Annotated in this window: 51 protein-coding genes (2 of these 51 running past the window's edge); 27 read left to right on the plus strand and 24 right to left on the minus strand. The window is 71.9% G+C overall.

Going from position 1 to position 57285, the window contains the following annotated elements; translation table 11 throughout:
* Positions 1 to 2132 carry the 3' portion of an ABC transporter permease gene (locus O7611_RS07080; protein ID WP_269696429.1) on the plus strand. The gene continues 340 nt to the left of window position 1, outside the view, so 2132 of the gene's 2472 nt are visible here — the last part of the coding sequence; its start codon lies off the left edge, out of view; its stop codon occupies positions 2130 to 2132.
* Positions 2133 to 2140: 8 nt separating this feature from the next.
* On the opposite strand, the gene O7611_RS07085 is transcribed toward O7611_RS07080, so the two are convergent.
* A complete protein-coding gene (locus tag O7611_RS07085) occupies positions 2141 to 2905 on the minus strand; it encodes an aminoglycoside adenylyltransferase domain-containing protein (protein ID WP_269696430.1) in 765 nt (254 codons plus the stop codon).
* Between the two features lie 66 nt (positions 2906 to 2971).
* The gene (locus O7611_RS07090; protein WP_194800765.1) at positions 2972 to 3181 is read right to left on the minus strand and encodes a hypothetical protein; all 210 of its coding nucleotides are present in this window, start codon (positions 3179 to 3181) and stop codon (positions 2972 to 2974) included.
* Between the two features lie 128 nt (positions 3182 to 3309).
* Between O7611_RS07090 and mraY the strand changes: the two genes are divergently transcribed.
* The gene (gene mraY, locus O7611_RS07095) at positions 3310 to 4413 is read left to right on the plus strand and encodes a phospho-N-acetylmuramoyl-pentapeptide-transferase (RefSeq protein WP_269696431.1); all 1104 of its coding nucleotides are present in this window, start codon (positions 3310 to 3312) and stop codon (positions 4411 to 4413) included.
* Between the two features lie 17 nt (positions 4414 to 4430).
* On the opposite strand, the gene O7611_RS07100 is transcribed toward mraY, so the two are convergent.
* Together O7611_RS07100 and O7611_RS07105 are read right to left on the minus strand one after the other, a co-directional pair.
* Positions 4431 to 4919 (minus strand): MarR family transcriptional regulator, encoded by a 489-nt coding sequence (locus O7611_RS07100; protein ID WP_228532060.1) that lies wholly within the window; start codon positions 4917 to 4919, stop codon positions 4431 to 4433.
* Positions 4920 to 4927: 8 nt separating this feature from the next.
* Positions 4928 to 6175: an FAD-dependent oxidoreductase gene (locus O7611_RS07105; RefSeq protein ID WP_194800768.1), complete on the minus strand. Its 1248-nt coding sequence runs from the start codon at positions 6173 to 6175 to the stop codon at positions 4928 to 4930.
* A 91-nt stretch (positions 6176 to 6266) separates the two neighbouring features.
* On the opposite strand from O7611_RS07105, the gene O7611_RS07110 reads away from it, so the two are divergent.
* From O7611_RS07110 to O7611_RS07130, 5 genes are all read left to right on the plus strand, one after another.
* Entirely contained in the window at positions 6267 to 6650 is a 384-nt protein-coding gene (locus O7611_RS07110) for a PadR family transcriptional regulator (RefSeq protein WP_194800769.1), read from the plus strand.
* Complete coding sequence (locus O7611_RS07115; RefSeq protein ID WP_269696432.1) at positions 6647 to 7543, plus strand: hypothetical protein; 897 nt, start codon at positions 6647 to 6649, stop codon at positions 7541 to 7543. Before O7611_RS07110 ends, O7611_RS07115 begins: the two co-directional genes overlap by 4 nt.
* 937 nt (positions 7544 to 8480) lie before the next feature.
* Complete coding sequence (locus O7611_RS07120; RefSeq protein WP_269696433.1) at positions 8481 to 9083, plus strand: hypothetical protein; 603 nt, start codon at positions 8481 to 8483, stop codon at positions 9081 to 9083.
* A 41-nt stretch (positions 9084 to 9124) separates the two neighbouring features.
* Positions 9125 to 9628, plus strand: a complete 504-nt coding sequence (locus tag O7611_RS07125; protein ID WP_269696434.1) for a hypothetical protein — start codon at positions 9125 to 9127, stop codon at positions 9626 to 9628.
* 402 nt (positions 9629 to 10030) lie between these two features.
* Complete coding sequence (locus O7611_RS07130; RefSeq protein WP_269696435.1) at positions 10031 to 11008, plus strand: phosphotransferase family protein; 978 nt, start codon at positions 10031 to 10033, stop codon at positions 11006 to 11008.
* 8 nt (positions 11009 to 11016) lie between these two features.
* On the opposite strand, the gene O7611_RS07135 is transcribed toward O7611_RS07130, so the two are convergent.
* The 3 genes from O7611_RS07135 to O7611_RS07145 are packed head-to-tail and all read right to left on the minus strand — an operon-like array spanning position 11017 to position 13043.
* Positions 11017 to 11418, minus strand: a complete 402-nt coding sequence (locus tag O7611_RS07135; RefSeq protein WP_194800772.1) for a nuclear transport factor 2 family protein — start codon at positions 11416 to 11418, stop codon at positions 11017 to 11019.
* Positions 11419 to 11444: 26 nt separating this feature from the next.
* Positions 11445 to 12698, minus strand: a complete 1254-nt coding sequence (gene fmdA, locus O7611_RS07140) for a formamidase (protein ID WP_194800773.1) — start codon at positions 12696 to 12698, stop codon at positions 11445 to 11447.
* Positions 12699 to 12719: 21 nt separating this feature from the next.
* The gene (locus O7611_RS07145; protein ID WP_269696436.1) at positions 12720 to 13043 is read right to left on the minus strand and encodes a zinc ribbon domain-containing protein; all 324 of its coding nucleotides are present in this window, start codon (positions 13041 to 13043) and stop codon (positions 12720 to 12722) included.
* A 155-nt stretch (positions 13044 to 13198) separates the two neighbouring features.
* Between O7611_RS07145 and O7611_RS07150 the strand changes: the two genes are divergently transcribed.
* Positions 13199 to 14380, plus strand: coding sequence for a cellulose binding domain-containing protein (locus tag O7611_RS07150; protein WP_269696437.1), 1182 nt, complete (start codon positions 13199 to 13201; stop codon positions 14378 to 14380).
* Positions 14381 to 14391: 11 nt separating this feature from the next.
* Entirely contained in the window at positions 14392 to 15519 is a 1128-nt protein-coding gene (locus O7611_RS07155) for a glycoside hydrolase family 53 protein (protein ID WP_194800776.1), read from the plus strand.
* 23 nt (positions 15520 to 15542) lie between these two features.
* Here O7611_RS07155 and O7611_RS07160 read toward each other — a convergent pair whose 3' ends face one another.
* Together O7611_RS07160 and O7611_RS07165 are read right to left on the minus strand one after the other, a co-directional pair.
* On the minus strand, positions 15543 to 15947 hold the full coding sequence (locus tag O7611_RS07160) for a DoxX family protein (protein ID WP_194800777.1): 405 nt from the start codon (positions 15945 to 15947) through the stop codon (positions 15543 to 15545).
* Between the two features lie 112 nt (positions 15948 to 16059).
* A complete protein-coding gene (locus O7611_RS07165; RefSeq protein ID WP_194800778.1) occupies positions 16060 to 16632 on the minus strand; it encodes a hypothetical protein in 573 nt (190 codons plus the stop codon).
* A gap of 251 nt (positions 16633 to 16883) precedes the next feature.
* On the opposite strand from O7611_RS07165, the gene O7611_RS07170 reads away from it, so the two are divergent.
* Positions 16884 to 18107: a hypothetical protein gene (locus O7611_RS07170; RefSeq protein ID WP_269696438.1), complete on the plus strand. Its 1224-nt coding sequence runs from the start codon at positions 16884 to 16886 to the stop codon at positions 18105 to 18107.
* Here O7611_RS07170 and O7611_RS07175 read toward each other — a convergent pair.
* Positions 18016 to 18477, minus strand: coding sequence for an SRPBCC family protein (locus O7611_RS07175; RefSeq protein WP_228532061.1), 462 nt, complete (start codon positions 18475 to 18477; stop codon positions 18016 to 18018). The two genes, O7611_RS07170 and O7611_RS07175, sit on opposite strands and share 92 nt — an antisense overlap.
* A gap of 152 nt (positions 18478 to 18629) precedes the next feature.
* Between O7611_RS07175 and O7611_RS07180 the strand changes: the two genes are divergently transcribed.
* Both O7611_RS07180 and O7611_RS07185 read left to right on the plus strand, forming a co-directional pair.
* A complete protein-coding gene (locus tag O7611_RS07180) occupies positions 18630 to 19493 on the plus strand; it encodes a DUF6745 domain-containing protein (RefSeq protein ID WP_269696439.1) in 864 nt (287 codons plus the stop codon).
* A 239-nt stretch (positions 19494 to 19732) separates the two neighbouring features.
* Entirely contained in the window at positions 19733 to 20983 is a 1251-nt protein-coding gene (locus O7611_RS07185; protein WP_269696440.1) for a cellulose-binding domain-containing protein, read from the plus strand.
* A 74-nt stretch (positions 20984 to 21057) separates the two neighbouring features.
* Here the strand turns inward: O7611_RS07185 and O7611_RS07190 are convergent, their stop codons facing one another.
* Positions 21058 to 21897 carry a helix-turn-helix transcriptional regulator gene (locus O7611_RS07190; protein ID WP_194800781.1) on the minus strand — a complete coding sequence of 280 codons (840 nt, stop codon included), beginning with the start codon at positions 21895 to 21897 and terminating at the stop codon, positions 21058 to 21060.
* A gap of 87 nt (positions 21898 to 21984) precedes the next feature.
* Here O7611_RS07190 and O7611_RS07195 point away from each other — a divergent pair, with 87 nt between their 5' ends.
* Positions 21985 to 22782 carry an SDR family NAD(P)-dependent oxidoreductase gene (locus O7611_RS07195; protein ID WP_194800782.1) on the plus strand — a complete coding sequence of 266 codons (798 nt, stop codon included), beginning with the start codon at positions 21985 to 21987 and terminating at the stop codon, positions 22780 to 22782.
* 6 nt (positions 22783 to 22788) lie between these two features.
* On the opposite strand, the gene O7611_RS07200 is transcribed toward O7611_RS07195, so the two are convergent.
* The 11 genes from O7611_RS07200 to O7611_RS07250 all read right to left on the minus strand — a co-directional run bounded on the left by O7611_RS07200 (position 22789) and on the right by O7611_RS07250 (position 37077).
* The gene (locus tag O7611_RS07200; RefSeq protein WP_269696441.1) at positions 22789 to 23487 is read right to left on the minus strand and encodes a DUF4386 domain-containing protein; all 699 of its coding nucleotides are present in this window, start codon (positions 23485 to 23487) and stop codon (positions 22789 to 22791) included.
* A gap of 148 nt (positions 23488 to 23635) precedes the next feature.
* A complete protein-coding gene (locus tag O7611_RS07205; RefSeq protein ID WP_194800784.1) occupies positions 23636 to 24724 on the minus strand; it encodes a hypothetical protein in 1089 nt (362 codons plus the stop codon).
* Positions 24721 to 25827, minus strand: coding sequence for an SPFH domain-containing protein (locus tag O7611_RS07210; protein WP_269696442.1), 1107 nt, complete (start codon positions 25825 to 25827; stop codon positions 24721 to 24723). The genes O7611_RS07205 and O7611_RS07210 overlap by 4 nt, the downstream gene beginning before the upstream one ends.
* 123 nt (positions 25828 to 25950) lie before the next feature.
* Positions 25951 to 26979 carry a glycosyltransferase family 2 protein gene (locus O7611_RS07215; protein ID WP_442929330.1) on the minus strand — a complete coding sequence of 343 codons (1029 nt, stop codon included), beginning with the start codon at positions 26977 to 26979 and terminating at the stop codon, positions 25951 to 25953.
* A gap of 21 nt (positions 26980 to 27000) precedes the next feature.
* Positions 27001 to 28812 carry a hypothetical protein gene (locus tag O7611_RS07220; RefSeq protein ID WP_194800786.1) on the minus strand — a complete coding sequence of 604 codons (1812 nt, stop codon included), beginning with the start codon at positions 28810 to 28812 and terminating at the stop codon, positions 27001 to 27003.
* Between the two features lie 89 nt (positions 28813 to 28901).
* Positions 28902 to 29492 carry a DinB family protein gene (locus tag O7611_RS07225; protein ID WP_194800787.1) on the minus strand — a complete coding sequence of 197 codons (591 nt, stop codon included), beginning with the start codon at positions 29490 to 29492 and terminating at the stop codon, positions 28902 to 28904.
* Positions 29493 to 29535: 43 nt separating this feature from the next.
* Entirely contained in the window at positions 29536 to 29952 is a 417-nt protein-coding gene (locus tag O7611_RS07230) for a PPOX class F420-dependent oxidoreductase (protein ID WP_194800788.1), read from the minus strand.
* A gap of 107 nt (positions 29953 to 30059) precedes the next feature.
* Positions 30060 to 31184, minus strand: a complete 1125-nt coding sequence (locus tag O7611_RS07235; RefSeq protein WP_194800789.1) for a ricin-type beta-trefoil lectin domain protein — start codon at positions 31182 to 31184, stop codon at positions 30060 to 30062.
* A gap of 11 nt (positions 31185 to 31195) precedes the next feature.
* A complete protein-coding gene (locus O7611_RS07240) occupies positions 31196 to 32920 on the minus strand; it encodes a family 43 glycosylhydrolase (protein WP_194801036.1) in 1725 nt (574 codons plus the stop codon).
* Between the two features lie 124 nt (positions 32921 to 33044).
* Entirely contained in the window at positions 33045 to 35474 is a 2430-nt protein-coding gene (locus tag O7611_RS07245; RefSeq protein WP_269696443.1) for a ricin-type beta-trefoil lectin domain protein, read from the minus strand.
* Between the two features lie 286 nt (positions 35475 to 35760).
* Positions 35761 to 37077: a cellulose binding domain-containing protein gene (locus O7611_RS07250; RefSeq protein ID WP_194800791.1), complete on the minus strand. Its 1317-nt coding sequence runs from the start codon at positions 37075 to 37077 to the stop codon at positions 35761 to 35763.
* Positions 37078 to 37712: 635 nt separating this feature from the next.
* Between O7611_RS07250 and O7611_RS07255 the strand changes: the two genes are divergently transcribed.
* From O7611_RS07255 to O7611_RS07315, 13 genes are read left to right on the plus strand one after another with little or no spacing between them, the layout of a single operon-like run.
* Positions 37713 to 39368 carry an ABC transporter substrate-binding protein gene (locus O7611_RS07255; protein WP_194800792.1) on the plus strand — a complete coding sequence of 552 codons (1656 nt, stop codon included), beginning with the start codon at positions 37713 to 37715 and terminating at the stop codon, positions 39366 to 39368.
* Positions 39369 to 39383: 15 nt separating this feature from the next.
* The gene (locus O7611_RS07260) at positions 39384 to 40394 is read left to right on the plus strand and encodes an ABC transporter permease (RefSeq protein ID WP_013285149.1); all 1011 of its coding nucleotides are present in this window, start codon (positions 39384 to 39386) and stop codon (positions 40392 to 40394) included.
* Positions 40394 to 41278 carry an ABC transporter permease gene (locus O7611_RS07265; protein WP_194800793.1) on the plus strand — a complete coding sequence of 295 codons (885 nt, stop codon included), beginning with the start codon at positions 40394 to 40396 and terminating at the stop codon, positions 41276 to 41278. The genes O7611_RS07260 and O7611_RS07265 overlap by 1 nt, the downstream gene beginning before the upstream one ends.
* A 2-nt stretch (positions 41279 to 41280) precedes the next feature.
* The gene (locus O7611_RS07270) at positions 41281 to 43314 is read left to right on the plus strand and encodes an ABC transporter ATP-binding protein (protein WP_194801037.1); all 2034 of its coding nucleotides are present in this window, start codon (positions 41281 to 41283) and stop codon (positions 43312 to 43314) included.
* The gene (locus O7611_RS07275) at positions 43311 to 45362 is read left to right on the plus strand and encodes a hydantoinase/oxoprolinase family protein (RefSeq protein WP_194800794.1); all 2052 of its coding nucleotides are present in this window, start codon (positions 43311 to 43313) and stop codon (positions 45360 to 45362) included. Before O7611_RS07270 ends, O7611_RS07275 begins: the two co-directional genes overlap by 4 nt.
* Complete coding sequence (locus O7611_RS07280) at positions 45359 to 47047, plus strand: hydantoinase B/oxoprolinase family protein (RefSeq protein WP_194800795.1); 1689 nt, start codon at positions 45359 to 45361, stop codon at positions 47045 to 47047. The genes O7611_RS07275 and O7611_RS07280 overlap by 4 nt, the downstream gene beginning before the upstream one ends.
* Positions 47040 to 48710 (plus strand): hydantoinase B/oxoprolinase family protein, encoded by a 1671-nt coding sequence (locus O7611_RS07285; RefSeq protein ID WP_194800796.1) that lies wholly within the window; start codon positions 47040 to 47042, stop codon positions 48708 to 48710. The genes O7611_RS07280 and O7611_RS07285 overlap by 8 nt, the downstream gene beginning before the upstream one ends.
* Positions 48707 to 49972 carry an amidohydrolase family protein gene (locus O7611_RS07290; RefSeq protein WP_194800797.1) on the plus strand — a complete coding sequence of 422 codons (1266 nt, stop codon included), beginning with the start codon at positions 48707 to 48709 and terminating at the stop codon, positions 49970 to 49972. Before O7611_RS07285 ends, O7611_RS07290 begins: the two co-directional genes overlap by 4 nt.
* Entirely contained in the window at positions 49969 to 50382 is a 414-nt protein-coding gene (locus O7611_RS07295; protein WP_269696444.1) for a nuclear transport factor 2 family protein, read from the plus strand. The genes O7611_RS07290 and O7611_RS07295 overlap by 4 nt, the downstream gene beginning before the upstream one ends.
* Positions 50379 to 51383, plus strand: coding sequence for a zinc-binding dehydrogenase (locus tag O7611_RS07300; RefSeq protein ID WP_269696445.1), 1005 nt, complete (start codon positions 50379 to 50381; stop codon positions 51381 to 51383). The genes O7611_RS07295 and O7611_RS07300 overlap by 4 nt, the downstream gene beginning before the upstream one ends.
* A complete protein-coding gene (locus O7611_RS07305) occupies positions 51380 to 51706 on the plus strand; it encodes a TIGR04076 family protein (protein WP_151500654.1) in 327 nt (108 codons plus the stop codon). The genes O7611_RS07300 and O7611_RS07305 overlap by 4 nt, the downstream gene beginning before the upstream one ends.
* Positions 51703 to 52701, plus strand: coding sequence for an LLM class flavin-dependent oxidoreductase (locus tag O7611_RS07310; RefSeq protein ID WP_269696446.1), 999 nt, complete (start codon positions 51703 to 51705; stop codon positions 52699 to 52701). Before O7611_RS07305 ends, O7611_RS07310 begins: the two co-directional genes overlap by 4 nt.
* Positions 52702 to 52706: 5 nt before the next feature.
* Positions 52707 to 53798 carry an alpha/beta hydrolase gene (locus O7611_RS07315; RefSeq protein WP_269696447.1) on the plus strand — a complete coding sequence of 364 codons (1092 nt, stop codon included), beginning with the start codon at positions 52707 to 52709 and terminating at the stop codon, positions 53796 to 53798.
* Positions 53799 to 53872: 74 nt separating this feature from the next.
* Here the strand turns inward: O7611_RS07315 and O7611_RS07320 are convergent, their stop codons facing one another.
* Together O7611_RS07320 and O7611_RS07325 are read right to left on the minus strand one after the other, a co-directional pair.
* Positions 53873 to 54508: a helix-turn-helix domain-containing protein gene (locus tag O7611_RS07320; protein ID WP_228532064.1), complete on the minus strand. Its 636-nt coding sequence runs from the start codon at positions 54506 to 54508 to the stop codon at positions 53873 to 53875.
* Between the two features lie 143 nt (positions 54509 to 54651).
* Positions 54652 to 55629: a hypothetical protein gene (locus O7611_RS07325; protein ID WP_194800803.1), complete on the minus strand. Its 978-nt coding sequence runs from the start codon at positions 55627 to 55629 to the stop codon at positions 54652 to 54654.
* 161 nt (positions 55630 to 55790) lie between these two features.
* On the opposite strand from O7611_RS07325, the gene O7611_RS07330 reads away from it, so the two are divergent.
* Positions 55791 to 57285: the 5' portion of a BTAD domain-containing putative transcriptional regulator gene (locus tag O7611_RS07330; protein ID WP_194800804.1), read on the plus strand. It continues 1643 nt past the right edge of the window; only the first 1495 of its 3138 coding nucleotides appear in the window; the start codon lies at positions 55791 to 55793; its stop codon lies beyond the right edge, outside the window.

Genomic DNA, 57285 nt, shown 5'->3' on the forward strand with positions numbered 1-57285 from the left:
CCGCCGCGGTGGGACACGGCTGGGACACGTACGTCTTCACCGGTCGCCCCCTCGCCGCGGGCGCCGCGCCGCGGGCCGACGACGAGGTGGTGGCCGACACCCGGCTCGGCGTGGTGCCCGGCGACCGCATCGACCTTGTCGTCGGCGGGTTCGGCCGGTCGTACCGGGTGAGCGGGACCGCCGAGACCGGTTCGGCCGAGGTGTTCTTCACCGACGCGCAGGCCGCGCGCCTGTCCGCCCACCCGGGCCGGGTGGACGCGATCGGCGTACGGATGGCACCCGGCGCCGACCTCGGTGCGGTGCGCGAGATCGCGACGGCGGCCGGCGCCACGACGTACGCCGGGAAGGACCGCGGAAACGCCGAGCAGTCGGCGAACCTGGCCGCCCGGAGCCTGCTGGTCAGTGCCGGGTCGGCCTTCGGCGGGTACGTCGTCCTGCTGATCGTGTTCGTGGTGGCCGGCACCATCGGGCTGTCCGTCCGGCACCGCCGACGTGACCTGGCGTTGCTGCGCGCGGTCGCCGCCACACCGGGGCAGGTACGCCGCATGCTGGTCGCCGAGGCCGCGCTGCTCGCCCTGGCCGGCTCCGCGATCGGCGGCCCGGCCGGCCTGCTGGCGGCCCGCTGGGTGCACGGCGAACTGGTCGGGCGGGGGTTCGTGCCGGCCGGCTTCCCGATGGCGGGCGGTCTGTTCGCGGTGCCGGCCGCCATCGGTACGGCCGTCCTGGTGGCGGTGGTCGCCGCGCTGATCGCCGCACGCCGGGTCACCGCCATCAAGCCGATCGAGGCGCTCGGCGAGATCGCCGTCGAACCCCGGCGCAGCGGCCCGGTACGGCTGATCGCCGGTGTGCTGACGCTGATGGCGGCCGGCAGCTCCGGGGCGTTCACACTCGGCGCCGCCGGGTCGGCCGGGGCGCTGGCCGGCGCGGTCGGCATGCTCTACCTGTTCGTCATCGCGGTGGCGCTGCTCGCACCGCACATCAACGCGTACGCGGCACGCCTGCTCACCCCGGTGCTGCCGCGCATCTGGCGGGCCGGCGGCTACCTGGCCGCGGCCAACCTGCGGGCGAACGCGCAGGGCATGGCGACCGTCCTGACCGCCCTCGTGCTGTCCGTCGGGTTCGGCGGTTCGGTCTGGTTCCTGCAGGACAACCTGGAACGGCAGACCGCCACGCAGAGCAGCGCCGGAACCCTCGCCGAGCGGGTGCTCGTCGCTCCGGGCGGACTTCCCGGGGACGCGGCGCGGGAGATCCGCGAGCTGGACGGTGTGCAGGCGGCCACCGGGGTACGCCGTACCCAGGTCGTGGTGCGGGCGCTCGGCGGCATCGAGCCGGTCGGCGCGCAATCAGTCGACCCGGCGGGCGTCACCTCGACGATGGACCTCGCCGTGCGCAAGGGCACCCTGGCCGACCTGCGCGCCGGCACCGTCGCCCTGTCCACCATGCAGGCGTCCTCGTCCGGCTGGGACGTCGGCGACAAGGCGGACCTCTGGCTGGGCGACGGCACCCCGGTCACGTTGGACGTCATCGCGGTCTACGACCGTGGCCTCGGCTTCGGCGACGTCACACTGGCCGCCGGGACGGTCGCCGGGCACACGGCGGGGAACACCGTCGACGAGGTGCTGGTCCGCGGCGGCCCGGACGTCGGCACCGCGTTGGCCACGTGGGCGGCGGCGCGGCCCGGCACCGAGATCCTCGACGCCGCGACCCGTACGCGCCTGCTCGGCACCGATCTGGCGCTCGGCGCCTGGCTGAACCGGCTGCTGATCGGCGTGATGGTCGGGTACGCGGCGCTGGCGGCGGCCACCACGATGGTGATGGCGGCACTGGCCCGCCGCCGCGAGCTGGCGTTGCTGCAACTGGTCGGGGTCACCCGGCGTCAGATTCGCGGGATGGTCCGGGCCGAACAGGCCGGGCTGCTCGGCACCGCGGTGCTGATCGGCGCGACGATCGCGGTGCTGACGCTGAGCGCGATCGTCAACGGACTGACCGGCAGTCCGATCCCGTACGTGCCGCCGCTCGGGTGGGCGGCGGTGCTCGGCGGTACGGCGCTGCTGGCGCTGGTGAGCACGGTGTGGCCGGTCCGGCGGCTGCTCAGCGCTCCGCCGATCGACAACATCGGCCTGAAGGAGTAGGAGCGGTGTCACCGCCTGTCGGGTTCCTCGGCCAGGATGGCGGCGCTGACCTCGTGCACGAACGCCCGGACCTCGTCGAACCGGCCGGGATCGCTGTCCTGGCCGGAGTCGTACCACCAGTCGCGTGCCCAGAAGATCAGGTCCGCCCATCGCGGGAGGGCGGCGGCGGTCCGCTCGGCGGCCTGCCGCTTGGACAGTTGCCGCCCGTCGCACATGCGCTGGTAGGCCCGGCAGAGCGTGAGCACCGCGTACGACTGGGCTCCGGGTGGGGTCATCTCGAGTACCCAGGCCGGCCAGTCGCGGACGTGGTCCCGCAGGGCGGCGCGGACGAGGCCGGGGTCGGCGGCGGGCAGCAGCTCGCCGGCCGGCGGCCCCAGCAGCGTACGGCCGTAGTCGTGCACGGCGGCCCAGGTCACGACGCGGTGGGTGGTGGCGGGCAGCAGGTGCAACGACTCCCCGGGACTGATCCGGGCGATCAGGTGGTCCCGGCCGGGAACGGCGCGCACCGCGGCCAGTGACACGTACTCCACCTCGATCCGGCCCGCCCACAGCGGGTGCCGCCGGTCGAGGTCCGCGTGCAGGTCGGCGAGTACGTCGAGGAGCTTCTCGTCCGGGTCGTCGGCGAGGACCGCGAGCAGGTCGAGGTCGCTGCGGTTCACGTCGAAGTCGCCTGTCACGAGCGACCCGTGCAGGTACAGGCCCAGCAGCCTGCCCGCCAGCGTGCGGCGCCACGCCTCGCGGAGGTCGGAGAGAACGGTGTCGGGTGGGACCACCAGGTGATCGTGCGCGACGGGTCGCCGCGGGGCCACCGACAAACCGGCCCGCACCGCCGGTCGTGCCTACGTGCTCGGCGGGTTGCGGTGCCGCTCGGCGAGGCCCGACGCGACCTGCCGCTGCGCGTCGTGCCGGTGCCGGTCGGCGCCGGCCTGGCGAACCGCAGCCGAATCCTCGTCCGACGGGCGCCTCGTCCGGTCGCGCCGGGCGACGAAGACGACGAGCGCGAGCACCACCACCACGATCACCGCGATCGACACCAGCATCGTTCTCATGCCGTCGACGCTACGGCCTACGCGCCAGCCTCGGCGTGGTGACGGTCAGGGGGCTGCTCCGTCCGCCGCCGGATGGCAAGCTCACGTCTCGTGACCGATGAGAATCCGGAGCTCGTGGAGGTACGCCGGTGAGGGCTGTCATCGTCGCGGCCGCTGTCGCGTTCGTCATCTCCCTGTTCGGCACGCCGGTGGCGGTTCGCGTCTTCACCGCGCTGAAGGCCGGTCAGCCGATCCGGTCGATCGGGCTCGCCAGCAACGAGCACAAGGTGGGTACGCCCACGATGGGCGGCGTCGTCTTCATCGTGGCGACGGTCCTCGCGTACGTCGCCGGGCACCTCGCCCTGACCACGCTGCCCGAACGGCAGATCGCGCAGGAGGGGCCGACCATGACGGCCCTGGTGCTGCTCGGGTTGTTCGTCTTCTGCGGCGCGGTCGGCTTCTTCGACGACTTCCTCAAGGTGCGCCGGCGCAACTCCGACGGACTGTCCGCCAAGGGCAAGCTGCTCGGCCAGGCGCTCGTCGGCGGCGGGTTCGGCGTGGCCGCGCTCTACGTGCCCAGCACCAACGGCCAGACCGTGGCCAGCGAGCACATCTCGCTCATCCGCGACATCAGCTGGCTGGACGTCGGCAAGGTCGGCGCGGTCATGGTCTTCATCTTCGTGATCACGGCGATGTCCAACGGCGTGAACCTCACCGACGGCCTCGACGGCCTCGCCACCGGCGCGTCGATCCTGGTGCTCGGCGCATACTCGCTGATCGGCTTCTGGCAGTACCGGCACTGGTGCGCCGACGACGGGTACGCCCGCGTCAACGAGTACTGCTACCAGGTCCGCGATCCGCTGGAGATCGCCATGATCGCGGCCGCCGCAGCCGGCGCCTGCGTGGGCTTCCTGTGGTGGAACACCTCCCCGGCGCGGATCTTCATGGGTGACGTGGGCGCGCTCGGGCTGGGCGGCCTGATCGGCGGGCTCGCGGTGGTGACCCGTACGACGCTGCTCTCGATCCTGATCGGCGGGCTGTTCGTCATCATCACCACGACCTGGGTGATCCAGATCGTCTCGTACCGCACCACCGGCAGGCGCGTCTTCCGGATGGTGCCGCTGCACCACCACTTCGAGCTGGCGGGCTGGAGCGAGTCCACCATCGTGGTCCGGTTCTGGATCGTGGCCGGTGTCTGCGTCGCCGCCGGCCTGGGCCTGTTCTACTCGGACTTCCTGGCGACCGTGGGATAGCGGCGCGAGACGCCGGCTCAGACGGGCCGTTGCGCGGTGTCGCCGTCGCGGAGGTGATCCAACTCGGCGAGGTACATCGCCTGCAGGCGGTCGTGGTGCCGGACCAGCAGCCGGACCTCCTCGGCGCTGTAGCCCTCGACGAGCCGTCCCGCCCGCTCGGCGAAACGCTCGTACGGCCGCTCCAGGTCGGCGATCCGCTCCGGCCGGATGGTGACGACGACCCGCCGCCGGTCTGCCGGGTCGCGTTCGGTCGTCACGTAGCCGGCCTGCTGGAGCCGGCGGAGCATGCTGGTGACCGCACCGGTGGTGAGGTTGGTCCGCTCGGCGATCTGCCCCGCGGTAGCGGAGCCGATGTCCGCCAGGTAGTCGAGGCACTCCAGGTCGCTCACCGCGAGGCCCAGCCGCTCCGCGATGGCGTACCGGAACACCATGGACAGCCGCGACGTCTCCCGCCCGGCGCGCATGAGGTCGGCGATCGCGGATGCGCGGGCCGAATCGTGGGACATGCGGGCAATCATGCCTCCGGCACGGTGACCCGGTGCAGCCGAGGTAGCACGCGGGTCAGCACCCAGTGCGGTGCGGCGGCGCCGCCGGTGAGGCGGTGCATCAGCTTGGCGGCACTGTCGACGGCGTGGAAGGCGTACGGCACCATCTCGTCCTGGTATCCGCCGATCGCTTCCTCCACCGGCGTGCCCTTCGTTCGGGCCTCGACCAGCTTGTGGCCGAGCAGGGCGGCGTCGCGCAGCGCCGTGTTGCCGCCGTGCGCGCCGAACGGCGGCATGACGTGCACGGCGTCGCCCATCATCGTCGCCCGGGGCACCGTCCACCGGTGCGGGCGCCGGCCGGTGGCGAACAGGTTGAGCACCGTGGCGTCCAGTTCGGCCGTGTCGACCAGCCGCCGGACGAGCGGGTGGAAGTCGATGCTCTTCCGGGCGGCCACGTGCCACAGCGCCCGCAGGTCCCCGCGGACGCCGGTGGGCAACTCGTCCCGCCGGAGCAGCAGTGCCCACATGACGTAGTCGTCGCCGGTGGGGGCGTAGCTGCCCGGAGCCAGGCGCGTGAACGCCTCCCGCGGGCTCTCGCCGAACCGCATCGAGGTGAAGAAGAAGGCGCTGCCCGGCCGGTCGGCGATGGCGAGGACCCCGCTGGTCCGCAACGCGTCCGGGATGACGCTGGCGCCGTCGCGCCGCAGCGGCGACCGGCCGTAGATGCCTGCCATCGGGGTGTCCGCCGGGTCGGCGTCCGGCGTGAGCTGCGCGCGCAGCGCCGAACCGACGCCGTCCGCGCCCACCACGACTGTGGCCGCGGCGGCCCCGCCGTCGGAGAACCGCAGCCGCAGCCCGGCCGGGCCGCCGCTGTCCACCGCGACGCCGTCCTTGCCGTAGTGGATGCGCCCGTCCAGCCCGGACTGCAGGATCGACCGCAGTGTCAGCCGGTCCACCTGACGGGTCTCGTGCGGGTCGTGCTTGAAGGTGATCGTGAAGGCGTCCCGCAGCCGCCTGTCGGTGAAGCGCAGGTGCCCGCCGGGCTCGTCGCCGGTGGCCAGCGCCAGCCGGTACAGCGGCCGGGGCAGGCTCTCACGCAGCGCCGCCAGCCCGTACCGGTCGAGGATGATCCGGTATCCCTGCCGCCGGACGAAGGGGCCCGGGTCCCGCTCGTAGACGTGTACGTCGATGCCGGCGCGCGTCAGGTACTGGGCGAGACAGAGGCCGGAGAGGCCGGCGCCGGAGATCGCCACCGAGAAGTCCGTCGATGTGCTCATCCAATTACCTTAATCATTAAGATGATTCGGGCAAGGGTCACTGTGAACAGTCACCTTGGACGAATACTCAAGTTGGTTGTATATTCGGCTCATGGGATCGGCATCGCGTCCCGCGCTACGGGAACCGTCGTACTTCGTCCTCGCCGCCCTGCTCGGCGGGCCGCTCCACGGTTACGCCGTGATCAAGCGGGTGACCGAGCTGTCCGGCGGGCGGGTGACCCTCGCCGCCGGATCGCTGTACTCGGTGATCGACCGGCTGCTCGGCGAGGGTCTCGTCATCGCCGACGGCGAGGAGATCGTCAACGGGCGTGCCCGCCGCTACTACCGGCTCACCGACGAGGGCTGTCGCGTACTCACCGACGAGGCCGACCGGCTCGCCCAGGCCGCCCGGGTGGTCATGGACCGCCTGCCAGGCCGGGTCGCATCGCAGGCAGGTGCCCGTCAACCTTCCACCGTGAGGATCAGACCCGCATGACTTCCGATGTCCTGGAGAAGCGTTACCGCATGCTGCTGCGGGCCTACCCGGCCGGCTACCGGCGCGAACGCGCCGACGAACTGATCGACACGTTGATCGGCGACGAACCCACCACCCGTCGCTGGCCCAGCGCCCGGGAGGCGGCCTCGCTCGTCCGCGGCGGCCTGCGGGTGTACGGCGGCAGCACCGCCGTCCGGTCCGCCGCCGTGCTGTTCTGGCAGGGCCTCCACCTCGGCGCCCTGGCGGTGCTGGCGCTGGGAGTCCTCATCGGGCTGGACGACATCGTCGAGGCGTTGCAGTACGGCGGGCTCACGGACCCCCTGACCGTCCTGCGCAACCAGGGCGTCCACGAGCTCGTGCTGACCGCCGCGCTGGTGGCGCTCGTCGCGGGTCGCGCCCGTACCGCCGCCGTCCTGGCGGTGACCGCGGCGGTGGTGCCGAGCCTGATCTCGCCGTACCTGTTCCTCAACGGCCTGCCGCAGTGGTGGGCGCCGGTCGTCGCCGCGCCGCTGATCGTGCTGGGCCTGCGGCGCCCGGCGGACGTGCCGCCGGCGCCCCGGGCCAACGCCGTCCTGGTCACCGCCGGCATTCTCGCCCTGCATCTCATCCCCGCGGGTGGCCTCCGCATGGTCGACGCGGGTCCACGGATCGCCGCCGCCGCCCTGGTGATCGCCGGGGTGGCCGCCTTCCTGTGGGTGGCGACGGCCGACCAGCGGCTGCTGATCGCCGTCGTCCCCACCCTGCTGCTGGGCACGCTGCACCAGCTCGACAACGCCGGGTTGACGGGGGAGCTGCTGCGCCGGCCGGACGCCCTGCCGTCCCTGGTCGTCGCGGTCCTGATGGCTGTCGTCGCGGTCGTGTCGACCCGGCAGCGGCGGCGCACCCGCGCCTGATCGGCAGGCCACCAATCCGGCTACGGTCCGGACCGTTGGGCAAGAATCGATGGGACGACTGTTGTCCTACGAGCCGTACATTCCGGAAGCGCGACGGGTCTGTGTCCTGGTGGGAGCATTACGTCAACCGGCACCCGCCAAGATCGGCGCCCGCAGAATGCGCCGTGCCTATCTCAAGAGCTGGAAAGGTCCTGGCGGAGCTGCGCTGCTGTCCCGCCGCGCCACCCCGTTCGTGCAGGCCATCCTCGTCCTCCAAGCCCCCTGGAAATGCCCGCCAAACGCGATGAAAATGGCTCATTATTGCCATTCGCAAGTAGGGATCCGGCCGGCGAGGTCGTCGACGAGGATTAGGGTGTGGCCTAGGGTGACTGCGTCCGTAGCCACCTGATGACTGCTCGACGGCGAGGACCGCCTGAGCGTCGGCCTAATTGGCGCAAGCTTCGCCCCATGCTTATCGTCCAAGATCCGACAGCAGGATCGGACCCGTTCGGCTGAGCTTCGACTTCGCCTGCCGTCCGTAGTATGACCGCACGTCCTTGCGAACGCATTCTCTACGGTGGAGGAGAAGCGTGGAACTCTTACCTGCCGCCGTCCGGACTGACGGGCGCTTCCTGAGGGTCCTATCCACCCGGAATAGTCGCCCTGGTGCAGGTCGTCCGAATCGGAAAGTTCGGGCTCCGAAATGGAGAAGAGTGGCATACGTGACGTTCTACTAGGACACAACAAGGAGGCGACCGTGGGTTGTGCATGCGTCAAGGCAGGTAGGCCGAAGTGCAAGTGGTGCAAGGAGGCGGAGGGACTCCGGAGGCCACCGTCGGGTCATAACTGTCAATGGGGAAGTTGTTCCTAAGCTCCTATAGAAGTCGGAGCCTTGCGGACTGGGTGGCTGTGCTTTCGCACCCGTCCTGGCGAGGACGTTTCGTGGTTGGAGGTATCAGTGGGTCTCTTCAGCAGGAAACAGAAGGAGCGGCGGACGGTGCCACCCCCGCCGCCATCTACGGCGAGCAGGGATGATCTGGACCTCGCCCGGCGGGTCATCCAGGACTTTCTCGCGGTGGTCGGTAACGACGCGAGGATGCGGCAGACGGCATCGGCGTTCTCGCGTGCCGGCGGCGGCCCAGCGGATGTGGAAACAGCGCTAAGGAACACCATCGAGACGGGCCAGACGGGCATGGATCGCCCCTGGCACTGGCTCGCCGCTGTCTGTCGAGAAGCGCGATCGGCCGGGGACGTGCCTCTCATCGCTGCCATCGCCCTGTTCGTCAACATCTGGGATGCCCAGTTGAGAGACGTTGTGGAATTGGGCGACATCAACGACATGATGTTGGCGCCCCCGCCGGCCGAAGTCGTCACGGAGGTGTACGCCGTCGCTGTTTTGGCCCTGCCCGAGCATGCCGTCAACCAGCAGGTGGCAAGCAATGCCAGCGGCACCGTGCGGATGGGCGACGTACGTCTGAAATGCGCACTCGACCTACTGGGAGGCGACCACCATGTCTCTCCTGAGGCGAGGGCGGCGGCGCAACGAATCTTGGACCGCTGACGAGGCCGACGGATCCCTGCACATCTGGGAAGGGTTGCCGAATGGACCATCTACTCGATCTGGCACGACAACAACTCGAGCACGTTAAGAGCGCCCTCACCAAGATCGGCTTGCGGTACACCGAACTTGATCCGTTCGTCATGGGGGTCGGTGTCGGAGTTCCGTTCGGGCCGCAAGAATACGTTGTCATCTCGGTTTCCGGTGGCGGTAACGAATCAGTGGTCAACGTGACCTCCGGGGTCCTTGAGGACCTTCCACAAGGCCCTCTCAAGATCCTTACCGTTTGCAACAGCCTCACTCGCGACAACCCCATCTTCCCGCACTTCCTCCATGACGCACAGGCGGGCTGGGCCGTCTTGGTCCAACACCGGGCACCCGCCGTGGTCCTGTACGACGTGCCAGGAATGATGCAAGTGATCGTGGAGAACATGCCAGTCGTTGCACGAAAGAGCCGCGAGAAGCTGACCGAGGCCGGATTGACGGGCCGTGCGTTGGACTGGAACCAGGCCGACGCGTACCACCTCCTGATCCGCTCCCTTATTTAGGCGGAGTCAGGGAAGGGTCGGGCCTCCCGAGAGTCGTTCGTTCGTTGTCGGCTCGCTCGCCTCCTTCGGCGGAGGCTCGACCCGCGCTCGGCACCGGATACCGATCAATCGCAGCCACTGGCAGTGGAGGGTGAGGAGTGGCCGGCGGGCAGGAACAGGTGATACTCGCCGTGCCCATTCAAGGGCTCGTGCCTACTGCCGAGCGTGGTGGTCGCGTACCCCTGCTGGCACGTGGAACGAGCGAGCAGCCGGCAGCCGGGGGCACTCACCGCGCGGTTCCTGGAGTGCGCGGCGACCACCCACGGCCCGGTATGCCGGTACGGAGCCGCGGCGGCTGCAACTCGGTTGTGTGCCGCTGCCCGGTCTGGCAGCCTGGCTGCCTCGGTCTGACGAGAGGCGGCCATGACGCGGACCTTCCTGCAGCCGGACGACCTGCACGACCTCGTGTCGGACCAGTTCGGCTCCGACCGGCGCCTCGCCGCCCTGGACCGACTGACCGGCGGCACCAAGAAGGGCGTCTACCGGCTTCGGCTGGACGACCGGACGACCGTGATGCTGTACGTGTGGGCCGCGGCCGAGAACTACTGGCCACCGTCACCGGCAGTCCCGGACGACCCGTTCACGGATGCTTCGGGCGCCGATCTCTTCGCCGCCGGCCACGAGGCGCTCACGGCAGCGGGTGTGCGCGTACCGCGTCTGATGATGATCGACCGGGACGGCCGGCACCTCGACGCCGACATCGCGCTCGTCGAGGACGCCGGCTCGCTCCGGCTGGAGGCGTTGCTGGAACACGATCCGGCCACCGCCGCCGGGCCGCTGTCCGCGCTCGGTGACGCCCTGCGTCGCATGCACACCGCCTTCGGCCCGCACTACGGCAAGGTCGCAGCCGTCGCCCGAGGTGAGGCATCCCAGACGCGGCGGACCGAAGACGTGATCGTCGACCGCGCGCTCGGCCACCTCGACGCGGCAGCGGCTCGCGACGCCCGGCTGGCCGATGCCCACCACCGGCTCACCGCCCACGTACGCCGTCTCCGGAGCGCGGTCGCCCCGCGCGAGGAGTACGGGCTGGTGCACGGCGAACTCGGGCCGGATCACGTGCTCGTCACCGCCGCCGGCGAGGCCGTCATGATCGATTTCGAGGGGCTGACGTACTTCGACGTCGAGTGGGACCATGCCTGGCTGCAGATGCGTTTCGACGAGGCCTACCCGGCGCTGCGTCCGGTCGATCTCGATCCCCACCGGCTGGCGCTCTACCGGTACGCGCAGACCCTGTCCCTGATCGAAGGGCCACTGCGGATCGCGGACACCGACTTCCCGGACCGCAAGTGGATGCTGGACCTCGCCGAGTGGAACATCGCCAGGGCGCTCGCCGCGATCTGACGGCATCCTCAGCCGGCCGGGCCGACGTGTGCCGCGAGCAGGCGCCACCCCTCGTCCTCGTCGAGGATCCATGTCCGCGTGTAGCGGACCCGGGCGAGAAACGGCTCACCGGCGAGGGTGCCCTCCACGGTGCCGAGGAACCATGTCACGCCGGTGTCACCGGCCACGAGGACCGCCAGGTCCTCCTCGTCCACCCGGGTCATCGTCTGCCGGCCGGATCGGTGCACGTGCAGGTCGTCCTGCTTGGAGTAGAGACGGCCGTCCGGACCGGTGAACACGAGACGGTCGTCGATCAACCGATCCAGCGCCGCGACGTCGGAGGACAACTGGGCCCGTTGAAGGCGCCGTTCGGCGGCGCGTAGGGCCTCGACCCTGGCGAAATGCGCGCCGCCGCTGGGCAGGATGCTCATCCGCGAACCTTAGCCCGGTCACCCGCTCAGGGCATGGTGGCCTTCGGGGCGCCCTTGCCCGGGTCGATCCGGGTCGGACCGGCGGCCGAGGGGCGGATGTCGAAGTCGAAGATCTCGGTGGGCAGGTAGACGGTCGCGCAGGAGTTGGGGATGTCCACCACGCCGGAGAGCCGGCCCTCGATCGGTGCGGCACCGAGCAGCAGGTACGCCTGTTCCGGCTGGTAGCCGAAGCGGGTCAGGTAGTCGATGGCGTGCAGGCAGGCGCGCTGGTAGGCGAGTTGTGAGTCGAGGTACCGCTGTTCGCCGTCGAGGGTGACCGAGAGTCCGGAGAAGGCCAGCCACTGGGAGTACTGCGGCGGGGTGTCGCCCGGCATGAAGATGGTGTTCTCGGCGACGCCGTACGTCTGCATGCCGTTCTTGATCACGTCGACGTGCAGGTCGACGAAGCCGCCCATCTCGATGGCGCCGCAGAAGGTGATCTCTCCGTCGCCCTGGGAGAAGTGCAGGTCGCCGAGGGACAGGTTGGCTCCCGGCACGAACACCGGGTAGAAGACCCGGCTGCCGACGGTGAAGTTCTTGATGTCCTGGTTCCCGCCGTTCTCCCGGGGCGGCGCGGTCCGCGCCGCCTCGGCGGCCACCCGGTCGAAGTCGGCGCCGGTGAGGCTGCCGAGGATCGCGTTCTGCGGTTCGGGGGGCAGGGCCAGGGGCGGGACGCGGTCGGGCGCGGTGGCGATCAGCGCACCCTCCCGCTGGTTCCAGGTGGCCAGCAGCGACGCGGACGGGGCGGTGCCCATCAGCCCCGGGTGGGCGATCCCGGTGAACGAGACGCCGGGGATGTGCCGGGAGGTGGCCTTGCGGCCGGAGAAGTCCCAGACCGCCTTGTACGCGTCGGGGAACTGCTCGGTCAGGAAGCCGCCGCCGTTGTTCTTGGGGAAGATGCCCGTGTAACCCCAGCCCTGGCCGGCCAGCGGGCCTGACTCCTGGGGGATCGGGCCCATGTCGAGGATGTCGACCATGAGCAGGTCGCCCGGCTCGGCGCCCTCGACGGCGAACGGGCCGCTGAGCGCGTGGACCCGGGTCAGCGGCGCGTCCCGGATGTCCTCGGCGGAGTCGTCGTTGTGGATCGCGCCGTCGAACCACTCGCGGCAGTGGACACGGAACGACTGTCCGGGACGTACCGTCGCCACGGGCGGGATGTCGGGATGCCAGCGGTTGTGCCCGACCTTCTCCTGGTCGGTGAACCTCTTCGTGGAGTCGAGGGGGAACAGCAGTTCAGGCACGGTCTCGGGCCCTTCTCGTGGTCACCATCGGGGCAGGCGGGCGTGGGCCGGGTTCGTCGAGCGGCGCGCCGGGCGACCGCCGGGTACCCGCCCGACCACCTCCGGCTGTTCCGCGCTGCGCTCGGTCCGGTCCACGGCCTCGCGTAGCGCCGCCGGCATGCGGGTGAGCCGGGGCGCGGAGAACACCCGTGTCGCCGGGCGTCCGCACCGGGGGCAGCTCGTCGACGGGCCCGCGGTGCCGATCGGCATCACGACGTCGAAGTTGCCGTCCTGCGGGCAGCGGTACTCGAAGGTGGCCATCGCGGCTTCCCGTCCAGCCTTCGTGCGTGCGGTGGCCTTCTGCATCGGCTCACCCTGTCGTTCCGATTGTGGCTGATCAGTCGGATAGGCGGCGGAAAACGACGAATCAGGCAGGAGCCTCACCTCGCAAGAGGTTGCCGCGCCGACCGAGGTGTGGGACATGTTGGCGATCATCGATGTATTGGCGGCATCGTCGACGTATGGCTGCCGTCTCGTCGTCCTCGCTGTTCCGCCGCCTGCGGCCGGGTCTGCCGGCCGCCGTCGTGCTGTCGGCCGCGGTACTGGTCACCGCCCTGATCGCCGCGCCGTCGGCCGGCGCCGGCACCGCGTACCCCGCTGCCGCGACGGCGCCCGGCGGCGCCGCGGTGCCCCTCGCGGACCCGACCGGGACTGTGACGCCCACGTCGACGCCCAGGACGCCCGACCCGCCCAGCACCACGCCGTTCCCGCCGAGCGCGCCCACGAACCTGGCCGCCACCCAGGTGCGGACCACGTCGGTCACCCTGACCTGGACGGCAGCCGCGCGCGGCTGCTGCCCCGTCGTCGGGTACGACATCACCTACTACCAGGCGTTCAGCGACGTGATCTACAGCCTCAGCCTCGGCGACGTCACCACCGTGACGATCACCAACTACATTCAGCCGGGCCAGCAGTACTCGTTCCGGGTGTCGGCCCGCGACGGCGACGGCCGCCGTTCGCCCGCCACGGACGAGCTGAAGGTGGTCACTCCGGTGACCGACACCGGCCCGGACACCACGCCGCCGAGCGCCCCGCAGAACCTCACCGTCGGCGAGGTCACCGGCTCCGCCGCCACGCTGTCCTGGGCGCCGTCGACCGACGACGTCGGCGTGCTCGGATACAACGTCTACCGGTTCGACGGCTGGTTCACCTCGACGCTCGTCGCGACCGTGCCGGGGACCACGTACACCGGGCCGCTGCCCCCGTCGACGCCGCTGCGCACCCTGTACTACGTGCGGGCCCGGGACGCCGCCGGCAACGTGTCGATCGCCTCCGACACGGTCACCGTGCCCACGACGTCGACTCCGCCGCCACCGCCGCCCTCGACCTGCCGGGTGACCTACCGGAACCAGTCCGAGTGGCAGGGCGGTTTCGTCGCCACTGTGACGGTGCAGAACACCGGGACGGCGCCGGTCGACGGCTGGATCGTCACGTTCGGTTTCCCCGGCGACCAGCAGGTCACCAATGCCTGGAACGCCACTGTAGGGCAGACCGGCGCCACGGTGACCGCCCGCAACGTCGACTGGAACCGGGTCATCGCGTCGAACGGCTCCGCGACCTTCGGCTTCCAGGGGCGGTGGAGCGCGAGCGACGCCCCGCCGACCGGCTTCTCGCTCAACGGCGTCCCCTGCACTGTCGGCTGAGAGGAAGTCCTGTGACCACACGCCACCGCCGCCGCGCCCTGGTCGGTGCCGTCACGGCCGTCGTCCTCGCCGTCACCACCACAGTCGGGGGTACGCCCGCGCCGGTCGCCGCCGCTAACACGCTCAGCATGCGCGGCGCCGACGTCTCCTCGTTGCAGCGCAGCCTGGACCTTGGTGCCAAGTACTACGACGCGGGCGGGGTGGCCCGTGACCCGCTGGACATCCTGCGGTCCGTCGGTCTCAACTACGTCCGGCTGCGCGTCTGGAACAACCCGGCCAGTGGCTACAACAACAAGACCAAGGTGCTGGCCCAGGCACGCGTCGCGAAGGCCAAGGGCCTCAAGGTGCTGATCGACTTCCACTACTCCGACACCTGGGCCGACCCCGGCAAGCAGTACAAGCCGGCCGCCTGGGCCGGGCACAGCCTCAGTCAGCTGCGCAACGACGTGTACGCCTTCACGTACGACGTCTGCGCCGCCCTGCGTGGGCAGGGCACCCTGCCGGACAGTGTGCAGATCGGCAACGAGATCAACGTCGGGATGCTGTGGAACGAGGGCAAGGTCGTGAACAACGATTTCGCCCCCCTGGCCGGGCTGCTCAAGCAGGGCTACAACGCGGTGAAGGCGTGCGGCGGCGGCATCCCCGTCATGATCCACACCGCGAACGCCGACAGCAACGCCAACGCCCGCTGGTTCTACGACGGCATCCGCGCCCAGGGTGTGCAGTGGGACATGACGGCCCTGTCGTACTACTGCATGTGGCACGGCAGCCTGGCGAACCTCTACAACAACATCGTCGACCTGCGGAGCCGCTACGGGAAGCCGGTGGTGATCGTGGAGACCGCGTACCCGTTCACCCGGGACGACGCGGACAGCCAGCCGAACGTCATCGGCGGCGACGCCACCTGCGACGGCATCAGCGCGACCTGGGCCGGGCAGGCCCAGCAGTTCGACTGGGTCCAGAACACCGCCCGCAACGCCGGCGCCATCGGGGTCTTCTACTGGGAACCCACCTGGTACGCCGTCCCCGGCAACGGCTGGGACCCGGCGAACATCAACGGAACCGGGAACGGGTGGGACAACATGGCCCTCTTCGACTGGTACGGGCGGGTGAACCCGGGGGTGCGCTGGACGCCCTGACGGGTCGGCCGGCGCACCCCGGTTCAGCGTCCGAGGAGCCGGGTGATCGAGTGGCGGCGGCCCCACGCGATGAACACGAACAGCACGAACAGCACCACCGGTGTGAGGACCAGCGCGCCGCCGTCCAGGATGAACGCCTGGGTGACGGCGGCGCCGATCATGAGCAGCGCGAGCCCGACAGCGGCCAGGCCGGCCAGCCTCGGCACGAGCAGCCCGATGCCGCCGGCCAGTTCCAGCAGGCCGACGAGGTAGCGGAACCAGGGCGCGGAGCCCATGTCCTCGAAGGTCTGGACCGCGTTCGTCTCGCCGAACAGCTTGGGGCCGGCCGAGGCGACGATGAAGAAGACGCCGAGGAAAACCTGGAGCACCCACAGCGTCCGGTGCAATCCGCGGGCGACGGGCTGGGGAGTGGTGTCGGCAACGGTCATGGTTCTCGTCCCTCCTGGCGGTCTGCCGGTTTCCGGCATTCGATCGGATACACCGGTCAGACCGGCCAGGGCGGGCGAACTCATCGCGCCCGGAGCGGGACGAAGTCCAGGATCAGATGCGGGGGGCCTCGGACTGGTTGTCCTCGGGGGATGCGAGGCGTTGCTGCAGGCGGTCGGACTGGGCGACTGATCCGCCTCTCACGCCCAGGCCGCGTCGAGCCGCGTCATAGAAGCGATCACGGCTCGCGTTGGCCTGCTGGTAGAGGCCGCTCAGCGGCTCGGTGGTCTCCCCGACCTCGCGGGCTCGGTGCTCCAGCCGCCAGACCGCCTCGCGCCAGTCCTGCGCGGCGGCGACCGTGGCGGCGTCCCCGAGCAGCAACAGGCGTTCCCACGCGAGGGTGTGCCTGATGTCGGCGTCGGCGAGCCGGGGCAGCGCCGCGGCCTTGTCCAACCCTGAGCGGTACTTGTCGCCGTCCGCCGCGGCCAGGACCCGCAGCGAGATCGCCTGGATCTCCTTGAGCACCTGTGCGAACTCGCCGTACGCCTCCAGTCGTCGTTCGTCCCACCGTACGGACTGGCCGCGCTTCCACTGACTTCTGGTGGACAGGAAGGTCACCAGACCCGTACCGAGGGCACCGACGACGACGCCGAGCAGCGCCGGCAACTGTGAGACGAACGCATCCATCGGCGCAAGCGTGTCATCCGGCGTCAACGCATGCCGGATGACACAGCTTCGGAGCGAGAATGGAGCTTCAGACGGTCTCGGCCTTGAAGGCGCCGGCCTCGGCACGCAGCTCCGGCCGCATCAGGCCGTACCGCAGGGTCGTGGTGATGCCGGGCGCGGGTGTGGGTGTCCCCCAGCAGCCGCCTGTCCGGCCGTACCCTCTCCTGGTGAAGCTCCGCCGCCGGCTGGTCGCCGTGTCACTCCTCCTGGCGGTGGAGGCGGCGGCGTTCGCGCTGCTCGTCACCGAGTCCGTGACGGGTGCGATCGCTGCCGCCGGCCTCACCTGCGCGTCGCTGTGGCTGCACCTCGCCCTGCACGAGTGCGGGCACCTCGTCGTGGCGAAGCTGCTGCGCCTGCCGGTCGTCGCGGTCCGTATCGCGCCGTTCAACGGTTGGCGCAACGAGGTGGCGGTCCGGCCTTCGCCGTCGATGCCGGCGTTGCCGCTGCGGATGGTGCTGTTCAATCTGGGTGGCCCGCTGACCAACCTGTGCGTCGCGACGGCACTCGCCGTCGCGTCGACGTCCACCGGTACGGCGTCGACGCGGTTGACGTTGCTCTGCGCCGCGTTCGTCGGGGCGCTGCTCGGCCTGACCAACCTCCTCCTTCCGGGGCGTTCGACCTGCAGCGACGGCCAGAACGTGCTCCGCTGGCTCCGGGCTCCGGCAGCCGCCCGTGACGGGCTGCGGGCGGGTTACTACCAGGAGGAGGTGATCAGGGCTCTGCGGGCGGTCACCCGAGCGGGTGGTGACGTCCACCGGGTCGGGATTCAGGCCCGCGCCGACGATGCTCCGCTCCTGGCCCTCGCTGCCTACCAGCAGAGACTGATGGCGGAAGCCACCCCGTCGGCCGAACTGATCACGGAGGCCGAGCGGCTCGCGGCACTGGCTCGCGCGGGCAGCACCGATCCCGCAGCCGCCGCCGCGATCGGCCAGACGCTGAGCGTCCAGTTCGGGCTGTGGTACCTGTACGCCGCGGTGGTGGCCGGCGCGCCGTTGGAACGCCGGGAGGTGCGGGAGATCTCGGAACTCGCCCGGATCGCCGCCCGGACGCAGCCGCGAGTGTTGTCCGCCCGGATCGCGATGAGCCTGGCACATCTGCTCAACCAGCGGCCCGAGGATGCGCGATCGCTGCTCCTCGACGTCCGCCCGGGTGCCGAGCCGGTCGACCTCTGTGCCGTCGCGCTCCTTCTGCGGGCGGCCGCCGAGTCGTATCTCGGCAACCACACCGACGCGGACCACCTTCTCCACGCGGCCCGCGCCGACTACCCGCAGCTGGCGCAGCTCGTGGCCGCGATCCGGGCAGCCGATCCGGCTCCGCCCCTGTTCGCGCCGGTGGCCGGCGTGGTCATTCCTCGAAGCCGGACGGGTGGGCGTCGCCGACCGCGTTCAGCAGCACCCCCTGCTCCAGCAGCGCCTTTGCGGCGCAGAGGACCATGATGAACCCGCCCATCGAGTCGATCGCCTTGCTCACGGCCTGGTCGGCGTTGCCGGCGAAGCCGGTCTCGGTGACCCGGACCAGCGTGGTGTCGTCCCCACCCGGCAGGAACCGCCACTCGACCCGAGTGGGGGACTCCGGATCCCACTCGACCAGGATGCGGCGGTTCTCCTCCACCTCCTTGACCGTCACGACAGTGGAGACGCCGTACATCTCCCAGTCCCAGGTGACGACGGCGCCGGGTTCCAGCCGGCCGCTGCTCCTGGTGAACCAGAACCTCGTGGTCACCGCCGGGTCGGCGAACGCCTGGAAGACCTCGGCGGCGGGCCGGCGGATGAGCATCTGCGCGGTGATGACAGGGGGTCGGGTCAAGCGGTCACTGTCCACGGGCAACGGTGTTCCCTTCTCTCCTGGCCGGGCACTGCGGATGCGGTCACGGTACGGAATTCGCTTGAGCGGTGCCGAGACATGGGTCAGAGTCGTTCCATGATCTCCTACCGGAAGGGCGGCGACGCCCCGGCGCGATGAGCGCCTCCCCGCGGCGCGACGACGCCGCGAAGATCCCGCACGAACTGTGGCAGCAGGCGGTCCGGATCCGCCAGGAATGGCTCGACCACGCCCTGTCCACACAGCCGGCCGACCGGCAGACCGCCGAGCGCTGCCTGACCGCCGTCTACGCGAGGGCGTCGCGGCCGCGACCTCGCTTCGAATGGGTCGACTCGCCGGCCAAGGCGCTGCCTATGGTCAGCGGCTGGCCCACCCTCGAAGGGCTCCACGAGCGCATCCGGGCGGTACGGCCGCCCCGGACGCCGCTGCTGGCGAGCGACATCGCCGTGGTCGTCTCCCAGCTCCGGGGCGCGCTCAGCGCGGGCGTCGTGCACACCGATCCCGAGCTGTCGCCCGCCCGCCGGGGCAAGGCCAAGGAGCCGTGGCCCGAGCTGGCACCGCAGCGGGCGTTCGACGGGGGCGTACCGCTCGCCGTCGTGCTGCACCAGGGGGTACGCGCGGCGCTGCACCGCAGCCTCGCGCACGGGTTCTACCTGCCGGTGCGTGCGGCGCTCGCAAGTGACGGCCCGGTGCCCGTGTGCTGGTACGGGCAGCAGGACGCGTCGTGGATCGCCTACTACGACGTGCTGCGCCGGCTCGGTCTCGCCCGGTACGGGCCGGACGAGGCCGGACACCTGGACACCTGGGCCGACCTGGCCCGCTCCTGCGGCTGGTGGTGGCCGGGGGAGGACGTCTGCGTCGTGGTGGACCGGCCACAGGTGATCCGGACCGAGCCGGTCCCCGGTACGCCGCACGGCCGGGTCCGGCTGCGACCCGGCGGCGTGCGCTACCGCGACGGCTGGCAACCCCTGCGCAGCGGCGTGGGCGCCGATCCGGGATGACGGGCATCCGCGCGGGCGGAGGCCTTGATTGGATAGGCGACGGTAAATAGATTGGGCTGGGCGCCGCCGAGGTCCGCGAGAACCGGACCCCGGCGGCTGACCGGGCCGCCTTCGAGCCGGGCACATCGGTCGTACGCATCGACCACTCACCGTGGCGCACCGCCGCGCCGCACCCTCGCGCACCGCCGCGTCCGACGAGGACGCGCGGCTGCGCCCTGTCCGACGTCGAAGGACTTCCCATGACGATTCTCCGTGCCCGCCCCGCCCCGCTCGTGGCGGCCGTCGCCGCGCTGGCCGCCGTCACCGCGGCCGGTACGGCCCTGCTCACCGGCCCGGCCGCAGCCGCACAGGGCTGCCGGGTCGACTACACACCCAACCAGTGGCCCGGCGGGTTCACCGCGAACATCACTGTGTCACCGGGTGACACCGCCGTGTCCGGCTGGACCGTCACCTGGACGTATGCCGGGGACGAGCGCGTCACGAACGGCTGGAACGCCACAGTGAGCCAGTCCGGGTCGACGGTGACCGCCCGCAGCATGTCGTACAACGGCAGCATTCCGGCCGGCGGCTCGACCGAGTTCGGCGTGCAGGGCACGTACGGCACCGCCGGCGGCGCGCCGACCGGGTTCAGCCTCAACGGCGTACCGTGCAACGGCGCCGGGCCGACCACACCGCCGCCCACCACGACGGTGCCGACCACCGCCCCGCCGACCACGCCACCGCCCACCACCGCGCCGCCCACGACTGCTCCACCGACAACCCCGCCGCCCACGACGCCGCCGCCGACCACCCCGCCGCCGAGCGGGTGCGCGGGGGCGGTGCTCTGCGACGGCTTCGAGAACCAGACCGGTCCGACGCCGTCGGGTGACTGGAGCGTGGTGAGCCCGGACTGTTCCGGCGCCGGCACGGCCACCATCGACACGTCCACCACGCACAGCGGCAGCCGGGCGGTACGGATCAACGGCGCGGCCGGGTACTGCAACCACGTCTTCGTCCGGACCACGAAGAACCTCAGCGGCCTGGGCAGCGTCCGGTACGCCCGGATCTGGGTGCGGCACACCACCGCCCAGCCCACCGACCACACCACGATGATCACCATGTCCGACGCCGCCGACGGCAACCGGGACCTGCGGCTGGGCGGCCAGAACGGCGCACTCCAGTGGAACCGCGCCTCCGACGACGCCACGCTGCCCGAGCAGAGCCCGGCCGGGGTGGCGCAGAGCGTGCCGCTGCCCACAAACCGCTGGGCCTGCCTGGAGTTCATGGTGGACGGTTCTGCCGGTCAGCTGCGTACCTGGCTGGACGGCGTCGCCGTGACCGGGCTGACCGCCGACGGCGTACCGACGCACGACATCGACGGCCAGTGGTACAACCGCACCTGGCGACCGCAGCTCACCGACCTGAAGCTGGGCTGGGAGAGCTACGGCGGCGGCGCCGACACCCTCTGGTACGACGACGTGGCGATGGGCTCCACCCGCATCGGCTGCTGACCCACAGCGAGTGGAACGCCACGGGTGCCGCAGGCCGCCCGGACACCCGTGGCGTTCCAGCGCGGGCGGGCGGCTCAGTGCTCGACGGTCATCCGCTGGGTGCCGATCACGGAGAGCAGCCGCAGCGCCTCCTCCGAGGGGGAGCCGGGCGTGGCGGTGTAGATGACCACCTGCTGGTCGCGGTCGGTGATGTCGAGGACGTCGCAGTTGACAGTCACCGGCCCGACCAGCGGGTGCCGGAACGTCTTGCACAGCGTCCGCGCACCGCCGACGTCGTGGGAGGCCCACAGGCGGGCGAACTCCTTGCTCCCGGCGAGCAGCTCGGCGATCAGCGCGGCCATCTCCGGGTCGTCCGGATAGCGGGCCGCGGCGGCGCGCAGCCGTCCGACCGAGTGGCGGGCGAACTCGCTCGCGTCCGACACGCCGTACATCAGGTGCGGGCCGAGGAACGCCCGGCGGACCAGGTTGCGGTCCCGCCGGGAGACCGCGGAGAAGTCCTCCATGAGCGCTGCCGCGAGGTCGTTCCAGGCGATCACCTCGAACGTCGCCGAGGTCACGAACGCCGCCGCCTGCGGCAGCCGGTGCAGCAGGTCCAGCACGCTCTGGCGTACCTCCCGGGGTGGCCCGGGCGGCGGCGCGGGCGGCTCCCCGGCCAGGTGGTGGAGGTGGTCACGTTCGGCGTCGGACAGCCGCAGCGCGCGGGCCAGCCCGGCCAGCACCTCCCGCGACGGACGCGGACCCCGCCCCTGCTCCAGCCGGGTGTAGTACTCGGTCGAGATGAACGCCAGCCGCGCCGCCTCCTCCCGGCGCAGTCCCGGGGTGCGGCGGCGCCGTCCGGCGGGCAGGCCCACGTCGGCCGGGGCGATCCGCTCCCGCCTGCTGCGCAGGAACACTGCCAGCTCACGTCGGTCCACGACCCCAGTGTGCCCGCGTGCCGCGGAGCGTAACCAGGTACCGCCGGTGCCTGGATGGGCTCCGCGACCGGCCCCAGGCTTGCCGGCATGGACACCACACGAACCGACACGACAGTCCACCCGACCGCCGGCCTGCTCGCCGGCAAGGTCGCCTTCATCACCGGCGCCGGGCGCGGCATCGGCGCCGCGGCGGCCCGGCTGTTCGCCGCCGAGGGCGCCCGGGTGCTGCTCGCCGCCCGGACCGAGGAGCAGTTGAAGGCGGTCACCGAGCAGGTCCGGGCCGCGGGCGGCACCGCCGAGTACGTCGTCTGCGACCTGGCCGACGCGGCGAGCGTGCGCGCCGCGGTCGACCGCACGGTCGAGGTGTACGGCCGCCTCGACGTCGCCTTCAACAACGGCGCGACGATCGTGCCGCCCGGACCGATGGACCGGGTGCGCGAAGAGGACTTCGACCACGTCTACACCGTCAACCTGAAGGGGCCGTGGCTCGCCCTGGTCGCCGAGGTCGCGGCGATCCGGGCCACCGCCGGCACCGGCGCGATCGTGAACAACTCCAGCGTCGGCAGCCTGATGGGCAACCCCGCGCTGCCCGCGTACGGGGCGATGAAGCGCGCGGTCAACAGCCTCACCGAGTCCGCGGCGGTCACCTACGGACCGGAGGGCATCCGCGTCAACGCGATCGCCCCGGGCAGCACGCTCACCGAGATGATGCGGTCCTGGGACGCCGAGTCGCCCGGGATCATCGACCGTCTCGCGGCGGCCACGCCGCTGCGCCGGGCCGCCGAGCCCGACGAGATCGCCCAGGCCGCCGCCTGGCTGCTCAGCGACCGCGCCTCCTTCGTCACCGGTACGGTGCTGCGGGTCGACGGCGGCGCGCGGGCCTGACAGGGCTCAGACGGTGGCGTCCCGGACCGGCCGGGGCTCCACCGCGCCGGCCGTGACGGGGGAGGGCCGGAAGCCCTTGACGACCAGGTGGACGCCGAGCGAGAACTCCCACACCGCGATGGGAAGCGCGGCGACCGCCGCCACCGGAGACAGCCGGTCCCAGGCGCCGAACAGCGTGCCGAGGTCGGAGGCGACGAGCAGCGGTGCCCCGGCGAGCCCGAGCAGCGGCAGCACGCGCGGCACGAGACGCGACTGGTAGAGCAGCGTGCCCAGCAGCAGCGCGTTCACGGCGGGCAGGAAGCCCTGGCTGAGCAGGAACACCGAGTCGTAGAAGGCGACGAGCGTCCGGCCGGTGACGAGCGCGTCCGGCCCGGCGGCGGAGTCCCGCAGCGCGACGAGCGTCAGGATGCTCGCGACGCCGACGAGGATGCCGGCGGCTTCGAGCACCCGGGCGCCGACGAAGCCCAGCGCGCGGGCCGGGCCCTGCTGCCGGAGCACCGGGTACAGCGCGACGGCGGTGCCGATGCAGGCGAGCGCGACGACCATCTCCAGGACGCCGCCGAGGACGACCGGGGCCTGCGACGTGGTGCCGAGGACGTAGTCCGGCTCGCGGACCGGGGCGTACAGGGCGACGGTGGGGATCGAGACGAAGGTGAGCAGATAGGCGCCGCCCGCGACCAGCGAGGTCTTCCGCAGTGAGTCCATCGGGGCTTCCCTCCGTCGCCGCCCGGCCGATGGTGGTGGTGCCCTCACTCTGCTGTGGACCCGCGCGGCGGCACATCGGCCGCTCGGACATCTCCCCTCGCGCGATGCGTACGGGCCACCGGTGCGGCACACCGGTGGCCCGTACGCGTCAGCGGTTCATCGCGTACGCCACCACGAGCGCGACGAGCGCCAGCGCGGCCAGCACCGCCGCCACGATCTTCGCCGTGCTGTAGGGACGCTCGCCGATGACCTCACCGGTGCGGGCGTTCACCAGCACCTGGTACGACCGGCCCGCGTGCAGGTACGCGGCGATCCACACCGGCAGCAGGACCAGCTTGTACGACACGTCGGAGTACGTGGTGTCCACGGCGGACACCCGCTGCTCGTCACCGCCGATGTCCGACCGGCAGTCCCCCTCGATGACCGGAGCCATCCGCGCCTTCGCCTCGGTCAGGCCCGCCTCGGGCTCGGTGTCGTACCGCAGCGCCTGGTATCCGGCCAGGTAGTCACCGTGGAACGCGGCCGCCTCGGCCAGCGGCCACGGCGCCAGCTTGTCCAACTGCTCGGTGGGCAGGTGGGTGGTGGCGGGCACCAGCACGTCGTCGAAGTCCCGGCGTACGGTCCCGGCGGCCGGATGCCACCGGGTGTGCCGCACCTGCCGGGTTCGCGTCTCCTGCTTGCCGTCGACCGTCACCGTGTACGTCTCGGTGACGTAGTAGTGCTCGCCCCGCTGACCCTGGTAGTCCGACACGGTCCGCGCGTCGAACGTCCAGTGCGGAAGGTACGTGCCCTTCAGCGTCTCCGCCTCGCTGATCTTCTTCAGGCTCCCGGGCGCGAACCAGCGGCTGCGGCACCACTGGCCCAGGGCCGTCCGCACACCGTTGCGGTCGACGGCGAACGGCAGCACCGCCTCCGGCGCGATCAGCTCACCCGCCCCGGCGTCGGCCACCAGGGGAGCCGCGCAGAACTGGCAGCGCTGCGCCAGCGCGTCGCTCTCCGTCCGTGCACCGCAGCCCGGGCAGACGAACGTGTGCGCGCCGACGCTCGCCACCGGCTTGCGGGGCAGCGACGCCAGTTCCGCGTACGCATGCTCGCGCACCTCCCGGCCGGCACCGGCGATCTCCTGCCGGTGCCCGCAGTACGGGCAGCTCAGCGCGGTCGTGCCGGGTGCGAACTCGACCCGGGCGCCGCACCCCCCGCACTGGTAGGAGGGCGGCGAGACAGCCGTGTCGCTCATTGCGGCGGAAGCGGCGGCGGGACGCTGGCGAGCACCGACGCCAGCTCGGGCACCTGCCCGGCGGGCTGCCACTGCGCCATCCCGGTACGCCAGACGAGCGTGTCCGCGCCGAGCGCGCCCGCGTTCGCCTGCTCGGCCAGCGCGCCGAGGTCGTACGGACCCTGGCGCTGGCCGCCGACGCCGACGTACCACTGGGCCTGGCCCGGCAGCGGCGGCGGCTCGGCGGGGGCGGGCTGCGCCGGCTGCGTGGCCGCGCCACCGCCCATCGACCGGGCCATCTGCTGGCCCATCGCCATGCCCATGCCCAGGCCGATGCCCGCGCCCGCCTCGCCACCCGGGTTGTTCGCCGCGGCCTCCATCGCGTTCGCGGCCTGGAAACGGGTGTACCGGTCCAGGTCACCGACCGCGCCCATGCTGGTCCGCTTGTCCAGCGCCTGCTCGACCTCCGGCGGCACAGACACGTTCTCGATGACGAACTTGGGGATCGCGATGCCGACTTCGGCCAGTTCCTCGGTCAGCACGGCGGCCAGCCGCCGGCCGATCGCGTCCTGGTGCGCGGCGAGGTCCAGCAGCGGCACGCCGGCCGTGGCGAGCGCGCCGCCGAGGCGTCCCACCATGAGCTGCCGCAGGTACTCCTGCACCTCCTCGGTGCGGAACTGCGGGTCGGTGCCGACCAGTTCCCGCAGCAGGCGCGACGCGTCCACCACGCGGGCCGCGAAGGCGCCGAACGCCCGTACCCGGACCACGCCGAACTCGGCGTCGCGCAGGATGACCGGGTTCTGGGTGCCCCACTTCATGTCGGTGAACTGCCGGGTGTTGACGAAGTACACCTCGGCCTTGAACGGCGAGTTGAAGCCGTACTTCCAGCCCTTCAGGGTGGACAGGATCGGCAGGTTGCGGGTCTCCAGCGTGTACGTCCCCGGAGTGAAGACGTCGGCGATCTTCCCCTCGTTGACGAACACCGCCGTCTGGGACTCCCGGACGACCAGTTGGGCGCCCATCTTGATCTCGTTCTGATACCGGGGGAACCGCCAGACGATCGTGTCGCGGCTGTCGTCCAGCCACTCGATGATGTCGATGAGTTCGCCCCGGAGCTTGTCCATCAGCCCCATCGCAACCCTTTCCTCGGCGCCGGTCTCCGGCGTCGCGGGCGACCATAGCAACCGCCCGCCACCTGCGAAAAGAGAACGATTCTGCGCCTATCGGCACCCACCGATCGGGGTTGCTCAGCCGGTTTCGCCGGCCATCGATTCGCCGGTGGCCGTACGCTGCTCCGGAATCCGGGAGGTCCGGCCGGGGGCATCGACGACGCGCTCGGTCTCCTGCACGAGATAGTGCGGACGGCGTTTGGTCTCGTAGTAGATCCGGCCGATGTACTCGCCGATCACCCCGAGGATCATCATCTGGATGCCGCCGAGCCCGATCACGCTGACGATGATCGTGGTGTAGCCGGGCACGTCGATGCCCTTCTCCACGGCGTCCGCGACCACCCAGGCCATGTAGCCCACGGCGATGAGCGTGAGGAACAGGCCGCCGTAGATCGCCAGGCGCAGCGGCCGGTTGTTGAACGACAGCAGGCCGTCGAACGCGTAGTTGAACAGCTTGCCGAACGTCCAGCGGCTCCGCCCGGCCTGCCGGGTCTCGTTGCGGTGCGCCACCACGGCGGTGCGGAAACCGATCCACGAGAACAGGCCCTTGGAGAAGCGGTTGTACTCCGGCATCGCCAGGATCGCGTTCACCGCGAGCCGGGAAAGCAGCCGGAAGTCGCCGGCGCCGTCGAGCAGGCGTACGTCTATCCACCAGTTGACCAGGCGGTAGAAGGAGCGCGAGGCGACCATCCGGATGAACCGGTCACCACGGCGGTCCCGGCGGGCGATCACCTGGTCGAAGCCCTGGCGGTAGAGCATCACCATCTCGGGCAGCAACCGCGGCGGGTGCTGCAGGTCGGCGTCCATGATGACCACCGCGTCGCCGGTGGCCCGGCGCAGGCCGGCGAGCATGGCCGCCTCCTTGCCGAAGTTGCGGCTCAGCGACGTGTAGCAGACGGCTGGGTCGGCGGCGGCGAGCCGGCGCAGTGCCACCAGCGTGCCGTCCTCGCTTCCGTCGTCGACGTACACCACCTCGACGTCCACATCGGTGAGCTCGGCGAACGCGACGCTGAGCATCTCGTGCAGCCGCTCCACCGACGCTTCCTCGTTGAAGCAGGGCACCACCACCGACAACCGCACGGCGCTCACCCCGCCCGGCCCGGGCATGCGGGACCGGTGCCCACGGCGTCAGAGGCGGTAGACAAGCGTGCCATCGACTTCCTCCCGGGTGATGCCCAGCCCGTCGACCGGCCGGGTCTCGATGCCCTCCCACGGCGTACCCGCCGCGCGGCTCGGCACCGCGACGACCGACCGCACGCCGATTCCGCGCAGGTACGCCACGCTGCCCGCGTCGGGGAACGTCGCCACGGCGACCCGTGTCTGGGCCTGGGTGACCGGCTCGAAACCGCCGAGCCCGTTGGTGATCCGGGGGAATCCGTCGGTCGACCACAGCATGTAGTTCAGGTCGCCCACCCCGCCGGCGGGCAGCACCAGCATCGGTTCCGGCGCGGTCCGCATCGCCGCCGGTGGCGTCGGCACCACCGGGTGCGGCGTGCGGTTCACGCCCTCCAGCGTGACCAGGGCGAGCGGCACCAGCAGGACCAGCGCCGCCACCGCCCGGGACGCGCGCGCGGCGGCGGGCCGGCGCCACGACTCGGCCAGCGCTGTCACCAGCCCGGCCGCCAGCACGGCGAGCAGCAGGCTGGTCCAGTGCATCATCCGGCCCGGGGTGCGCAACGCGTCCCAGCCCGGCAGGAGGTTTGACAACGTCAGGTAGCCGGGGTCGCCGTCGCCGCCGAGCGTGGCGCCCAGGCCCAGCAGCACGGTGCCGGTCACGCCGAGCCCCAGCGCGACCCGGTGCCGCACCGGGAACGCCGAGACGAACAACCCCGCCGCGGCCAGCCCGATCAGCGTCATGCCGGGCAGCAGTGCCATCTCCGGCGGCCAGGTCAGCTGTTCGCGGGCGGCGGCGTGCCGTTCCCCCCACAACCACGAGTCGCCGGGCGCGGTGATGAACCCGATCAGCGGCGGGGAGAACATCTTCGTCCAGTCCAGCGAGCGGACGGCCTGCGGGTTGAGGTCGACCACGCGCAGGTAGACCAGCCCGAGCAGCAGCGTCACGGTGCCGAACACGGCGCCGCCGGCCAGGTCGGCGATCAGCAGCCGCCGGCCGAACGGTGGCCGCTCCCGCTTGCGCCACCAGGACCAGCCGTAGCAGCCGGCCGCCACCAGCACGGCAGCCAGCAGGAAGTAGACGAGCGGCAGCCCGATGCCGAAGCCGAGCGTGACCTGCCAGGCCGCGACGAGCCACCCGGCCACCGCCCAGCCGGGCTTGCGTCGTTCCGGCCGGTAGCCGTGGCGTAGCGACCAGCCGTGACCGCGGGCCAGCATCGCCAGCGCCAGCGCGATCCCGCCACTGGACAGGATGTTCAGGTGACCGGAGTGCGCCAGCCGCCAGGGCGCGTACGCCCACGCGATCCCGGCGACCGCACCGCCCCAGCGGTTGGCGCCGAGCTGCCGGGCCAGCGCGTACGCCCCGAGGAACGCCAGCGCGTGCAGCAGCACGTAGAGCACGTTGTAGCGGATCACCGCGGCCTCGAAGCCGGAGCCGAGCATACCGAACGGGGCGTACCCGAGCAGGGTGTCGCTGTAGGCGTAGGTGTAGCGCTCCGGATAGAACGTGTTCGAGTTCCAGAGGTTCGCCGGATCGCTTAGCAGGGCGTGCCCGGACCAGGCGACCTGCCACGCCTGCAACGTCGGGTCGCCGAGGTCGCCCGGGATCGTGGTCGCCGGGTGCCGCATCGTCGGCCAGGTCAGCACCACCGCCAGCAGCAGGCTACCCAGGATCGCCAGCGTCCACTCCGGGTTCGGCCGCCACCGGCGCCTGCCGTCCGACGGGCGCTCGTCCGTGGGGCGGTCGTCCGAGGGCCGGTCGGCGGGGGGCTGCGCGGGACCGGTGTCCTCAGCGGTCGGCGGGGCGACGGCGGGCCGGATCTTCATGGGATAGATGCTTCACGATGCTGCTGGTCCTGTCGATCCGCTGTCCGAAATATGGTTGAAACTTCCGGCCCGCCATACCGGAAGGCCGCCTACGCGAACCGGTCGGCGAGCGCCGACAGCTTACTGACGTACGCCGGCCAGTCGTAGCCCTCGGGAACGTTCCGGTTGTCCCGCCCCAGCCCGATCGCCGCGTCGTGCTGCTCACGCATGACATCGGCGTGCCCGGCATGCCGGGCCAGGTCGACGCAGACGTGCACGATGACCTGGTGCAGCGTCACGTCCTGCCGGCCCGGCTGCCACCACGGCACCCGCCCCGGCGCGTCCAGCGGCAGCGTCTCGATCGTCTCGTCCGCGAACGCGCCGACCCGGCGGTACAGGTCGATCAGCCCGTCCTTGGTCTCGTCCTCGCGGGCGTACCAGTCGGCCTGCGGGTCCGCGTCGAACGTCTCGGCGGCGACCAGCTCCGCCGGTGTGGGGAACTCGCGGCCGAACGTGGGCCCGAAGTAGCCGGCCTCGACGTTCAGGCAGTGCTTGAGCACCCCCAGCAGGTTGTTCCCGGTCGCGGTGCGGGGGAGCCGGGCCTCACGTTCGCTCAGCCCGTCGAGCTTCCAGATCAGGTTCTCCCGGATCGCGCGCAGGTAGTGGTGCAGCGCTGCCTTCGGGTCGTACGGCTCACTCATGCCCGACACTCTTCCGCATGGGTCGGACATCGTGGGGGCGCCGTCAGCCGGTCTGGCTGTTGTCCTTGTGCGCGCCCCACCCGTGCCAGCGCTCGATCTCGATCCAGGCGCTGACCCGGGCGCGGTCCCGCCGGGGGTACGGCTTCCCGGTGTAGTGCTGCGAGATCCGGTCGATGTCCGCCAGGCCCTCGTCGTCGCGCAGCTCGACCACCCGCCCGATCAGGCTGACGTGGGTGTACCAGTTCCCCTCGTCCAGCACGGTCAGGGAGACCCGGGGATCGCTGCGCAGGTGTGCCAGCCGGCGGCGGCCCTCGTCCATGTTCACCAGGACGCGGCCGTCCTCCCACAGGTACCAGGTGGCCGCGGACACCGGCTGGCCGTCGCGCAGCGTGGCGATGACGGCGGGATTCGGCTTGCCCAGCATGGCGACGGCGGGCTCGGGCAGCGGCGGCTTCGACATGGCTCTCACTCTACGTACCCGCCGGGCCCGCCGCTGGTCATGCGGCGGGCGCCGCCCGGACGGGCTCCCCGGCGGTGTCGCCCGCCGGGGAGCCCGTCGCACGCCGGTCAGGCGCGTGCGCTCCACTGCTGGTTGGTGCCGCCGTGGCAGTCCCAGAGGTTGATCCTGGTCCCGTTGGCGGTGCCGTAGCCGGCCGCGTCCAGGCAGCGCCCGGACTGGACGCCGCTGATCGTGCCGTTGGCGTTGAGGTTCCACTGCTGGTTGGGCTGGCCGTTGCAGTCCCAGATGATCACGCTGGTGCCGTTCGCGGTGCCCCGCCCGCTCGCGTCGAGGCACTTGTTGCCGAGCACCTGCAACTGCTTGGCCGAGGTGTAGGTCCAGCGCTGCATGGTGCCGCCCCAGCAGTCGTACAGCTGCACGGCGGTGCCGTTCGTGGTGCTGCCGTTCGGCACGTCCAGGCACCGGCCCGAGCCGGCGCCGACGAGCTGCACGTTCTGGTACGTGCCGCCGCTGCTGCCTGGGGTGCCGATGCTGCCGGACACCGACTGCAACGCGCGGTACCAGACCGCGGCCATCTTGTCGTAGCCGGTGGCGGTCGGGTGGATGCCGTCGATCAGGTCGGCGGTGGTCAGCGCCGAGTACTGGTCGACCAGGTGGACCCGCTTGCCGGCGTTCACCTTCGACTGCACGATGCCGGGCAGCGCGGCGTTGAACGTGCGCACCGCCGCCGCCTGGCCGGAGTTGGCGAGCGGGATGATCTGCGCGACGAACACGTCCGCGTTCGGCGCCGTGGTGGTGATGCGGTCGATGAGCGAGGAGAGCCGGTTGGGCGCCGTCGAGACGTTGTAGTTCTGCAGGATGTCGTTGGTGCCGATGTGCAGCAGCACGGTGCGCGGCTGGTAGGCGTTCAGCCAGCCGGTGATGTTGGCGTCGATCTGGTCGATGCGCCAGCCGGGGTGGCCCTCGTGGTCGTGGTCGCCGAGGTTGCCCGGCCCGTTGAACTGGGAGCCGACCAGGTCGACCCGGTAGCCGCCGCCGGCCAGCCGCTGCCACAGGCCGATCCGGTAGCCGCCCGGCACCTGGGTGCCCTCGGTGATGGAGTCACCGAGCGGCATCACCCGGGTGCCGCCGTTGGACTCGGCGACCGCCGGGCCGGCGGGCGTGAGCACACCGGCGGCCAGCAGGGCCAGCGCGGCGCCCGCGGTGAGCCATCTCCTCACTGTCGTACGCATGAACGCTCCTCTCACGGGCTGGTGCAGGTCAGGGACGGGGTGGACGGGGAGCCGTCGGCGATGAAACCGAACGTGGTCGAGCCGGACGCGGGCACCGAGCCGTTGTACGCCGCGTTACGGACGGTCGCCGTGGATCCGCTGGTGCTCAGCGTGCCGCTCCAGACCTGGCTGATGCTCTGGCCACCGGCGAGGTTCCACCGCACCGACCAGCCGTTGAGTGCCGCGGCGCCGGCGGTGACCGTCACCTCGGCCTGGAAACCGCCGGACCAGGAGTTGGTGGTGCGGTAGGTGGCGGTGCAGGCGCCGCCGGTCGGCGGCGGCGTGCTGGGCGGCGGGGGAGAGGAGGGCGGCGGGGTCGACGGCGGGACCGGCGGCGGGGTGCCGCTGAGGCTGGAGGTGAACCACCAGTGGTCGATGTTGAACAGCGAGCCGCTGCCGCCGGTGAACCGCAGGTAGAGGTCGTGGGTGCCGGTGGCACCGCTGACCGGGCAGCTCGGGTTGGTCCACGTCTGCCAGTCGCCGGTGGGGGTCACCTGACAGGTGCCCACCAGCGGGCCGGTCACGCTGTCCAGGCGCAGCTCGATTGACCCCCCGCTACCGGCCGAGGCCACCATCGCGGTGAACTTGGTCGCGCCGGCGCCGAAGGCCACGCCCTTGACCTTGATGTAGTCCCCGTTGTCGATGTAGCCGACGTTCCGCCCGCCCAGGGAGGACGCCTCGGTCTCCACTCCCTGCCCCCAGGCCATCGTCTCGGCCTCCTGCCGGGCGTACGGGTCCAGGGTGCCGACCTGCGGGGCGCCGGTGGTGGTCATGTTGATCGTGGGGATCGAGCCGTCCGCGCCGTAGGAGAACTTCTCCACCGCCACCGACCTGGTGAAACCGCCGCCGCCGGGCAACGCGCCGTTGTGGTAGAAGAAGTACGAGTTGCCCTTGAAGTCGATGATCCCGGGGTGATTGGTGAAGCTGCTGCCCTGGGTCGGCATGATCGTCCCGCGGTACGTCCACGGGCCCAGCGGCCCGGGCGCGGTCGAGTAGGCGACGAACTCGGAGCAGCACTTGGCCGCGAACGCCATGTAGTAGAGGCCGTTGCGCTTGTACACCCACGGCCCCTCCTCGTAGAGGGTGGGCCGGTTCGCGTCACCGGTCCGTGCCCCGAAGCCCGCTGTGGTCAGCGGGATCTGCGTCGGGCTGCCCGAGTACGAGATCATGTCCGCGTTCAGCTTCACGTACCACAGGCGCGGGTTGCCCCAGTACAGGTACGCCTGACCGTCGTCGTCGATGAACACGGTCGGGTCGATCTCGCCGTTGCTCACCAGCGGACGCCCGATGGCGTCGCGGAACGGGCCGGTGGGGCTGTCCGCCACCGCCACCCCGATGCCCATCTGGCCGGTGGCCCGCACGACCATCGGCACGTACCAGTAGAACTTGCCGTTGCGGTGGACCGCCTGGCCGGCCCACGCGTCCTGCTTGGCCCAGCTGAACGTGGCGAGGCTGAGCGGCGATCCGTGGTCGGTCCAGTTGACCATGTCGTCGGACGAGAAGACCCGCCACTCCTTCATGGTGAACCAGGTCGAGTTGTCCTCGTCGTGGCCGGTGTACAGGTAGACCCGGTTGTTGTACACGAGCGGGGCCGGGTCGGCCGTGTAGATGGTCTGCACGATCGGGTTGTCCGCCCGGGCGACGGTCGGGCTCAGCCCGCCGGCGACGACCGGGGCCAGCCCGAGCAGGGCGAGCATGGTCACGGCCAGCGCGAGCCATCGTCTGGTCCGGCGGTCGGGTCTCCATAGCGTTGAGTTCACAGGTCATCTCCCCGGTAGGCCGCACCGCGGCGGATGGGTACGGTCGGCGAAGGTCGGGCCGTCACGCCCGGCTCCACTTCTGGCTGCTGCCGCCGGTGCAGGCGGACAGGACGATCGGGGTGGCGTTGCCGGTCCCGCCGCCGTTCGGGCTCAGGCACAGTCCGGACTGGACGCCGGTGATCGTGCCGTCGGTGTTGACGTTCCACTGCTGGTTGGCACCGCCGTTGCAGTCCCAGATGATGACCCGGGTGCCGGACGAGGTGCTTTGTCCCTCGGCGTCGAGGCACTTGGTGCCGTACACCTGGAGCTGTCGGCCGGAGGTCGTCGTCCACTGCTGGTTGGTGCCGCCGTTGCACTCCCACAACGTCGTCTGGGTGCCGTTTGTCTGGGACTGGTTCGGCACGTCCAGGCAGCGGCTCGAGTTGGGGTTGAGCCACGCGCCGCTCGTACCCCCGGGGTTGCCGCCCGGGCCGGCGACGACCGACAGGTTGTCGAACTGGGCGGTCTCGCCCTGGCTGGTGCCGAAGCCGACCTGGCCGGTGCCGAACGTGGAGTCGGTGACCGTGCCGACGGTCGTGCCGTCGATGGTGGCGGTGATGGTGGTGCCGGAGAAGCCCAGCGCGAGGCTGTGCCAGCGGCCGGTGCCCAGCGCCGCGACGTTTCCGCTGCGCAGCGTGGCGAGCTGCCCGGCGGTGTTGTTGCGCAGGATCGACCACGAGCCGGAGTCGGTGACCCGCAGGAAGTAGCCGTTGTACCGGCCGATCGGGTCGAGGTTCGTGGTGCCGACGCGGCCCTGGATCTGGGCGTAGCCGGACTGTTCGAGCAGGACGTCGGCGGAGACGGTGTAGTTGCCCCAGCTCAGGTTGCCGCCGTAGGTGGCCGGGTCGGCGAGGGTCTTCCAGGTGATCGGCGCCTGCGCGGACATCTGCCGCAGGCACATGCCGGCCCGGCCGCCACCGCAGCCGACGGTCTCGAACGCGCCCTGCATGTCCTGGAGGTACTTCGGTATCCGACCGGCGGCGTACCCGTCGAAGTCGTCGCGGTACGGCAGGCCGAGCGAGCCCTGGGCCGGGCTGGTGGCGGTGCCCTTGCCCTGCCCGGTGGTCGTGGTGACGGTGTAGAGGTGTCCGGGCTGGACGGTGAGCGAGAACGAACCGCCCGACGGGGTGATGTCCGCGCCGCGGACGAAGAAGTCGTTCGGGTTCGTCGAGTTCAGGTTCGTGGACCAGACGTGCACCTGGCCGGTGGAGAGCCCGCCGGTGACGTTCATTGTGAGCTGCTGCGCCGATGTGGCGTCCACGGTCTCGATGACGGTGCTGTAGTCGCCGCCGGTGGGGGAGCGCAGCGACACGTAGCTGCCGTTGTTGCGGTTGCCGCCCAGGTAGCCCGAGGACGAGTCGAGGTAGCGCCAGCCGGGCGCGGTGAACTGGGTGGTGTGCGCGAGCGCCCAGGTGTTCTTGCCGACCGAGTACCAGCCGGACCAGGGCTGGTTGGCCAGGATCAGCCCGACCGTGGACCAGGGCAGGTTCGGTGTGATCGCGGCGATCAGGTCCCAGTTGAGGTAGGCGACCATCCGGCCGTCGATGTAGCCGCGGTTGATGCCGCGTGCGAGCGGCTTGGCGCCGTCGTTGTAGTCCTGCGAGCCGCCCTCGCTGTTCCACAGCGTCTTGCCGGTGCTGGTGGCGGTGGACGAGACGGTGCACGTGGTCTGCGCGCTCAGGTAGCCGCACGGGTAGTGGCCGCTGAGCACGTCGATGCTGTTGCGCAGCGTGGTGTTGCTGGCGACGGCGTTCGCCGGGCCCCAGCTGCCCGGGTAGTCGTCCCCGTAGATGATCTTCACACCGCTGTAACCGTTGGCGTTCAGCGCCTGACGCAGGCTGATGGTCCAGTTCGCGTCGGTCCGCTTCTCGTTCTGGGCGGCGGTGATGTAGTCCATGGTGAGGTTGTGCTGCCGCGCGCAGCCCAGCCAGTCCACGAAGTAGTTGATCATGTCCTGGGACATGAAGTTTCCGTTGCCGATCCACCCGGGAGCACCCCAGGGCAGCGCCGCCAGCTTGATGGCGGGGTTGCGTGCCTTGGCCTGCTCCATGATCCACCACTGGTAGCCACGGTTGCAGTTCAGGTCGCCCCGGACGTGCTCGTGGCTCGGCTCCGAGCCGCTGGTGGAGTTGGTGTCGCCGCCCATCTCCACCTTGAGGATCTGCAGCGCGGCGCCGTAGCCGGGCTTGAACAGGTAGTCCAGGATCTGCCCGCGTTGCGGCTCCGGATAGTCGATCAGCAGCCGGCTGTTGCCGCCGCCGCCGCTGACCACGCCGACCCCGTCGAACGTCTGGCCGCCGGAGGCGCCGTTGACGGTGATCGTGGTGGCCGCCTGCGCGGGGGTCGCGGCGAGGGTCAGGCCGCCGCCGGTGGCGGCCAGGGCGAGAACCAGGGCGGGTATGACGAGACGTGGTGGCCCGGATCGGGCGGGCCGGGGACGGGGGATCACCATGACGGCTCCTCGGGTACGCGCGACCGTCCGGCCGGCGGGGCCGGGTGTCGCGAGTTGTGGATGGCCGTCGGTGTAAACGCTAACAAGAGTCGCGCTGCGGTCCCGAGGTGGTGGTGGCGATGGCCTGCGGGATTGCAAATGTTAGCGCAAACATCGACCAGGGTTAATTAGAGCACATCCCGGCGTCCGACGGGACCTCACGTTGTCCCGACTGGTGCCGGGCCGGGGGCGGCGCGGTGCCACCCCACGGCCCGGCTCCCCGTGCGGGGATCGGCGCCCGGCCCGGTCAGGGGCTGGTGCAGCTGACGCCGCTGGGTGCGGTGGCGCCGTTTCCGGTGGCGGTGAACCCGAACGTCGTCGAGCCGTTCGCGCCGACAGTGCCGTTGTAGTCGGCGTTGCGGACCGACACCGAGCCGGTGGTGCCGGTGTTGACGCCGTTCCAGAGGCTGCTGATCGCCTGGCCGGAGGCCAGGGTCAGGCGTACGGTCCAGCCGTTGAGCGTGGTGGCGCCGTTGTTCGCCACCGTGACCTCGGCCTGGTAGCCGCCCGGCCAGGTGTTCACGGTCCGGTAGGTCGCGGTGCACGCGCCCGGCTCACCCGGCGGCGGCGTCGTGACCGGCGGGGTCGTGGGCGGTGCGGTGGTGACCGGCGGCGTGGTCGGCGGCACGGTGGTCGGCGGCGCCGTGGTCGGCGGCGTGGTGGACGCGAACTGGCTGAAGAACCGCCAGATCTCCCCCGACGTCCAGGTCCGGGAGTCGTTCGGGCTGGACGACCCGTCGACCGGGCTGGGGGTGTGGTCGCCGTCGAACGCGGCCCACTGCACCGGGTAGCCCTCGCGGCAGCCGGAGTACGTGGTGGTGATGTGGGTGAGGCTGCCCCGGCTCGGCTCGCGCGGGCTCTGCGCGGTGCAGCCGTTGTTGCGGACGAACGTGTCGCGCAGCGACCGGCCCATGGAGATGTTCAGGACGCTGTCGTAGATGCCGTGGATGCCGAAGTAGGCGACCGGCTGGGTGCCGCCGTTGCAGCCGCTGAGGTTGGCGCCGGAGATCACGGTGACCGCGCGGACGACGTTGGGCCGGGCGCAGGCCACCGCGTAGCTCATCGCGCCGCCGTAGCTCCAGCCGAGCGCGAACCGCTGGCTGGTGTCGACGCAGAGGTCGTTCTCGATCTGCCGGGAGATGTCGTCGAACAGCGTCAGGTCCCGGCCGTTGGTGTTGGCCCAGCCGTTGTCGATGCCCTGCGGCGCGACGAAGATCGTGCTGTTGTTCGACAGCGGCAGCAGGCCGTAGTAGCCGGCCGAGGCGACGTTGTTCGCCGAGCCGTTCAGCCAGTGGAACCCGAAGATCAGCCGGTACGGGCGGTTGCGGTCGTACCCGTCCGGGATGCGCAGGATGTAGCTGCGGTTCTGGCCGCCGCTGGAGATGGTGCGCGTACCGCTGGACAGCGTCGGGGCCTTGCCGCAGCCGGCGGTCGCGGCGAGCGTGCCGTTTGTCGACGCCTGCGCCGTCTCGCCGAAGCCGGCGCTGAGCGCGCCGCCGGCCGCCGCCGCGAGGAGCACTGCCGCGGCGGCGATGGAGGAGAGGAGGGATGTTCGTTTCGCCATTGCTGGACTCCTTGCCCTGGGTGGTGGTGCAGGCCGAACCGTCCGTCGATGCCGACGTCGCCTGCGAAGAGGGCGCGGAGCCGCGCGTGCGGCCGGGGCCGAAGTCGTCCGTTGGCCGCCTGCGTCGGCGTGCATCGGCGGAGCGGCCCGGACTGGTCACCGACCGGCGCGGCGGCGAGGACGGTGCCTCGGGTCGCTTTGCCGGTTGCGGGGGTGACGGGGAGCGTGCCCTTCGCTCCCGTGCCGGAACATAGCAGGTTATCGATAACATGTTCAACCGGCCGGGTCCGGGGGAATGTCGGGCGGACCGCCGGGTGAGCGCTCACAGGAGCGCGCGGGCGAGGTCGGCCTCGGCGAGCCCGAGCCGCCGGTACGCGGTGGAGCGACCCGGGTGTCCCTCCCGGGTCATCGGGCTTCTTCCAGCCCGGTTCGATCTCCCGTGCGTAACGGTTCGGTGAACTTGCGTGAACGCTTTCAGCGGGGTCGTCCCGCACTTCGGGAGCACCCTGATGTCACGGCGCGGCCGTGTTCGGTGAACACCGTTCACCCTATTGTTCACTCGTGCCTAATCCGGTAGAACACCAGGTAGGTCCGCAGCTCGGGCCATTCGCCTCGTGCTTCTAGGAGGGCTTCTCATGGCTCGTTCACCCCGTCCGGGCGCCTCCTCGCCCGCGCTCTCCCGCCGCGGCGTCCTGCAGTTGGGTGGCAGCGTCGCGCTCCTGTTCGCCACCGGTGCCTGCGCCGCGGACAGCGGCAACAAGTCGACCGACGGCAAGTCCGGCGGCGCCTCCGCCAAGACGCTGCGCATCGCCGTCTCCAGCTACCTGTCGAGCTGGGACCAGGACTTCGTCGGCTTCGACCTGACCGCGTTGATGCTCTACAAGAACGTCTTCCCGTACCTGATCGACTACGGGGTCACAAACGCCGGTGGCAGCCAGATCCTCGACACCCAGAACATCACCCCGACGTTCGCCGAGTCGTTCGAGCCGGACTCCGAGCAGAAGGTGTGGACGCTCAAGCTGCGCCGCGGCGTGAAGTTCGCCAGCGGCAACGAGATGAAGGCCGCCGACGTGAAGTGGTCGAAGGACCGCGCGTTCGCCGCCCAGGCCAACGTCGCCGGCGTCTACCGCACCATCGGCCTCACCAGCGCCGACCAGGTCAAGGTCGTCGACGACTACACGGTCGAGTTCCACCAGGCGTTCCCGAGCGCTCTGACCCGGCAGATCCAGGCGATCTCGCTGTACGTCTTCGACTCCGTCGAGGCCAAGAAGCGCGCCAGCGCCAGCGACCCCTGGGCCAAGGAGTGGTTCGCGAAGAACCCGCCGACCGGCGGCTACTTCAACGTCGCCAAGGCCACCCAGGGCCAGGAGATCGAACTCAGCGCGAACACCGGCTACCCGGGCCCGGACCCGGCCAGGACGCCGACCATCCGGATCTCCGTGGTGCCGGCCGCGTCCAACCAACGCCTCCAGCTCCAGGCCGGTGACATCGACATCGCCCTGGGCATCAGCCAGCGCGACATCCAGGACCTGAAGAAGGCCCCGGGCATCAAGGTCATCTCGGCGGCCAGCAACCGCCAGGTCGCCATCCAGATGTCGGTCACCGCGGCGCCGTTCAACGACGTGAACGTCCGGAAGGCGCTCGCGTACGCGGTGCCCTACGAGCAGATCATCAACAACGTGTACGGCGGCGACGCCCGCGCGGCCAAGAGCCCGGTCCCGCTGGACATGCCCGGCTACGACGAGAGCGGCTACCCGTTCACCTACGACCTGGACAAGGCCAAGGCCGCCATGGCCGCCGCCGGCCGGGCATCGCTCGACTCCGAGCTGGTCTTCGAGGCCGACAACGAGGAGCAGCAGAAGATCGCCGTCCAGGTGCAGAGCGAGGCGGCCAAGGCCGGCATCCGGCTCAAGCTGACCCCGCTGGACCCGGCCACGCTCGGCGAGCGGCGGACCAAGAAGAACATCCCGCTCCAGATCACCTCCGGGCAGCTCTGGGTGGACGACGTCGAGTACATGCTGGCGACCAGCTTCGTCAAGGGCGCCAACCTCAACTACTCGAACTACAGCAACCCGGAGATCGAGCAGATCTACGAGAAGTCGCACACCACTGTCGACACGGCCGCCCGCAACGCGCTGTGGAAGCGGGTCCAGGAGATCCTCGCCGCCGACGTGCCGTGGGTGGTCATCTGCCAGCCCAACTTCAATCTGCCCGTCCGGGAGTCCGTCGCCGGCTGGGTGCAGCCGATGGACGGCCTCGCCCGCCTGCGCTACCTGAGCGCATCGGCCTAGGGACACCACCCACCCATGCGTATCTTCCGCTTCGTCGTCAGGCGACTGCTCCAGCTGATCCCCGTTCTGCTCGGAGTGGTCGTCCTGGCCTTCCTCCTGGTCCGGGTACTGCCGGGCGATCCGGTCCGCAGCATCCTCGGGCAGAACGCCACCGAGGAGGACGCCGCCGCCGCACGGGCCCGCTTCGGGCTGGACCAGTCCCTGTGGCAGCAGTTCCTCGACTACCTCGGCGGGCTGCTCACCGGTGACTTCGGGACGTCGATCCAGAGCGGCAGCTCCGTGGGCTCGGAGATGGCGCTGCGGGTGGGTCCGACCCTGGAACTCGTCGTCATCTCGGTGAGCATCGCGCTCGTGGTGGCGACCGTGCTGGGCATCTGGTCGGCCAAGCGGGCCAACCGGGCCGGCGACCACAGCGTCCGGATCTTCGCGCTGGTCGGCAACTCCGTACCGGAGTTCTGGCTCGGCCTGGTGCTGGTGCTCGTCGGCTACAGCATCCTCGGTTGGTTCCCGGCGCCGAACGGCCGCGTCGACCCGGACACCGGCCTGACCCCGCTCACCGGCGCCGACCTCGTCGACGCCGTCCTCACCGCCAACGGGCCGGCGATCGCCTCGGCCGCGGCGTACCTGGTGCTGCCGGTGCTGACCCTCGTGGTCGGCGTGGTCGCCCCGCTGCTGCGCAGCGTCCGGGCCTCCGCGCTCGAGGTGCTGCACTCGGAGTCGTACGCCGCGGCGAAGGCGCACGGGCTGCGCGACCGCACGCTGCACTACGGCTACCTGCTGCGGGCGACGCTGGTCCGGCTGCCGTCGCTGGCCGCGCTGGTCTTCGGCACGGCGATCGGCTCCACCGTGCTCGTTGAGTACGTGTACTCGTGGCAGGGCTTCGGCCAGTGGGCCCTGCGCGGCCTGCTCTACCGGGACTACCCGGTCGTGCAGGCGTCGGTGCTGGTCATCGCGCTGTGCTACGTGCTGGTCTTCCTCATCGCCGACGTGGTCCACGCGATCCTCGACCCGAGAGTGAGGCTCTGATGGCCGAGCTGCGAACCGTCCCCGACGGTCCCGCCGCCGCGCCGGTGGTCGTGCCCGGCGGCGACCGGGACAGCCGTTTCGCCCGCCGCATGATCATCGCCGGGGCGAGCATCCTGTCGGTGGTCGCGCTGCTGGCGGTGTTCGCGCCGCTGCTGAGCCAGTGGGGCGAGACCGAGATCGACGCGGCGAACACGCTCGTCGCGCCGGGCGGCAGCCACCTGCTCGGCACCGACGGCAACGGCATGGACATCTGGAGCCGGGTGCTCCACGCCGCCCGGCTCGACCTGGGCATCGCGCTGGCCGCCGTGGCGCTCGCGGTGGTCGTCGGCACGCTGCTGGGCCTGGTCGCCGGCTACTTCGGCGGCTGGCTCGACGACGTGCTGATGCGGGTGGTCGACATCTTCCAGTCGTTCCCCACGTTCATCCTGGCGCTCGCGGTGGCCGCGCTGCTCGGCAACGGCACCATCAACCTGATCATCACGATCGCGGCGGTGAACGCGCCGGCGTACGCCCGGCTGGTCCGCGCCGAGGTGCGGTCGCTGCGGGAACTGCCGTTCGTGGACGCCGCGATCACCTCCGGGGCGTCGCCGGTCGGCGTGCTCTGGCGGCACCTGCTGCCCAACAGCCTCACGCCGGTCCGGGTGATCGCGCCGCTGAACTGCGGCTGGGCCATGCTCACCCTGGCCGGGCTCTCCTTCCTCGGCCTGGGCGTGAGCATCCCCGAGGCGGAGTGGGGCGCCATGATCAGCCTGGGTGCCGCGGACGTGGTCGGCGGCCGGTGGTGGACCTCGGTCCCGCCCGGCCTGGCCCTGTTCGTCTGCGTCCTGGGGTTCAGCCTGCTCGGCGAAGGCCTGCAGGACCGCGCCAACGCGAAGCGGCGGTGACCATGCTGTCGATCGAGAACCTCTCCGTGACGATCCGCCGGCCCGGCCGGCAGGTCGCAGCGCTCAGCGGCGTCAGCTTCGCCGTCCGGCCCGGCGAGGTCGTCGGCCTGGTCGGCGAGAGCGGCGGCGGCAAGAGCATGGTGGCCCGCGCCATCGTCGGGCTGCTGCCCGGCGGCTCGCACGCCACCGGGCGGGTGCGCTTCGGCGACTCGGACGTGCTGCGCATGGACGACACCGCGCTCGCCGCCCACCGCGGCCGGGGGGTGGCGATCTGCTTCCAGAACCCGCGCGGCGCGCTCAGTCCCACCCGCACCATCGGCAAGCAGCTCGTCGACCGGCTCGCCACCCACCAGGAGATGTCCGGCGAGCGGGCCCGCGAGGCGGCGCGCGAGCTGTTCGAGGCGGTCGGCATCCGCAGCCCGCAGCGGCGGCTCGACGCGTACGCCCACGAGCTGTCCGGCGGCATGGCCCAGCGCGTGATGATCTCGCTGGCCACCGGCTGCGCGCCGGAGCTGCTGATCGCCGACGAGCCGACCACCGGCCTCGACGTGACGCTGACCCGGGAGATCCTGCGCCAGTTCCGGCACGCCGCCGACACCGACGGCCGGGGCGTCCTGCTGATCTCGCACGACCTGGCGTCCATCGCGGAGGTCTGCGACCGGGTGGTGGTGCTCTACGCCGGCACCGTGGTGGAGAGCGGACCGGCCGCGCAGGTGCTGCGGGAGCCCGCCCACCCGTACACCCGGGCGCTGCTGCGTTCGGTGCCGGACGTCGGCGGCCGGCCGGTCGTCGCCACCCCCGGCGCCATGCCGCTGCTGACGCAGGCGCCGCACAACTGCCCGTTCGTCGCCCGGTGCGCGCACGCCGACGGCACCTGCTCGTCCCGGCGCCCGGCCACCGTGCCGGTGCCCGGCGGCGGCGAGTGGTCACTCGCCTGCTTCCACCCGCAGACCCGGCCGCTGGACGCCGACGTGCCGCGGGCGGCGCACACGCCGGCCGCGTCCGGCGTGGTCGCGGCCGGCACCGACCCGAAGCCGGCGGTGCTGGAGATCGAGGATGCGCACGTCGTCTATCGCAGCCGGTTCGGATCCGGCGGGCACCACGCGCTGCGCGGCGTCACGCTCCGGCTCGGGCCGGGCGAGACGCTCGGCGTGGTGGGCGAGAGCGGCTGCGGCAAGAGCACCCTCGCGAAGCTCGTGATGGGCCTGGTCGCGCCCACGTCCGGCACCGTCACGGTCGCCGGGCAGACGCTGGTCAAGCAGCCGGGCCGCCCCCGCCCGCGCGGCCGGGCGCTGCGCCGGGCCCGGACCCGGGCGCAGCTCGTGTTCCAGGACCCGATCGGCTCGCTCAGCCCACGCCGTCCCGTCGGCGACTCCATCGCCGAGCCGCTGCGCGCCGCGGGCCTGTCCCCGGCGCAGCGGGAGGCGCGCGTCACCGCCGTGCTGGACCGGATGGAGCTGGACCGGTCGATCCTCCAGCGCTACCCGCACGAGCTGTCCGGCGGCCAGGCGCAACGCATCGGCATCGCCCGCGCGCTGGTCGGCGAGCCGGACCTGATCGTCTTCGACGAGCCGACGTCGGCGCTGGACGTCACCGTCCAGGCGCAGATCCTCGACGTGATCGCCGACGTGGCCGCCGACGCGGACCGCGCCTCGGTGTTCATCTCCCACGACCTGGCCACGGTGCGCGGGTTCGCCGACCGCGTCGTGGTGCTCTACCTCGGCCGGGTCGTCGAGGAAGGACCGGTGGACGTCGTCTTCGACACGCCCCGGCATCCCTACACCCGCGCGCTGCTGGGCAGCGCCCCCCGCCTCGGCGGGACGACCGGGTCCGACGGCGAGGCCGTCGAGCTGGTCAAGGACCTGGAGGAAGCCGACGCCGCGACCGGGTGCCCGCTGGCCGCCCGGTGCCCGTTCGTCACCGACCGGTGCCGATCGGAGCAGCAGGAGCTTCAGTCGTACGGCGAGAGCCGGGCCGCCTGCTGGCGCGTTCCCGAGCTTCCCGCCCTCATCGGAAGGCAGGCTGTCACGCCATGACCCGTCGCCCCATCCGGCTCGCCGTCGACATCGGCGGGACCTTCGTGGACGCCATGGAACTGGACACGCGCACCAACCGGGTCCGCTTCCGCAAGGCGGCGACGACCCCGGCCCGGCCCGCGGACGGTGTCCTCAACGCGATCACCGCGCTCGGCACCGACCTGTCCGAGGTGGAGCTGTTCATCCACGGCACCACCCTCGGCCTCAACGCGGTGCTGGAGCGTCGTGGTGGCCGTACCGGCATCATCACCAACGAGGGCTTCCGGGACATCTTCCTGATCGGCCGCGGCAACGTGCCGTCCGACCACATGTACGACTTCCAGTACCAGCGGCCGGAGAGCCTGGTGCAGCGCCGCTTCACCGCCGGTGTGCGGGGCCGCCTCGACTACCGGGGACGCGTGGTGGAGCCGCTGGACCCGGACAGCGTCCGGGAGGCCGCCCGCACGCTCGTGGTGGACCAGCAGGTCACCTCGATCGCCATCTGCTTCCTGCACTCGTTCCTCGACCCGAGCCACGAGCGGGAGGCCGCGCGCCTCATCCACGAGGAGTTCCCCGAGGTCAGCCTGTCGCTGTCGACAGACATCGTGCGCGAGTACCGGGAGTACGAGCGCACCAGCACCACGGTGCTGGAGGCGTACATCCGGCCGATCTTCGAGCGGTACGTGGACGAGCTGGAGTCCGGCCTGGCCGAGCGCGGCTTCGCCGGGCGCTTCCTGATCATGCGCTCCGGTGGCGGCTCGATGACCAGCGCGGTCGCCAAGACCGCCCCCACGCACACCGTGCTGTCCGGCCCGGCCGGCGGCATCGTCGGCGCCGCCTACGTCGCCTCCGAGCTGGGCCGGGACAACGTGCTCACGTTCGACATCGGCGGCACCTCGCTGGACGCCTGCGTGATCGAGCGCGGCAACCCGGTCGCCGCGTACGAGGCCCAGCTGGAGCACTTCCCGCTGCTCATCCCGACGTACGACATCCGTACCATCGGCGCCGGCGGCGGCTCGATCGCCTGGCTGGACCACGGCCTGCTCAAGGTCGGTCCGCAGAGCGCCGGCGCCGACCCCGGCCCGGTCTGCTACGGCCGGGGCGGCGCCAGGCCGACTGTGACCGACGCGGCGGTGGTGCTCGGCTACATGGACCCGGACCGGTTCCTCGCCGGCACCATGGGCCTGCGCGACGCCGAGGCGCGCGCCGCGATCCAGGAGCAGCTGGCCGATCCGCTCGGCCTGAGCGTGGAGAACGCGGCGGCGGGCGTGTTCGACGTGCTGCTGGCCCGCACCGTCGGCGCGGTCCGGCAGATCACCGTCGAGCGGGGGCACGACCCCCGGCAGTTCGCGCTGCTCGCGTTCGGCGGGGCCGGCCCGCTGCTGGCGCCGCTGCTGGCCCGGGAGATGGGCATCGGCGAGGTGGTCGTGCCGTTCGCGCCGTCCGGCTTCTCCGCCTGGGGCATGCTCTCGGCCGACATCGTCAACGACTTCAGCCGTACCGTGATGGCCACGCTCGACGACGCCGACCTGTCGGAGCTGGAGCAGCTGTTCAAGGCCGTCGAGGCCGAAGCGGTCGCGTCGCTGGTGGCGCAGGGCGTGCCGGCCGGTGAGGCGGTGCTGGAGCGGCAGTTCGAGCTGCGCTACCTGGGCCAGGAGCACAGCCTGATGGTCACCGTCGGGCGTGAGCTGGACCGCGACGCCGTCCGCGCCGCGTTCGACGAGACGCACCGCACCCGGTACGGCCACACCATGGGCAACCCGCTCCAGATCCTCAACCTGCGGGTGCGCGGCATCGGGCGCACCGACCGGCCGGCGCTGGAGACCCTGCCGCGCGGCGACGGCGACCCGTCGCAGGCGCTGCTGGCGCACCGCGACGCGTACGACTTCGGGCAGCACGCGGTGGTGCCGTTCGCGGTCTACGACCGGGCCCGCCTGGAGCCGGGCGACACCTTCGACGGACCGGCGCTGGTCGACGAGGGCACCTCGACCACAGTGGTGCCCAGCGGTCAGCGGGTCACCGTCGACGACCACGGATACCTGCTCGTCACCCTGGAGGAAGCCGCATGAGCACGCTGGACGGAGCCCAGGTCGAGGTCGTCCGCAGCTATCTGCTGTCCGCCGCGGAGGAGATGCGGGCCACCCTCATCCGTACCTCGTTCAACCCGGTCATCTACGAGGTGCACGACTTCGGCCTGTCGATGTACGACGCCGACCTGCGGCTGGTCGCCGAGGCCACCGGGCTGACGTTCTTCCTCGGCGCGAACGACTTCTCGCTGCGCAAGGGCGTGGAGTACGTGGGCCGGGAGAACCTGCACCGCGGCGACGTGGTGCTGCTCAACTACCCGTACTGGAACGCGGCGCACGCGTACGACGCGACGCTGTTCGCGCCGGTGTTCCGGCCGGACGAGGCGGACCCGGACGCGGACGGCGAGCTGGTCGGCTTCCTCTGCGTCCGCGCGCACTGGATGGACCTGGGCGCCAAGGACCCGGGCTACGTGCTCGACTCGACCGACATGCACCAGGAGGGGCTCATCTTCCCGGGCACCAAGGTCGTGTCCCGGGGCGTGCCGGTGCGCGAGATCCACGAGCTGATCCGCTTCAACTCGCGGATGCCCGACGCGGTGCTCGGTGACCTGCACGCGCAGATCGCCGCGCTGCGTACCGGCGAGCGCCGGATGCTGGAGATCATCGAGAAGTTCGGCCGGGCCACCGTCGACCAGGCGATCGACCGGATCATCGCCGACGGTGAGGCCCGCGCCCGGGCGGCGCTGGCCACGCTGCCGCAGGGCACCTGGACCGCCGAGGACTGGGTGGACGACGACGGCATCACCGACGACCCGGTGAAGATGCGCGTCACGGTGACGATCGACGACGGGCGCTTCATCGTCGACTTCGCCGGCTCGGCCCCGGCCACCCGTGGCCCGATCAACATGCCGTTCGGGGCGACCGAGGCGATCTGCAAGGTCGTGCTGAAGTCGCTGACGTCGCGGGACGAGCCGTCGAACGCCGGCACCGTGGCGCCGCTGGAGGTGCGGGCCGAGCCGGGCAGCCTGTTCCATGCCGTCTACCCGCAGCCCACGTTCACGCTCTGGACCGGCATCGTCGCGGTGGAGCTGATCCTCAAGGCGCTGGCGCAGGGCATGCCGGACCGGCTGCCCGCGTCCTCCGGCGGCGACGTGCCCGGGTTCATGATGGTCGGCCTGCACCCGGACACCGGCAAGATGTTCGCGGTCAGCAACAACGACCTGGTGGGCTGGGGTGGCACCGCGCAGCACGACGGCATGGACGCGGCCACGCACGTCTCCGGCAGCACCGGCCGGGGCACCCCGATCGAGGTCATGGAGGCCAAGACCGGGATGTTCTTCGAGCGCTGGGAGATCCGCGCGGACTCCGGCGGCGCGGGCCGGTTCCGGGGCGGCTGCGGCCTGCGGCGCGACATCCGCTTCCTGACCCCGGGCGAGTTCCTCACCGTCATCAAGAAGACAAAGAGCGCACCGTGGGCGCTCGACGGCGGCGAGCAGCCGGAGCCGAACCAGATCGTCGTGTTCCCGGGCACCGACCGCGAGCACCGGGTGAGCACCAAGCGCACCGTGGTGGCGGCGGGCGACCGGGTCACCCTGCTGACCGCCGGTGGCGGCGGGCACGGCGACCCGCGCGGCCGCGACCCCGAGGCGGTGCGGCGGGACGTGGCCGAGGGGTACGTCTCCCGGGAGGCGGCCCGGGACGTCTACGGAGTGGACGTCGATGGGTGAGCCGACGGTCGACGGGGCAACCGTCGAGGTCGTCCGTAGCCATCTCGTCTCGGCCGCCGAGGAGATGCGGGCCGCGCTGGTGCGCACCGCGTTCAACCCGGTGATCTACGAGGTGTACGACTTCGGCATCTCCGTCTACGACCGGCGGTTGCGGCTGGTCGCGGAGTCCACGGGGTTGTCCCGTTTCCTCGGCGCCAACGACTACTCGCTGCGCAAGGGCGTCGAGTACGTCGGCGTGGAGAATCTGCACCGCGGCGACGTGGTGCTGCTCAACTACCCGTACTGGAACGCGGCGCACACGTACGACGCGACGATGTTCGCGCCGGTCGTGCTGCCGGACAGCGAGGAGCTGATCGGTTTCCTGTGCATCCGGGCGCACTGGATGGACCTGGGCGCCAAGGATCCCGGTTACGTGCTCGACTCCACGGACATGCACCAGGAGGGGATCATCTTCCCCGGCACGAAGGTGTACGCCAGGGGCGAGCCGGTGCCGGAGATCCACGAGCTGATCCGGTTCAACTCGCGGATGCCGGAACTCGTGCTCGGCGACCTCAACGCGCAGATCGCCGCGCTGCGGACCGGCGAGCGGCGGGTGACCGAGCTGTACCGCCACTACGGCCCCGCAGTGGTCGACGCGGTGGTCGACCGGGTGATCGACGCCGCCGCGCAGCGCGCCGGGGAGGCGGTCGCCGCGTTGCCGCAGGGCACCTGGACCGCCGAGGACTGGCTCGACGACGACGGCGTCACCGACGACCCGATCCGGATGCGGGTCACCGTCACCGTCGCCGACGGCGCGTTCACAGTGGACTTCGCCGGGTCGTCCCCGGCGGTGCCCGGGCCGGTGAACCTGCCGCTGGGCGCCACGATCGCCACCTGCCGGGTCGCGTTCAAGGGCGTCACCACGCCGCATGAGCAGACCAACGCCGGGCACTTCGCGCCGCTGCGGGTACGCGCCGAGCCCGGCACGCTGTTCCACGCGCAGTACCCGGCCGCCACGTTCACCCAGTGGACCGGCACCGTCGCGCTGGAGTTGATCCTCAAGGCGCTGGCGCAGGGCATGCCGGACCGGCTGGCCGCGTCGTCCGGCGGCGACGTGCCCGGGTTCATGATGGTCGGCCGGCACCCGGACACCGGCGACATGTTCGCGGTCAGCAACAACGACCCGGTCGGCTGGGGCGGCACACCCCGGCACGACGGCATCGGACCGGCGAACCACCTGTGCCAGACCCAGGCGCGCAACACGCCCGTGGAGGTGCTGGAGTCGAGGACCGGGATGTTCTTCGAGCGCCTGGAGATCCGCACCGACTCCGGTGGCGCCGGCCGGTTCCGGGGCGGCTGCGGCCTGCGGCGGGACATCCGGTTCGTGACGCCGGGCGAGTTCCTGACGGTGATCAAGAAGACGAAGAGCGCGCCGTGGGCGCTGGCCGGCGGCGAGCAGCCGGAGCCGAACCAGGTGGTCGTCTTCCCGGGCACGGACCGGGAGCACCGGGTGAGCACACGGCGTACCGCGGTGGCGGTGGGGGATCGGGTGACGTTGCTGACCGCCGGTGGCGGCGGGCACGGTGACCCGAGGAGTCGGGATCCGGAGGCGGTGCGACGGGACGTGGCCGAGGGCTACGTCTCCGCGCGGGCCGCCCGAGACGTTTATGGAGTGATCGCGTGAGTGCCGCCTATTCGCCCGAGCAGCCGAGCGTGCTGCTCGGCAACTGCACAGTGCTCGACGCCCGCGTGGTGGACGGTATGACGCCCGTGACCGGCGCCGGGGTGTGGGTCCGGGGTGACCGGATCGCCGCCGTCGGGCCGTACGCCGAGGTGGCCGAGCAGGCGCGGGCCGCCGGCCGGCTGACCGAGGTGGACCTCGACGGCGCGTACCTGACGCCCGGTCTGGTAAACATGCACACCCACTTCTCGCTGTCGCTGCCCGGCTCCGCCGGCGAGGGCGTCAAGGGGATGGGCGCGTACGACCTCGCCCACTACATGGCCGACGGGGCGCGGCGCACGCTGCACTCCGGCGTGACCACAGTGCGCTGCGTGGCGGAGAAGGACCACGCCGACTTCGCGTTGCGGCGGGCGATCAACGCCGGGCGCGTGCCGGGTCCGCGCATCTACACCGCCGGCCGGGCGCTGGTGTGCACCGGCGGGCACGGCCACGAGAGCAACGACACGCTCGAGTGCGACGGCCCGGTGGGCTTCCGCCACGGCGTCCGCAGCCAGATCAAGGCGGGCGCGGACCTGATCAAGGTGATGATCTCGGGCGGCATCGCCGGTGAGCACGAGAGCATCCACACGCCCCAGTTGTTCGCCGACGAGATGAGCGCGGTGATCGAGACCGCGCACGCGTGGGGCCGCAAGGTGACAGCGCACGCCGGACCGGCCGACGTGATCGGCGCGGCCGTGGAGCTGGGACTGGACTGCGTGGAGCACGGCTACCAGCTCACTCCGCAGGTCGCGGCGCGGATGGCCGAGCGCGGCACCGCGCTCGTGCCGACGCTGCTGGTGACCCGGTGCAAGGAGTTCTTCGACGAGCTGGGCGTGCCGGAGTGGATGCAGTGCCGGTCGCTCGGCGCCGGCCCCCGGCACCTGGAGAGCTTCGACATGGCGATCGCCGCCGGGGTGGAGGTGCTGCTCGGCAGCGACATGCCCCCGTTCTGGGAGTTCGAGGGCACCACCGCCTCGATCCGGGAGCTGGAGTACATGTCCGAGCGGATCGGCACCGCGCGGGCCATCCACGCCGGCACGCTCGGCCCGATCCGGTGGCTCGGCGCGGAGTCCGACCTCGGCACCGTCGAGGCCGGCAAGCTCGCCGACCTGATCGCGACCGACGCCGACCCGCTGGCCGACACCTCGGCGTTCCGGGACGTGCGGTGGGTGATGAAGGGCGGGCAGATCGCCCGCGACGACCGGAACCAGGAGGAGACGCGATGACGTTCGCGGACTCAGGCGCCGCGGCGATCGCCGCCGGCATCGACGACATGTACGACGCGTTCCTCGCCGGGGACCAGCAGCGGTTCGACACGCACCTGGACCCGGACGTGACCACCTGGGAGACGCACCTGCCCGGGCCGCTGCGGACCCGGGCCGAGCTGGACGAGTACCGCGCCCGGCGGGACGCCGCGGGGCGGCGGCCCCGGCTGGCGGTGCTCGCCGCGCGGGACAAGCGCATCGACGTGTGGGACGACTTCGGCGTGGCCCGGTACGAGCTGGTCGCGCAGCTCGGCCCGGACGACGAGCCGGAGATCACCCGGGTCACCGACGTGGTGCGCCGGATCGACGGCCGCTGGGTGATCGTGCACCACCACGCCGAGCTGGTCCGGGAACCGGTGGGCGCGGCGTGATCCGGCGGCTGGTCGCCGGGCGGACCGGCGAGCCGGCGGACGTGCTGTCGGTCGCCGAGCTGCCCGAAGACCCGCCGCCCGGCCCCGGTGAGGTACGGCTGGCCGTCCGTACGGTGGGGCTGAACTTCCTGGACGTCATGCTCTGCCGGGGCGAGTACCCGGTGCGGCCGGACCCGCCGATGACACCCGGGGTGGAGGCGGCCGGCCGGGTCGTCGCCGCCGGGGCCGGGGCCGAGCACCTGCTGGGTCAGGAGGTGCTCGCCTGCCCGGCGCTGCCGCGCGGCGCGCTCGGCAGCACCGTGACGGTGGATGCCGCGGTGGTGGTGCCGCGACCGCCCACTGTCGACGCGGTCACCGCGGCGGCGCTGCCCGTCACCTACCAGACCGCCTGGTTCGCGCTGGAACGAGCCGGTCTCACCGCCGGGCAGACGGTGCTTGTGCACGCGGGCGCCGGTGGGGTGGGCATCGCCGCGATCCAGCTCGCCGTCGCCCGCGGCGCGCGGGTCCTGGCCACCGCGGGCGGCCCCGCCAAGACCGCGATCTGCCGCGACCACGGCGCCCAGGTGGCGATCGACTACACGGCGGACGACTTCGTGCCCGCCGTGCGCGCGGCCACCGGCGGACGTGGCGTGGACGTCGTGGTGGACCCGGTGGGCGGCGACGTGTTCGCCCGCTCCTGGGAGTGCCTGGCGTTCGAGGGCCGCCTGGTGGCGGTGGGCGCGGCCGGTGGCGCGCCGCCGCCTGTCGACCCGCTGCGACTGATGGCGGCGAACGCGACGCTCGTCGGTCTGTCCTGGGGCTCGCAGTACCCGTGGCAGCGCGCGTCGGCCGTCGAGGCGGCCTACCAGGAGCTGTTCGACATGTGCGCCTCCGGCGCGGTTCGACCGCCGGTCAGCCGCGTCGTGTCGCTGGACGAGACGCCCGCGGCGCTCACCGAACTGGCCGAACGCCGGACCACCGGCAAGATCATCGTACGGATCGACGAGGGGGAGGGACCGTGAGCGACAGCGACGGCGACATGGAGATCTACGACCTGAAGGTCACAGTCGACCGGATCGAGGGCCGGTCGGTGTGCGGCATGGCCGTGGGCGACCACTTCGAACTGACCAACAGCGCGCACCTGCGGCTGCCCGAGGGAAAGCACTTCTGCGTGTACGCGCTCGCCTCGGTGCTGCCCTTCCTCGCCGCCAAGCAGCGTGACCTGGCGCCGGGGGACTGGCTGGCCCAGGACTCCCACTTCATCTGCCCCGATCCGGAGGAGCGGCTCGTCATGAAGGTGGAACGGACCTGCCGGCGCACGATGAACTCGGCGGACCTGACATGACCGTCGAGATCGGGCTCGGCCTGCAGAGCGACAAGCCGGCCGGCGCCTACGCCCGGCTGGCCCGCGCCGCCGAGGCGCACGGCTTCGACGTGCTCACCGTCTTCGGTGACCTGATGTACCAGCCGCCGATCTTCCCGCTGCTGGAGATGGCACAGGCGACCGAACGGGTACGCCTCGGCGCGGCCTGCCTGAACCCGTACTCGATGGCGCCGTACGAGATCGCCGGTCAGATCGCCGCCCTGGACCTGGCCTCGCACGGGCGTGCCTACCTGGGTCTGGCCCGCGGGACCTGGCTGGGCGCTGTCGGCCTGCCGCAGCCGCGGCCGCTGACCACCATCGAGGAGGCCGTCCAGGTCGTCTACCGCCTGCTGCGCGGCGACCGCAGCGGCTTCACCGGGAAGGTCTTCACGCTCGCCCCCGGCACCGCGCTGCGCTACGACGTGCAGCGGCCCGACCCGCCGCTGCTGCTCGGCGCGTGGGGCCCGCAGGGCGCGGCGCTGGCCGGGCGGATCGCCGACGAGATCAAGGTGGGCGGCAGCGCCAACCCGGACATGGTCCCGGTGATCCGCGAGCGGCTGCGGACCGGCGCGGAGAAGGCCGGCCGCGACGTCGCGGACGTCGGCATCGTGCTCGGTGCGGTGACTGTCGTCGACACCGACGGCGAGGCGGCCCGCGCCAAGGCCCGCACCGAGGTCGCCATGTACCTGGCGGTGGTGGCCGAGCTGGACCCGACCGTCGTGATGCCCGACGACCTGGTCAAGCGCGTCGGCGAGCTGGTCGACGCGGGCGAGGACGAGGCGGCGGGCCGGCTGATCCCGGACGACGTGCTCGACCGGTTCGCCTTCTCCGGCACGCCGAAGCAGGTCGCCGCGCAGGCTCAGGCGCTCATCGACGCGGGCGTGCGCCGGGTCGAGTTCGGTACGCCGCACGGCCTCACCGACGAGCGCGGCGTGGACCTGCTCGGCTCGGCCGTCCTGCCGCTGCTGCGGAGGTGAGTCAGGTGCGGCTCACCGTGGTGGCCGGCCCCGGCCTGGTGGCCGACGCGACTCTGCTGGCGTCGCTGGCCGACGCCACCTGCGCCGAACTGGATGTCGCCGGTCAGGTGGTCACCGCCGGATCGGCCGACGAGCTGCGCTCGCTGCTCGCCACGACTGATCAGCCGGTGGTGGCGCTGCCCGGCCCCACACCGGCGGCCCGTGCCCTCATCGGCGCGCAGCCGGCCGGCGTGGTCTGGTACGACCTGACCGTCGAGCCGCCGGTGCCCGGCGCGATCCACCTGGCCGGGCGGGGACTGTGGGGCCTGGCCTGGGCGATCCGGCACGCCGTGCGCCGCCTCCGCGCGCCGGCCACCCGGATCGCCTACGGCCCGGACCCGGACCAGTGGGGCGACCTGCGACTGCCGTCGGCCCTCGACACCGGCCCGGCGCCGGTCGCGGTGCTGCTGCACGGCGGGTTCTGGCGGTCCAACTGGGGCGCGGACCTGATGGACGCGCTCGCCGCCGACCTGGCCCGGCGCGGGTACGCGTCCTGGAATCTGGAGTACCGGCGCCCGGACCGGCACGGCTGGGACGCGACCACGCAGGACGTGGAGGCGGGCCTGCGCGCACTGCGGGAACCGGCCCGCGACCGGCTGGTCGACCTGGACCGGATCGTCCTGCTGGGACACTCGGCCGGCGGGCAGCTCGCGCTGCGCGCCGCGGCGGACCTGGCCGCGCGTAAGGGCGGGCCACGTGTCGCGCTCGCGGTGTCGCTGGCCGGGGTGCTCGACCTCACCGAGGGCGAGCGGCGCTACCTCGGCGACGGTGCGATCGCCGCCGCGCTGGGCGGCTCACCGGCCACGGCCCCACGCCGGTACGCCGAGAGCGACCCGATGCTCCGCCTGCCGGCCGGGGTGCCGACGCTGCTCGTGCAGGGGACCGAGGACAGCCTCGACCTCGTCGACGCCAACCGGCGCTACGCCGCCGCCGCGGCAGCCGCCGGGGACGAGATCCGCCACCTCGAACAGGCGGGGGACCACTTCGCCGTGATCGACCCGGCCTCGGTCATCTGGCGGGACACGATGACCGCCGTGGACGCGCGCCTCGGTCGCTGACGCCGGACGTGGAATCGCCCTCCGAGTTCACCTACGTGAACACGGAGGGCGATTCGTGGTGCCCGGCGCGCGGGTCAGAACAGGCGGGGCGTGACCACCGAGACCACAGTCGTCACCGCGTCGGTGTCGTTGAAGAGCTGATGCGGCACCGACGAGCGCAGGTGCACGCTGTCGCCCGGGAACAGCCGGTGCTCGACGCCCTCGACCTCGTAGAGCAGCTCGCCGGAGATGACATAGGCGAACTCCTCGCCCCGGTGGCCGTACGCGTTCTCCCGGCGCCCGCCCGGCGCGATGTGCACCAGCATCGGTTCGAGCACCAGGTCCGGCCCCCGGTCGGAGAGCATGCGGTAGGTCTGCTGCCCGGACACGTACTGCGTAGCGGCCGTCTCCGCCCTGGTCAGCGTGAAGTGCCGGGGGAGCGAGGAGACGGTGCTGTCCGGCGAGGGCGTGCCGGCGTCGAAGAAGTCGGCCACCGACCGGTCGAGCGCCTTCGCGACGCTGCCGAGCGCGGTCAGGCCGATGGAGGAGATGCCGCGCTCGACCTGGGACAGGAAGCCGATGGACAGCCCGGAACGGGAGGCGAGGCCGCGCAGGGTCAGCCCGCGTTCCTTGCGGTAGCGCCGGATCCGCCCGCCGACGACGCCCGCGGGCGTGTTCTCGTCCGCGGCGCCACCGGAGCCGGCCTGCTCCGACGGCGGCTGACTGTTCATGGGCCGCACGGGGACCTCCTGTCGAGGTGGCGGGACCTCCGCCGGGATGTTCGATGGTATCGAACATCCCGGCCGGTGCGCGAGGGGCCGTGCGGCCGGTTTCCCCGCGTCGTCCCGGGTGGACCCCGGCCGGCGTCGCCCGCCTACCGCTTGACGAGATTGCGCAGCGCCGAGAGCAGCGATCGGTGGCTGACCTCGGCGTAGATCTTCTTGTCCGGTCCGTACAGGACCACGAAGGGGCACTGCTGGTCGTCCCCGCCCAGGGTCTTGTCCAGCAGTCTGCGGCCGGTCGCCACCTCGTACACCCGCAGGCGGTAGGTGGCCTTCAGCAGCGTCAGCGTGTCCGGCTTCGGGTCGTCGTAGCGGCACTTGCGGATCGTCGCGCCGGTGCCGGTGCGATCCAGACAGGCGACGATCTGCACGGCCTTCGGGTCCTCCGACGCCCAGGTCCGTTCCACCCGCTTCGACAGGCCCTCGTCGTAGTAGTAGACCCGGTCGTGGCGGCGGCCCGTGCCCATGTCGGTGCCGACGAGCAGCGCCACCGGGTGCGGCGCCGCTCCGGTGCGCTTCGGCGACTGCGGGAAGTAGAGGACCCCGTCGCACACGTCGTTCAGGTCGGAGATCTGCGCCGCCGGGAAGTCGCTGGGCTGCGGCCCGCGCGTCGAGGGCTCCACGCTCGCCGTCGCACCCGGCGTGGGCGTCGCGCCGGACGACCGCCAGGGCGCCACCGGCGGCGCGGCCGGCTCCGGCTCGGCTGCCTCGCGCGGCGAGGAACCCAGCAGGAACGCGCCGCCGATCAGGCCCGAGCACGCCACCAGCAGCAGCACGCTCAGCGCCGCGACGGCGACGACCAGACCGCGGTTGCGGCCCGACGACGGCGGGCCGGGCGGCGGGTACGGCCCGTACGGCGGGGCCGACCCGAACGGCGTGGCCGTCGTGGCCGGTCCGTACGGCGGGCCCGCGGTGGGTGGTCCGTAACCCGTGCCGGGCGGCTGGTGAACCGGCCCGGTGGCCGGCTGCGGTGGCGGGCCGGGAACGGCCGACGGCATCCAGGCGGTGTCGGCCCGCTGTTCCTCGTTCCCGGTCGCTCCCTGATCGGATCCGGCCCCCGTGTCGGACATGCGCATTCCCCCGTCGAACCCGTGCGGAGCGCGCAATTTATCAGGATCGGTGTCGCGGAGCTGCCCCGTACGAGACCAGGTAGCGCCGGCATCTCGCCTGGCCACCTGACCGGCGGGGGCGGCGGACCGGGCCGGGTCGCCGGGCGTGGCAGGATCGGCGGGTGCAGATCGGGATGCTCGGGCCGTTCCAGGTCACCACGGACGCCGGTGTCCCGGCCGACGTGCCGGGCGCGCGGCTGCGCGGGCTGCTGGCCGCCCTCGCGCTCCAGCCCGGCCGGGTGGTCCCGAAGGCGACGCTCGTCGACTGGATCTGGGGCGAGCAGCCGCCCGCCGACGCCGCCAACGCGCTGCAACGCCTCGTCTCCCGGCTGCGCAAGGCGCTGCCGGCGGGCGCCGTCGACGGGCTGCCCGACGGCTACCGGCTCGCCGTCGAGCCCGACGCCGTCGACGCCGTACGGTTCGAGCGTCTCGTCCGCCGGGCCCGCGACGGCGACGGGCCGCAGCGGGTACGGCTGCTGCGCGAGGCGCTGGGCCTGTGGCGCGGCGACGCGCTGCGCGACATCGGCCTGTCCGACAGCCCGGCGCTGGACGCGGCGGCCACCCGGCTGGAACGGCTGCGCCTGACCGCCACCGAGGACCGGTACGACGCGGAGATCGGGCTCGGCCGGGAGGCCGACCTGATCCCCGAGCTGACCGACCTGGCGGCCGCCCATCCGGTGCGCGAACGGCTCGCCATGTCGCTGATGCGCGCGCTCGTCGCGGCCGGCCGGGACACCGAGGCGCTGATGGTCTACCAGCGCACCGCCGACGCGCTCGCCGACGCCCTCGGCGCCGATCCGTCGCCGGAGCTGTCGGCGCTGCACGTCGCGCTGCTGCGCGGCGAGACGGTACGCCGCGACGACACCCGCCGGACCAACCTGCGCGCCGAGCTGACCAGCTTCGTCGGCCGGGACGCCGACCTCGCCGCCGTCGGCGCGCTGGTGGCCGAACACCGGCTCACCACGCTCACCGGTCCGGGTGGCTCCGGCAAGACCAGGCTGGCCACCGAGACCGGGCGCAGGCTGACCGGCGACCTGCCGGACGGGGTGTGGCTGGTCGAGTTCGCCGCGATCAGCGCCGACGGGGACGTCGTGCAGGCGACGATCTCCGGGCTCGGCCTGCGCGACGCGCTGCTCGGCGACGCGGGCAGCGCGGAACCGGCCGATCGGCTCGTCGCGGCGATCCGGGACCGGGCGATGCTGCTGATCCTGGACAACTGCGAACACGTCGTCGAGGCGGCGGCGGCGCTGGCGCACCGGCTGCTCGGCGAGTGCCGGCGGCTGCGCATCCTGGCCACCAGCCGGGAACCGCTCGGCATCACCGGGGAGGCGTTGTGGCCGGTCGCGCCGCTGGGCCTGCCGGGCGGGGACGCCGCTGCCGCCGAGGTCGAGTCGTCGCCCGCCGTGCGCCTGCTGCGGGACCGGGCCGCCGCGGTACGCCGGGACCTCGTGTTCGACGCCCGTACCGCGACGACGATGGCGCGGATATGCCGCGCGCTCGACGGCATGCCGCTGGCGATCGAGCTGGCCGCGGCACGGCTGCGCACCATGTCCGTCGACCAGCTCGCCACCCGGCTCGACGACCGGTTCCGGCTGCTCACCGGCGGCAGCCGGACCG

It is taken from the genome of Micromonospora sp. WMMC273 (genome assembly GCF_027460285.1).
GTDB lineage: Bacteria > Actinomycetota > Actinomycetes > Mycobacteriales > Micromonosporaceae > Micromonospora > Micromonospora aurantiaca.

Bases quoted from the DNA above. Each gene is read 5' to 3' on its own strand.
- O7611_RS07105 (WP_194800768.1), bottom strand. From the start codon at position 6,175: ATGAGCACATCGACGGACTTCTCGGTGGCGATCTCCGGCGCCGGCCTC.
- O7611_RS07160 (WP_194800777.1), bottom strand. From the start codon at position 15,947: ATGACCGTTGCCGACACCACTCCCCAGCCCGTCGCCCGCGGATTGCAC.
- O7611_RS07280 (WP_194800795.1), top strand. From the start codon at position 45,359: ATGAGCACGCTGGACGGAGCCCAGGTCGAGGTCGTCCGCAGCTATCTG.
- O7611_RS07275 (WP_194800794.1), top strand. From the start codon at position 43,311: ATGACCCGTCGCCCCATCCGGCTCGCCGTCGACATCGGCGGGACCTTC.
- O7611_RS07310 (WP_269696446.1), top strand. From the start codon at position 51,703: ATGACCGTCGAGATCGGGCTCGGCCTGCAGAGCGACAAGCCGGCCGGC.
- O7611_RS07285 (WP_194800796.1), top strand. From the start codon at position 47,040: ATGGGTGAGCCGACGGTCGACGGGGCAACCGTCGAGGTCGTCCGTAGC.
- O7611_RS07200 (WP_269696441.1), bottom strand. From the start codon at position 23,487: ATGGACTCACTGCGGAAGACCTCGCTGGTCGCGGGCGGCGCCTATCTG.
- O7611_RS07185 (WP_269696440.1), top strand. From the start codon at position 19,733: ATGACGATTCTCCGTGCCCGCCCCGCCCCGCTCGTGGCGGCCGTCGCC.
- O7611_RS07325 (WP_194800803.1), bottom strand. From the start codon at position 55,629: ATGTCCGACACGGGGGCCGGATCCGATCAGGGAGCGACCGGGAACGAG.
- O7611_RS07205 (WP_194800784.1), bottom strand. From the start codon at position 24,724: ATGAGCGACACGGCTGTCTCGCCGCCCTCCTACCAGTGCGGGGGGTGC.
- O7611_RS07110 (WP_194800769.1), top strand. From the start codon at position 6,267: ATGGGATCGGCATCGCGTCCCGCGCTACGGGAACCGTCGTACTTCGTC.
- O7611_RS07260 (WP_013285149.1), top strand. From the start codon at position 39,384: ATGCGTATCTTCCGCTTCGTCGTCAGGCGACTGCTCCAGCTGATCCCC.
- O7611_RS07245 (WP_269696443.1), bottom strand. From the start codon at position 35,474: ATGGTGATCCCCCGTCCCCGGCCCGCCCGATCCGGGCCACCACGTCTC.
- O7611_RS07240 (WP_194801036.1), bottom strand. From the start codon at position 32,920: ATGCTCGCCCTGCTCGGGCTGGCCCCGGTCGTCGCCGGCGGGCTGAGC.
- O7611_RS07255 (WP_194800792.1), top strand. From the start codon at position 37,713: ATGGCTCGTTCACCCCGTCCGGGCGCCTCCTCGCCCGCGCTCTCCCGC.
- O7611_RS07150 (WP_269696437.1), top strand. From the start codon at position 13,199: ATGGCTGCCGTCTCGTCGTCCTCGCTGTTCCGCCGCCTGCGGCCGGGT.
- O7611_RS07125 (WP_269696434.1), top strand. From the start codon at position 9,125: ATGGACCATCTACTCGATCTGGCACGACAACAACTCGAGCACGTTAAG.
- O7611_RS07100 (WP_228532060.1), bottom strand. From the start codon at position 4,919: ATGTCCCACGATTCGGCCCGCGCATCCGCGATCGCCGACCTCATGCGC.
- O7611_RS07135 (WP_194800772.1), bottom strand. From the start codon at position 11,418: ATGAGCATCCTGCCCAGCGGCGGCGCGCATTTCGCCAGGGTCGAGGCC.
- O7611_RS07235 (WP_194800789.1), bottom strand. From the start codon at position 31,184: ATGCGTACGACAGTGAGGAGATGGCTCACCGCGGGCGCCGCGCTGGCC.
- O7611_RS07115 (WP_269696432.1), top strand. From the start codon at position 6,647: ATGACTTCCGATGTCCTGGAGAAGCGTTACCGCATGCTGCTGCGGGCC.
- O7611_RS07165 (WP_194800778.1), bottom strand. From the start codon at position 16,632: ATGGATGCGTTCGTCTCACAGTTGCCGGCGCTGCTCGGCGTCGTCGTC.
- O7611_RS07295 (WP_269696444.1), top strand. From the start codon at position 49,969: ATGACGTTCGCGGACTCAGGCGCCGCGGCGATCGCCGCCGGCATCGAC.
- O7611_RS07090 (WP_194800765.1), bottom strand. From the start codon at position 3,181: ATGAGAACGATGCTGGTGTCGATCGCGGTGATCGTGGTGGTGGTGCTC.
- O7611_RS07145 (WP_269696436.1), bottom strand. From the start codon at position 13,043: ATGCAGAAGGCCACCGCACGCACGAAGGCTGGACGGGAAGCCGCGATG.
- O7611_RS07220 (WP_194800786.1), bottom strand. From the start codon at position 28,812: ATGAAGATCCGGCCCGCCGTCGCCCCGCCGACCGCTGAGGACACCGGT.
- O7611_RS07230 (WP_194800788.1), bottom strand. From the start codon at position 29,952: ATGTCGAAGCCGCCGCTGCCCGAGCCCGCCGTCGCCATGCTGGGCAAG.
- O7611_RS07180 (WP_269696439.1), top strand. From the start codon at position 18,630: ATGAGCGCCTCCCCGCGGCGCGACGACGCCGCGAAGATCCCGCACGAA.
- O7611_RS07265 (WP_194800793.1), top strand. From the start codon at position 40,394: ATGGCCGAGCTGCGAACCGTCCCCGACGGTCCCGCCGCCGCGCCGGTG.
- O7611_RS07320 (WP_228532064.1), bottom strand. From the start codon at position 54,508: ATGAACAGTCAGCCGCCGTCGGAGCAGGCCGGCTCCGGTGGCGCCGCG.
- O7611_RS07270 (WP_194801037.1), top strand. From the start codon at position 41,281: ATGCTGTCGATCGAGAACCTCTCCGTGACGATCCGCCGGCCCGGCCGG.
- O7611_RS07250 (WP_194800791.1), bottom strand. From the start codon at position 37,077: ATGGCGAAACGAACATCCCTCCTCTCCTCCATCGCCGCCGCGGCAGTG.
- O7611_RS07215 (WP_442929330.1), bottom strand. From the start codon at position 26,979: ATGCCCGGGCCGGGCGGGGTGAGCGCCGTGCGGTTGTCGGTGGTGGTG.
- O7611_RS07130 (WP_269696435.1), top strand. From the start codon at position 10,031: ATGACGCGGACCTTCCTGCAGCCGGACGACCTGCACGACCTCGTGTCG.
- O7611_RS07210 (WP_269696442.1), bottom strand. From the start codon at position 25,827: ATGGACAAGCTCCGGGGCGAACTCATCGACATCATCGAGTGGCTGGAC.
- O7611_RS07225 (WP_194800787.1), bottom strand. From the start codon at position 29,492: ATGAGTGAGCCGTACGACCCGAAGGCAGCGCTGCACCACTACCTGCGC.
- O7611_RS07195 (WP_194800782.1), top strand. From the start codon at position 21,985: ATGGACACCACACGAACCGACACGACAGTCCACCCGACCGCCGGCCTG.